Source organism: Micromonospora sp. CNZ295, from assembly GCF_004217535.1.
Map to the genome: position 1 here is coordinate 1,885,438 of NZ_SHKZ01000001.1, position 56,644 is coordinate 1,942,081.

General features: G+C 73.2%; 56 protein-coding genes, 1 tRNA gene and 1 pseudogene (2 of these 58 running past the window's edge). 35 read left to right on the forward strand and 23 right to left on the reverse strand.

Annotation, left to right across the window (positions count from 1 at the left end):
• Together EV376_RS09050 and EV376_RS09055 are read left to right on the forward strand one after the other, a co-directional pair.
• Positions 1-855, forward strand: partial view of a nucleoside triphosphate pyrophosphohydrolase gene (locus EV376_RS09050; RefSeq protein WP_130321686.1) — the 3' portion only. 141 nt of this gene lie to the left of the window's left edge; 855 of the gene's 996 nt are visible here — the last part of the coding sequence; its start codon lies off the left edge, out of view; its stop codon occupies positions 853-855.
• A gap of 96 nt (positions 856-951) precedes the next feature.
• Positions 952-2,571, forward strand: coding sequence for a DUF885 domain-containing protein (locus tag EV376_RS09055; RefSeq protein WP_130321687.1), 1,620 nt, complete (start codon positions 952-954; stop codon positions 2,569-2,571).
• An 18-nt stretch (positions 2,572-2,589) separates the two neighbouring features.
• Here EV376_RS09055 and nudC read toward each other — a convergent pair whose 3' ends face one another.
• Both nudC and EV376_RS09065 read right to left on the reverse strand, forming a co-directional pair.
• Entirely contained in the window at positions 2,590-3,495 is a 906-nt protein-coding gene (nudC, locus tag EV376_RS09060; RefSeq protein ID WP_130321688.1) for an NAD(+) diphosphatase, read from the reverse strand.
• Positions 3,492-4,187 carry a hypothetical protein gene (locus EV376_RS09065; protein WP_130321689.1) on the reverse strand — a complete coding sequence of 232 codons (696 nt, stop codon included), beginning with the start codon at positions 4,185-4,187 and terminating at the stop codon, positions 3,492-3,494. Before EV376_RS09065 ends, nudC begins: the two co-directional genes overlap by 4 nt.
• A gap of 234 nt (positions 4,188-4,421) precedes the next feature.
• Here EV376_RS09065 and eno point away from each other — a divergent pair, with 234 nt between their 5' ends.
• The 5 genes from eno to EV376_RS09090 all read left to right on the forward strand — a co-directional run bounded on the left by eno (position 4,422) and on the right by EV376_RS09090 (position 8,829).
• The gene (gene eno, locus EV376_RS09070) at positions 4,422-5,705 is read left to right on the forward strand and encodes a phosphopyruvate hydratase (RefSeq protein WP_130321690.1); all 1,284 of its coding nucleotides are present in this window, start codon (positions 4,422-4,424) and stop codon (positions 5,703-5,705) included.
• A gap of 32 nt (positions 5,706-5,737) precedes the next feature.
• Positions 5,738-6,367 carry a septum formation initiator family protein gene (locus tag EV376_RS09075; RefSeq protein ID WP_130321691.1) on the forward strand — a complete coding sequence of 210 codons (630 nt, stop codon included), beginning with the start codon at positions 5,738-5,740 and terminating at the stop codon, positions 6,365-6,367.
• 30 nt (positions 6,368-6,397) lie between these two features.
• The gene (locus tag EV376_RS09080) at positions 6,398-6,955 is read left to right on the forward strand and encodes a DUF501 domain-containing protein (protein WP_130321692.1); all 558 of its coding nucleotides are present in this window, start codon (positions 6,398-6,400) and stop codon (positions 6,953-6,955) included.
• Between the two features lies 1 nt (position 6,956).
• Positions 6,957-7,499, forward strand: coding sequence for an amino-acid N-acetyltransferase (locus EV376_RS09085; RefSeq protein WP_130321693.1), 543 nt, complete (start codon positions 6,957-6,959; stop codon positions 7,497-7,499).
• Between the two features lie 397 nt (positions 7,500-7,896).
• On the forward strand, positions 7,897-8,829 hold the full coding sequence (locus EV376_RS09090; RefSeq protein WP_130328579.1) for a Ppx/GppA phosphatase family protein: 933 nt from the start codon (positions 7,897-7,899) through the stop codon (positions 8,827-8,829).
• 3 nt (positions 8,830-8,832) lie between these two features.
• On the opposite strand, the gene EV376_RS09095 is transcribed toward EV376_RS09090, so the two are convergent.
• Entirely contained in the window at positions 8,833-9,459 is a 627-nt protein-coding gene (locus EV376_RS09095; RefSeq protein WP_130321694.1) for a LysE family translocator, read from the reverse strand.
• Between the two features lie 74 nt (positions 9,460-9,533).
• On the opposite strand from EV376_RS09095, the gene EV376_RS09100 reads away from it, so the two are divergent.
• The 11 genes from EV376_RS09100 to EV376_RS09150 all read left to right on the forward strand — a co-directional run bounded on the left by EV376_RS09100 (position 9,534) and on the right by EV376_RS09150 (position 18,952).
• Entirely contained in the window at positions 9,534-9,866 is a 333-nt protein-coding gene (locus tag EV376_RS09100) for a PadR family transcriptional regulator (RefSeq protein ID WP_130321695.1), read from the forward strand.
• The gene (locus EV376_RS09105) at positions 9,863-10,870 is read left to right on the forward strand and encodes an HAAS signaling domain-containing protein (RefSeq protein WP_130321696.1); all 1,008 of its coding nucleotides are present in this window, start codon (positions 9,863-9,865) and stop codon (positions 10,868-10,870) included. The genes EV376_RS09100 and EV376_RS09105 overlap by 4 nt, the downstream gene beginning before the upstream one ends.
• Positions 10,871-10,999: 129 nt before the next feature.
• Positions 11,000-11,470, forward strand: a complete 471-nt coding sequence (locus tag EV376_RS09110) for an LppU/SCO3897 family protein (protein ID WP_130321697.1) — start codon at positions 11,000-11,002, stop codon at positions 11,468-11,470.
• A gap of 196 nt (positions 11,471-11,666) precedes the next feature.
• On the forward strand, positions 11,667-12,353 hold the full coding sequence (locus EV376_RS09115) for a dienelactone hydrolase family protein (protein ID WP_130321698.1): 687 nt from the start codon (positions 11,667-11,669) through the stop codon (positions 12,351-12,353).
• Positions 12,346-13,086, forward strand: a complete 741-nt coding sequence (locus EV376_RS09120) for a uracil-DNA glycosylase (RefSeq protein ID WP_130321699.1) — start codon at positions 12,346-12,348, stop codon at positions 13,084-13,086. Before EV376_RS09115 ends, EV376_RS09120 begins: the two co-directional genes overlap by 8 nt.
• Before the next feature lie 22 nt (positions 13,087-13,108).
• Positions 13,109-13,885: a DUF4129 domain-containing protein gene (locus EV376_RS09125; protein ID WP_130321700.1), complete on the forward strand. Its 777-nt coding sequence runs from the start codon at positions 13,109-13,111 to the stop codon at positions 13,883-13,885.
• A 28-nt stretch (positions 13,886-13,913) separates the two neighbouring features.
• Entirely contained in the window at positions 13,914-14,513 is a 600-nt protein-coding gene (locus tag EV376_RS09130; protein WP_130321701.1) for a hypothetical protein, read from the forward strand.
• Entirely contained in the window at positions 14,513-15,520 is a 1,008-nt protein-coding gene (locus tag EV376_RS09135) for an AAA family ATPase (protein WP_130321702.1), read from the forward strand. Before EV376_RS09130 ends, EV376_RS09135 begins: the two co-directional genes overlap by 1 nt.
• Positions 15,520-16,923, forward strand: coding sequence for a DUF58 domain-containing protein (locus EV376_RS09140; protein ID WP_130321703.1), 1,404 nt, complete (start codon positions 15,520-15,522; stop codon positions 16,921-16,923). Before EV376_RS09135 ends, EV376_RS09140 begins: the two co-directional genes overlap by 1 nt.
• A 37-nt stretch (positions 16,924-16,960) precedes the next feature.
• On the forward strand, positions 16,961-17,518 hold the full coding sequence (locus EV376_RS09145) for a hypothetical protein (RefSeq protein ID WP_130321704.1): 558 nt from the start codon (positions 16,961-16,963) through the stop codon (positions 17,516-17,518).
• A 102-nt stretch (positions 17,519-17,620) separates the two neighbouring features.
• Positions 17,621-18,952, forward strand: coding sequence for an NAD(P)/FAD-dependent oxidoreductase (locus EV376_RS09150; RefSeq protein ID WP_130321705.1), 1,332 nt, complete (start codon positions 17,621-17,623; stop codon positions 18,950-18,952).
• A 69-nt stretch (positions 18,953-19,021) separates the two neighbouring features.
• Here the strand turns inward: EV376_RS09150 and EV376_RS09155 are convergent, their stop codons facing one another.
• Complete coding sequence (locus EV376_RS09155; protein ID WP_130321706.1) at positions 19,022-20,863, reverse strand: DUF6311 domain-containing protein; 1,842 nt, start codon at positions 20,861-20,863, stop codon at positions 19,022-19,024.
• A 102-nt stretch (positions 20,864-20,965) separates the two neighbouring features.
• On the opposite strand from EV376_RS09155, the gene EV376_RS09160 reads away from it, so the two are divergent.
• Positions 20,966-21,046: transfer RNA gene (locus EV376_RS09160), tRNA-Leu, on the forward strand.
• A 1-nt stretch (position 21,047) separates the two neighbouring features.
• On the opposite strand, the gene EV376_RS09165 is transcribed toward EV376_RS09160, so the two are convergent.
• The 4 genes from EV376_RS09165 to EV376_RS09180 form a co-directional block, all read right to left on the reverse strand.
• Positions 21,048-21,872, reverse strand: coding sequence for an alpha/beta fold hydrolase (locus EV376_RS09165; protein WP_486482564.1), 825 nt, complete (start codon positions 21,870-21,872; stop codon positions 21,048-21,050).
• A 1-nt stretch (position 21,873) separates the two neighbouring features.
• Positions 21,874-23,385: a flavin-containing monooxygenase gene (locus tag EV376_RS09170; RefSeq protein WP_130321707.1), complete on the reverse strand. Its 1,512-nt coding sequence runs from the start codon at positions 23,383-23,385 to the stop codon at positions 21,874-21,876.
• On the reverse strand, positions 23,375-23,719 hold the full coding sequence (locus tag EV376_RS09175; RefSeq protein ID WP_130321708.1) for a DUF4873 domain-containing protein: 345 nt from the start codon (positions 23,717-23,719) through the stop codon (positions 23,375-23,377). The genes EV376_RS09170 and EV376_RS09175 overlap by 11 nt, the downstream gene beginning before the upstream one ends.
• Before the next feature lie 76 nt (positions 23,720-23,795).
• Positions 23,796-24,512, reverse strand: coding sequence for a TetR/AcrR family transcriptional regulator (locus EV376_RS09180; protein WP_130321709.1), 717 nt, complete (start codon positions 24,510-24,512; stop codon positions 23,796-23,798).
• Between the two features lie 48 nt (positions 24,513-24,560).
• Here EV376_RS09180 and EV376_RS09185 point away from each other — a divergent pair, with 48 nt between their 5' ends.
• The 3 genes from EV376_RS09185 (at position 24,561) to EV376_RS09195 (ending at position 26,900) form a co-directional block, all read left to right on the forward strand.
• Positions 24,561-25,457, forward strand: a complete 897-nt coding sequence (locus EV376_RS09185; RefSeq protein WP_130321710.1) for an AurF N-oxygenase family protein — start codon at positions 24,561-24,563, stop codon at positions 25,455-25,457.
• A gap of 130 nt (positions 25,458-25,587) precedes the next feature.
• Positions 25,588-26,403, forward strand: coding sequence for a Bax inhibitor-1/YccA family protein (locus tag EV376_RS09190; RefSeq protein WP_130321711.1), 816 nt, complete (start codon positions 25,588-25,590; stop codon positions 26,401-26,403).
• 173 nt (positions 26,404-26,576) lie between these two features.
• A complete protein-coding gene (locus EV376_RS09195) occupies positions 26,577-26,900 on the forward strand; it encodes a hypothetical protein (RefSeq protein ID WP_486482565.1) in 324 nt (107 codons plus the stop codon).
• 46 nt (positions 26,901-26,946) lie between these two features.
• Here EV376_RS09195 and EV376_RS09200 read toward each other — a convergent pair whose 3' ends face one another.
• From EV376_RS09200 to EV376_RS09210, 3 genes and pseudogenes are all read right to left on the reverse strand, one after another.
• Positions 26,947-28,209 carry an acetyl-CoA C-acetyltransferase gene (locus EV376_RS09200; protein WP_130321712.1) on the reverse strand — a complete coding sequence of 421 codons (1,263 nt, stop codon included), beginning with the start codon at positions 28,207-28,209 and terminating at the stop codon, positions 26,947-26,949.
• A 316-nt stretch (positions 28,210-28,525) separates the two neighbouring features.
• Positions 28,526-29,329, reverse strand: coding sequence for an SGNH/GDSL hydrolase family protein (locus tag EV376_RS09205; protein ID WP_130321713.1), 804 nt, complete (start codon positions 29,327-29,329; stop codon positions 28,526-28,528).
• Between the two features lie 34 nt (positions 29,330-29,363).
• Positions 29,364-30,496 (reverse strand): annotated as a pseudogene (locus tag EV376_RS09210) (SGNH/GDSL hydrolase family protein).
• Between the two features lie 147 nt (positions 30,497-30,643).
• Here EV376_RS09210 and EV376_RS09215 point away from each other — a divergent pair.
• The gene (locus tag EV376_RS09215; RefSeq protein WP_130321715.1) at positions 30,644-31,000 is read left to right on the forward strand and encodes a YkvA family protein; all 357 of its coding nucleotides are present in this window, start codon (positions 30,644-30,646) and stop codon (positions 30,998-31,000) included.
• A gap of 79 nt (positions 31,001-31,079) precedes the next feature.
• The gene (locus EV376_RS09220) at positions 31,080-32,450 is read left to right on the forward strand and encodes a cystathionine beta-synthase (protein WP_130321716.1); all 1,371 of its coding nucleotides are present in this window, start codon (positions 31,080-31,082) and stop codon (positions 32,448-32,450) included.
• Between the two features lie 98 nt (positions 32,451-32,548).
• On the opposite strand, the gene EV376_RS09225 is transcribed toward EV376_RS09220, so the two are convergent.
• The 6 genes from EV376_RS09225 to EV376_RS09250 form a co-directional block, all read right to left on the reverse strand.
• Positions 32,549-33,505, reverse strand: a complete 957-nt coding sequence (locus EV376_RS09225; protein WP_130321717.1) for a trypsin-like peptidase domain-containing protein — start codon at positions 33,503-33,505, stop codon at positions 32,549-32,551.
• Between the two features lie 124 nt (positions 33,506-33,629).
• Positions 33,630-34,169, reverse strand: a complete 540-nt coding sequence (locus tag EV376_RS09230; RefSeq protein ID WP_130321718.1) for a GNAT family N-acetyltransferase — start codon at positions 34,167-34,169, stop codon at positions 33,630-33,632.
• The gene (locus tag EV376_RS09235) at positions 34,166-35,095 is read right to left on the reverse strand and encodes a ribonuclease Z (protein ID WP_130321719.1); all 930 of its coding nucleotides are present in this window, start codon (positions 35,093-35,095) and stop codon (positions 34,166-34,168) included. The genes EV376_RS09230 and EV376_RS09235 overlap by 4 nt, the downstream gene beginning before the upstream one ends.
• A 335-nt stretch (positions 35,096-35,430) precedes the next feature.
• Positions 35,431-36,624, reverse strand: coding sequence for an osmoprotectant NAGGN system M42 family peptidase (locus tag EV376_RS09240; protein ID WP_130321720.1), 1,194 nt, complete (start codon positions 36,622-36,624; stop codon positions 35,431-35,433).
• Complete coding sequence (gene ngg, locus EV376_RS09245) at positions 36,621-38,447, reverse strand: N-acetylglutaminylglutamine synthetase (protein ID WP_130321722.1); 1,827 nt, start codon at positions 38,445-38,447, stop codon at positions 36,621-36,623. The genes EV376_RS09240 and ngg overlap by 4 nt, the downstream gene beginning before the upstream one ends.
• A gap of 2 nt (positions 38,448-38,449) precedes the next feature.
• The gene (locus EV376_RS09250) at positions 38,450-40,234 is read right to left on the reverse strand and encodes an N-acetylglutaminylglutamine amidotransferase (RefSeq protein WP_130321724.1); all 1,785 of its coding nucleotides are present in this window, start codon (positions 40,232-40,234) and stop codon (positions 38,450-38,452) included.
• A 237-nt stretch (positions 40,235-40,471) separates the two neighbouring features.
• Here EV376_RS09250 and EV376_RS09255 point away from each other — a divergent pair, with 237 nt between their 5' ends.
• The 3 genes from EV376_RS09255 (at position 40,472) to EV376_RS09265 (ending at position 45,077) form a co-directional block, all read left to right on the forward strand.
• The gene (locus EV376_RS09255) at positions 40,472-41,107 is read left to right on the forward strand and encodes a hypothetical protein (protein ID WP_130321726.1); all 636 of its coding nucleotides are present in this window, start codon (positions 40,472-40,474) and stop codon (positions 41,105-41,107) included.
• The gene (locus EV376_RS09260) at positions 41,077-44,772 is read left to right on the forward strand and encodes an RHS repeat-associated core domain-containing protein (protein WP_130321728.1); all 3,696 of its coding nucleotides are present in this window, start codon (positions 41,077-41,079) and stop codon (positions 44,770-44,772) included. Before EV376_RS09255 ends, EV376_RS09260 begins: the two co-directional genes overlap by 31 nt.
• A gap of 92 nt (positions 44,773-44,864) precedes the next feature.
• Positions 44,865-45,077 (forward strand): hypothetical protein, encoded by a 213-nt coding sequence (locus tag EV376_RS09265; RefSeq protein WP_130321730.1) that lies wholly within the window; start codon positions 44,865-44,867, stop codon positions 45,075-45,077.
• 130 nt (positions 45,078-45,207) lie between these two features.
• Here EV376_RS09265 and msrA read toward each other — a convergent pair whose 3' ends face one another.
• Positions 45,208-45,870 carry a peptide-methionine (S)-S-oxide reductase MsrA gene (gene msrA, locus EV376_RS09270; RefSeq protein ID WP_130321732.1) on the reverse strand — a complete coding sequence of 221 codons (663 nt, stop codon included), beginning with the start codon at positions 45,868-45,870 and terminating at the stop codon, positions 45,208-45,210.
• A 366-nt stretch (positions 45,871-46,236) separates the two neighbouring features.
• Here msrA and EV376_RS09275 point away from each other — a divergent pair, with 366 nt between their 5' ends.
• Positions 46,237-46,740, forward strand: coding sequence for a GNAT family N-acetyltransferase (locus EV376_RS09275; RefSeq protein ID WP_130321734.1), 504 nt, complete (start codon positions 46,237-46,239; stop codon positions 46,738-46,740).
• On the opposite strand, the gene EV376_RS09280 is transcribed toward EV376_RS09275, so the two are convergent.
• The 3 genes from EV376_RS09280 to EV376_RS09290 are packed head-to-tail and all read right to left on the reverse strand — an operon-like array spanning position 46,722 to position 48,224.
• Complete coding sequence (locus EV376_RS09280; RefSeq protein ID WP_130321736.1) at positions 46,722-47,159, reverse strand: HIT family protein; 438 nt, start codon at positions 47,157-47,159, stop codon at positions 46,722-46,724. The two genes, EV376_RS09275 and EV376_RS09280, sit on opposite strands and share 19 nt — an antisense overlap.
• A gap of 46 nt (positions 47,160-47,205) precedes the next feature.
• On the reverse strand, positions 47,206-47,877 hold the full coding sequence (locus EV376_RS09285; RefSeq protein WP_165437969.1) for a nucleotidyl transferase AbiEii/AbiGii toxin family protein: 672 nt from the start codon (positions 47,875-47,877) through the stop codon (positions 47,206-47,208).
• A 20-nt stretch (positions 47,878-47,897) separates the two neighbouring features.
• On the reverse strand, positions 47,898-48,224 hold the full coding sequence (locus tag EV376_RS09290; RefSeq protein ID WP_130321740.1) for a hypothetical protein: 327 nt from the start codon (positions 48,222-48,224) through the stop codon (positions 47,898-47,900).
• Between the two features lie 186 nt (positions 48,225-48,410).
• Here EV376_RS09290 and EV376_RS09295 point away from each other — a divergent pair, with 186 nt between their 5' ends.
• The 4 genes from EV376_RS09295 to ilvA are packed head-to-tail and all read left to right on the forward strand — an operon-like array spanning position 48,411 to position 53,097.
• Positions 48,411-49,553, forward strand: coding sequence for a cystathionine gamma-synthase (locus tag EV376_RS09295; RefSeq protein WP_130321742.1), 1,143 nt, complete (start codon positions 48,411-48,413; stop codon positions 49,551-49,553).
• Between the two features lie 16 nt (positions 49,554-49,569).
• Complete coding sequence (locus EV376_RS09300) at positions 49,570-50,979, forward strand: amidase family protein (protein WP_130321744.1); 1,410 nt, start codon at positions 49,570-49,572, stop codon at positions 50,977-50,979.
• 40 nt (positions 50,980-51,019) lie between these two features.
• The gene (locus tag EV376_RS09305) at positions 51,020-51,880 is read left to right on the forward strand and encodes a DUF4328 domain-containing protein (protein WP_130321746.1); all 861 of its coding nucleotides are present in this window, start codon (positions 51,020-51,022) and stop codon (positions 51,878-51,880) included.
• Positions 51,877-53,097: a threonine ammonia-lyase gene (ilvA, locus tag EV376_RS09310; RefSeq protein WP_130321748.1), complete on the forward strand. Its 1,221-nt coding sequence runs from the start codon at positions 51,877-51,879 to the stop codon at positions 53,095-53,097. The genes EV376_RS09305 and ilvA overlap by 4 nt, the downstream gene beginning before the upstream one ends.
• 191 nt (positions 53,098-53,288) lie before the next feature.
• Here the strand turns inward: ilvA and greA are convergent, their stop codons facing one another.
• Together greA and EV376_RS09320 are read right to left on the reverse strand one after the other, a co-directional pair.
• A complete protein-coding gene (gene greA, locus EV376_RS09315) occupies positions 53,289-53,786 on the reverse strand; it encodes a transcription elongation factor GreA (protein ID WP_130321750.1) in 498 nt (165 codons plus the stop codon).
• Between the two features lie 164 nt (positions 53,787-53,950).
• Positions 53,951-54,385, reverse strand: a complete 435-nt coding sequence (locus EV376_RS09320; RefSeq protein WP_130321752.1) for a DUF4307 domain-containing protein — start codon at positions 54,383-54,385, stop codon at positions 53,951-53,953.
• A gap of 190 nt (positions 54,386-54,575) precedes the next feature.
• Between EV376_RS09320 and mca the strand changes: the two genes are divergently transcribed.
• From mca to EV376_RS09335, 3 genes are all read left to right on the forward strand, one after another.
• Entirely contained in the window at positions 54,576-55,457 is an 882-nt protein-coding gene (gene mca / locus EV376_RS09325; protein WP_130321754.1) for a mycothiol conjugate amidase Mca, read from the forward strand.
• A 47-nt stretch (positions 55,458-55,504) separates the two neighbouring features.
• Complete coding sequence (locus EV376_RS09330) at positions 55,505-55,789, forward strand: hypothetical protein (protein ID WP_130321756.1); 285 nt, start codon at positions 55,505-55,507, stop codon at positions 55,787-55,789.
• Positions 55,790-55,977: 188 nt separating this feature from the next.
• On the forward strand, positions 55,978-56,644 hold the start of the coding sequence (locus EV376_RS09335; protein WP_130321758.1) for a bifunctional diguanylate cyclase/phosphodiesterase. The gene runs 1,862 nt beyond the window's last position; the window shows 667 of its 2,529 coding nt (coding positions 1-667); the start codon lies at positions 55,978-55,980; its stop codon lies beyond the right edge, outside the window.

Here is a 56,644-nt window from a genome sequence, read left to right on the forward strand (position 1 = left end):
GGCGCCGAGGTCGCCGTGGTCGAGGGCCCGGCGACGCAGGCGCTGCTGGACGCGGTCGCGGCGCACGGCACGGCGGTCTGGCTCGCCGGTCCGGCGGGTGACGAGTCGCTCGCCCGGGAGCTGGGCCTGCGCCTGGCCCGCGAGCCGGGGCTGGCGGAGCTGGAGCTGATGTACGGCTCGTGGGACCCGCCCGGTGCCCGGCTGCTGGACGCGGTGGCGGTGCTGGACCGGCTGGCGTCGCCGGGCGGTGATCCGTGGAAGCGGGCGCAGACCCACCAGAGCCTCGCCGGCTTCCTGTTGGAGGAGTGCTACGAGGCGTACGACGCGATCAGCGCCGGGGACACGGATGCGCTGCGCGAGGAGCTCGGCGACGTGCTGCTCCAGGTGGTGCTGCACGCTCGGCTGGCCGAGGAGTTGCCCGAGGGCGAGCGGTGGACCGTCGACGACGTGGCCGGTGGCCTGGTCGACAAGATGGTCCGGCGCAACCCGCATGTCTTCGCCGAGGGGCCGGCCGCCACCCTCGAGGAGATCGAGGAGAACTGGGAGCGGATCAAGCGCGCCGAGAAGGCGCGCGAGTCGGTGCTGGACGGGATCGCGATGAGCCAGCCCGCCCTCGCCCTGGCCGCCAAGATTCTCGACCGCGCCGCCCGGATCGGGCTGGCCGTCCCACCCCCGCTGGCGGAGTCCCAGGTCGACCCGGAGGCCAGACTGGGCGCCAGCCTCCTCGCGACGGTCGCCGCCGCGCGCGAGGCCAACCTCGACCCGGAGTCCGCCCTCCGCCGCGCCACCCTCGCCTACGCCGAAGCCATCCGCACCGCCGAACGCGCCACACGCGCCACACCTCCGCAGAGTTGATCAAGAGGTTTTCGTCTCGAACGGCGCCTGCGGAGGACGAAAACTTCTTGATCAACCGGGAGATGCGCTATCGGCGGGAGTCGGTAGGGTTCCGGCATGCAGGAGTTTGCGGGGCTGGCTGAGCGGATCGTCGAGGAGTTGCTGGCGGCGCGGCCGGGGGTCGCCACCAATGCCGGGGATCACCGGTACGACGACCGGTTGCCGGATTACAGCGCTGACGCGCTCGCCGCCGACCGGGCGATGCTCCGGGACGCCGCGGACGCGTTGTCCGAGGTGGACGCCGACGGGCTCGACCTGGACGAGCGGGTGGACCACGCACTGCTGACCGCCCTGGTCGACCGGGAGCTGTTCGAGCGGGACGAGGTCCGCGCCCACGAGTGGGACCCGCTGCGGCACAACCCGGGCGCGTTGCTGCACGCGCTCGTGGCCCGCCCGTACGCCCCCGCGGACGTCCGGCTGACCCACCTGGCGGGTCGGCTGGCGGCCGTACCCGACGCTCTCGCCACCGCTCGCGCCACCCTCCGGGACATGCCGCGGATCCACGCCGAGACGGCGGTCGGGCAGTTCACCGGCACCGCGGCGCTGATCCGCGACGAGGTCCCGGCGCTGCTCGGCCAGGCGCCCGGTCTGCACGACCGGGTCGCCCCGGCGGCCGCCGGGGCGATCGCCGCGCTCGAGGAGTTCGTGGCCTGGCTCCGCGGCGGCCTGGCCGCTGACGGCGGGTCCGGGCGGGACCCGCGGTTGGGGCGCCGGCTCTGGGAGGCGCGGCTCTGGCACACGCTCGACACCGAGCTGGGCGCCGCCGAGATCCAGCGCCGCGCGTGGGCGAACCTGGACCGGGTCACCGAGGAGATCCGCGCGGCGGCCGTCGAGCTGGTCGGCGGCCCGGCCGACGACGAGACGGTACGCCGGGCGCTGGACCTGCTCGCCGCCGAGCACCCGGACGACCACACCATCGTCGACCTCGCCTCGATCACCCTCGACGAGGCGTCCGACTTCGTCCGCGCCCACGACCTGGTGAGCCTCGTCGACGACCCGTGTGTCATCCAGGTGATGCCGGAGTTCGCGCGGGGCGTGGCGGTCGCGTACTGCGACTCCCCGGGGCCGCTGGAGACGGCCGACGTGCCCACCTTCTACTGCATCGCGCCCACCCCGGCGGAGTGGCCGGCGCACCGGGTCGAGTCGTTCTACCGGGAGTACAACGATCACATGATCCGCAATCTCACCGTGCACGAGGCGATGCCGGGGCACTTCCTCCAGCTGGCACACGCCCGCCGGCACGCCGGTGTCACCCGGGTCCGGGCGCTGGCCCGCTCCGGCCCGTTCATCGAGGGCTGGGCGGTGCACGCCGAGGAGGTGATGGCCGCGCACGGCTTCGGCGGCGTACCGGTGCGGCTCCAGCAGCTCAAGATGCAGCTGCGGATGACCATCAACGCGCTGCTCGACCAACTGGTCCACTGCGACGGGATGACCGAGGCGGACGCGATGGCGCTGATGACCGGGCGCGGCTTCCAGGAGGAGGGCGAGGCGGCCGGCAAGTGGCGGCGTGCGCTGCTCACCTCGACCCAGCTGTCCACGTACTTCGTCGGGTACAGCGAGGTGGCCGAGATCGCCGCGGCCCGCCCGGCGGGCGTCTCCGTCCGCGACTGGCACGACGCCATGCTGGCCCACGACTGCCCACCCCCGCGTCACCTGCGCACCCTGTTGGAGGTGTGAGGAAGGGGCCGCCGGTCGTCAGCGCCGCGCGTCCCTCGCCGCCGCGTCGATGAGCCAGCGGGAGATCGAGTACGCCGGCGGCAGCTCCGCCGGCAGCCCGACGGTCGGGAACCAGCGCGCCTCGGCCAGCTCCCGACCGTCGACGACCGGCTCGGCCAGCGGATCCGCCGAGCGGGCGGTGAAACCGGTCAGCAGCGTCCCCGGCCCGGACATCGCCCACGGCTGGCTGCCGAAGTACGCCAACCGGTCGACGGCCAGCCCGACCTCCTCGCCGACCTCCCGGCGGACCGCCTCCTCCAGCGTCTCGCCGGCCTCCACGAACCCGGCGACCAGCGCCCACAACCCGGTCGGCCCGTACGCGTGCCGGACCAGCAGCAGCTCGTCGGGGCGGCCGGCGGGACCGGGCCGAGTGACCGCGGCCAGGACGGCGGCGGAGAGCTGCATCGGCACGTACAGCTCGCATCCCGGGCAGCGCCGGGCGGTCTCGCCGGGCACGTCGGTCAGCTCTGCGCGGCAGGCCCCGCACCACCGGTGCGTCCGCCGCCAGGTGAGCACGGCCAGCGCCCGGCCGGCGAGCGCGGCGTACGGCTCGGGCAGCTCGGCGGCGACGGACCGCCAGCTCCGCCACCGGCCGGCCGGGCCGTCCTCGGCCGGGATCTCGGCCGCCCAGGCCGGCCGTCCGTCGAGCGTGCCCAGCGGGACCCACGCGGTGCCGGCGGGCAGGTCGCCCACCCGCGGGAAGGCGCCGTCCGAGCCGGTGAGCAGCTTGCGCCCGGCCACCGGGAGGGCCAGGTCACCGGGGTCGGGTCCGGCGACCGCCACGCCGGGGACGAACGCCGCCGGCACCGGCCCGACACCGGCGACGCCGGTGGACCGGTCACCCGACGACCCGGCGGTCGGACGCTCGTCCGCTTCGCCGGTCATGGGCGCGGCGGCCGGCGGTCGACCACCCCGGCGTCCGGCGGCAGGTCGAACGCGGTGCTGTCGACGTTCTCCCGGTAGCGGGTGAGGGCCAGGTCGACCCGCTCGCCGTCCACCTGTCCGGTGAAGCTGCCCAGCGCCCCTTCGGTGGTCACGCAGGCGCTGAAGCTGTCGGCCGGTCCGCGTACCTCGACGCAGGAGGCGTGCCGCCCGGCCAGCGTGGTGTCGCTGCTGGTGATCACCGCGTGCGGATCGAGGGCGGCGGCGGTCAGCAGCCCGACCACCAGCGGCGGGGTGACCAGGCCCTGCCGCTCGGCCTCGGCGAACACCGCCACCGATGGCTTGGCCGTGGCCGCCGGCGGCGGCTCCAGCGCGCAGACCGTCCGCCCGCCGGAGGTCGCGCACCGGGTCGTCGCCTCCTCGGTGACGGTCAGCTTGCCCCCGGGCCACGTGTACGCCGAGCGCGCCGGCTCCTGCGCCTGCGCGATGGTGGCGGTCTGCCCGGCCGCGAGCTGGTAGTCGGCCGAATAGGTCAGGGTGAACGCCCGATCCAGCCGGCTCGCGAGATCGTTCACCAGGTCGGCGTGGCCGATTGCCCGGCCGGCGTCGTCGAGGGTCTGACAGCCGGTGACGGTGAGCGACGCGATGACCATGACGGCGAGCAGGCGGAGGCGGATCGTCGAGGCGGCGGGCATGGCGCCCAGCCTCGCCGATCGGATCAACCGCGCGCAAACCCGTTGCCGGTTGACGTACGAGAATCCGGGAATGTCCGTCGCGGAGGCGGGTGCCGGACACGTGGCGTGACGGGACGCCCGGCCGGGTGACGCGGTGCGTCGCGGCGCCGCCCGATACGCTGCGTGGCAACACCTGCCTCAGCCGCACCGTCGCGGCCCATACCGGACCGGCACACACACATGAGGAGCGACTCAGTGGCAACCATCGAGGGAATCGTCGCCCGGGAGATCCTGGACTCGCGGGGCAACCCGACGGTCGAGGTCGAGGTCGGGCTCGACGACGGCACGATCGCCCGTGCCGCGGTGCCCTCCGGCGCCTCCACCGGCGCCTTCGAGGCGATCGAGCTGCGCGACGGTGACAAGGACCGCTACCTGGGCAAGGGAGTCGAGAAGGCGGTCTCGAACATCGAGGACAAGATCGTCGACGAGCTGATCGGGTACGAGGCCAGCGAGCAGCGGCTGATCGACCAGCGGATGCTCGACATCGACGGCACGGACAACAAGAGCGAACTGGGCGCCAACGCCATCCTGGGCGTCTCCCTGGCGGTGGCGAAGGCGGCCGCCGGCAGCGCCGAGCTGAGCCTGTTCCGCTACCTCGGCGGCCCGAACGCGCACCTGCTGCCGGTCCCGATGATGAACATCCTCAACGGCGGGGCGCACGCGGACTCCAACGTCGACATCCAGGAGTTCATGATCGCGCCGATCGGCGCGCCGACGTTCCGCGACGCGCTGCGCTCCGGCGCCGAGGTCTACCAGGCGCTCAAGTCGGTGCTGAAGAAGAAGGACCTCTCCACCGGTCTCGGCGACGAGGGCGGCTTCGCGCCGAACCTGCCGACCAACGCCGCCGCGCTGGACCTGATCGCCGAGGCGGTCGAGAAGGCCGGCTACCGGCTCGGCACCGACATCGTCTTCGCGCTCGACGTGGCGGCGACCGAGTTCTTCGAGAACGGCACCTACACGTTCGAGGGCGCCGCGAAGACCGCCGAGGAGATGAGCGCCTACTACACCAAGCTCGCCGACGCGTACCCGATCGTCTCGATCGAGGACCCGCTGGCGGAGGACGACTGGTCCGGCTGGCAGACGCTGACCGCGTCCATCGGCGACCGGATCCAGATCGTGGGCGACGACCTGTTCGTCACGAACCCGCAGCGGATCGCCCGCGGGATCGCGGAGAACGCCGCCAACGCCGTCCTGGTGAAGGTCAACCAGATCGGGTCGCTCACCGAGACCCTGGACGCGGTGGACCTGGCCCACCGGGCCGGCTTCAAGTGCATGATGAGCCACCGTTCCGGCGAGACCGAGGACACCACCATCGCCGACCTGGCCGTCGCCACCGGCTGCGGCCAGATCAAGACCGGTGCGCCGGCCCGTTCGGACCGGGTCGCCAAGTACAACCAGTTGCTGCGGATCGAGGAGGAACTGGCCGACGCGGCGCGGTACGCCGGGGCGGGCGCCTTCCCGCGTTACCGTTCGGCCTGAGGGACGCGAAGCCTCGGGGGAGGGGTGTGACGATGCAGCAGCGCCGCACGCCGGGTGGCCAGCGTCCCGCCCGCCGGCCGGGTCAGACCGGCCGGCCGGGCGGGGCCCGCGGTGCCCGACCGGTCCGTGAGGGCGGTGTCCGCGCCGAGCCCCGGGCGGCCGCCGGTCGCGCGTCGACCCGGGCCACCGACGGAGTACGCGCGACGAACCGGCCGGCCGCCCGGCGGACGGCTGCCGGTGGCGCGGTGAAGCGGCTCGCCGCACCCCACCCCCGACGCTTCACCGGGCGGGCGACAGTGCTGTTCGCGGTGCTGATCGCGCTCGCCCTCGGCTACACCTACCCGGTCCGGGTCTACCTCGACCAGCAGACCGACATCGCCCGGATGGAGGCCGCCCAGGAGGCCCAGCGGGAGGAGATCGAGAAGCTGTCCGAGCGGGCCGCCAAGTGGCAGGACCCGAAGTACATCGAGGCCAAGGCGCGGGAACGGTTCTTCATGGTCCGCCCGGACGAGAAGATCCTGGTGGTGCTGCGCGACCCGGAGGGCGCCGCCCGGGACGCGGGCCAGCAAGCCGGCCCGGCCGAGCCGGTCACGCCCGACCCCTGGTACGACACGCTGTGGTCGAGCGTCGAGGCGGCCAACGGGGACCGGCCCGATGCGTGAGCGCCACCGCACCGACCGAGGAAGGGCACCGTGACAGTCGTACCGCCGCCGGAACCGGCCGCTGCCTCCGTACCTCTGCCGCAGCGGGAACCGGCCACGGAGGCCGACCTGGCCGCGGTGGCCGCGCAGCTCGGCCGTCCGCCCCGCGGCACCCGGGCGGTGGCCCACCGGTGCCCCTGCGGCCTGCCGGACGTGGTGGAGACGACGCCGCGGCTAACCGACGGGACGCCCTTCCCGACGCTGTTCTACCTGACCTGTCCCCGCGCGACGGCCGCGTGCAGCCGACTGGAGTCGGCCGGGTTGATGAAGGAGATGGCCGACCGGCTCGCGGAGGATCCGGAGCTGGCGGCGCACTACCGGGCCGCGCACGAGGACTACCTGGCGCGGCGGGAGGCGATCGGCCACGTGCCGGAGATCGCCGGCATCTCCGCCGGCGGGATGCCGGGCCGGGTGAAGTGTCTGCACGTGCACCTCGGGCACGCGCTGGGCGCCGGCCCGGGCGTGAACCCGTTCGGCGACGAGACGCTCGGGCTGATCGAGCCCTGGTGGACCGCCGGGCCGTGCGTGGACGTGCCGGCGGACGAGTGAGATGACCGCTCCTCCGGGGCCGGCCGGGTCCCCGCCCGCGGCCGACGAGATCGTGGTGCGGCGGGCCCGGACGGCGGACGTCCGGACGATCCGGCGGCTGGTCGACACGTACACCGACGACCGGCGGCTGCTCAGTAAGGCGACGGTGACGCTCTACGAGGACGTGCAGGAGTTCCGGGTCGCGGCGGCGCCGGACGGCACGGTGGTCGGGTGCGGGGCCCTGCACGTGATGTGGGAGGACCTGGCCGAGATCCGTACGGTGGCGGTCGATCCGGCGTACCGCGGCCGCAGGATCGGGCACCGGATCGTCGGCGAGCTGATCGACGTGGCCCGGGAACTGGGCGTGGGGCGGATCTTCGTGCTCACCTTCGAGACCCGGTTCTTCGGCGCGTTCGGGTTCGCCGAGATAGACGGGGCGCCGGTGCCGCAGCCGGTCTACGAGCAGTTGCTCCGCTCGTACGACGAGGGTGTCGCGGAGTTCCTCGACCTGGAGCGGGTCAAGCCGAACACCCTGGGCAACACCCGGATGCTGCTCCGCCTCTGAGGGACGCCGCCGCTCGGCTCCCGCACCACTCGTCACGTGCGGTGACGCGGACCGGAAGCCGAACCCGCGCCCCTCCGCCTTTGCTCTGCTTACCCATACGCAACAGTCACCCTGAGTAGCTGCATCGAGGTCGCCGCCTTTGCAGCTGACTCGAAAAGGCCTGGTCGCAGGTGGTTGTGCGTATAGGTAAGCAGAGCAAAGGACGGCAGGGGGCGTTTCGGCTCTGGCGATGGTGGTCGCGCAGAGTGAATCCATCCGCGACCACTCTCGGTAGTGCCGGTCTGCCCTCCGGGTCGACCGGCCGACCATCGAGTCCTCGGCCGCGTGCCCGACCGATTGCTCGCCGGGCCGGAGCGCCGGATCAAGCTGCCGTAGGGTTGCGGACGTGACGACGCGCGTGGCCGCCATCGACTGCGGGACCAACTCGATCCGCCTGCTGGTCGCCGACCTGCCCGACCCGGACGCCGGGCCCACCGCCCCGCTGGTCGACCTGAGCCGCCGGATGGAGATCGTCCGGCTCGGCCAGGGTGTCGACCGGACCGGCCGGCTGGCTCCGGAGGCGATCGAGCGGACCCGGGTGGCGCTCGCCGAGTACGCCGCCGAGATCGAGAAGCTGGGCGCCGAGCGGGTCCGGTTGTGCGCCACCTCGGCGTCCCGGGACGCCGAGAACGCCGCCGAGTTCCGGGCCATGGTGGAGCGGACGCTCGGCGTCGCGCCCGAGGTGGTGACCGGCGACGAGGAGGCCCGGCTCTCCTTCACCGGGGCGGTACGCGGGCTGCCCGCCGACGCACGCGAGCCGTACCTGGTGATCGACATCGGCGGCGGCTCGACCGAGTTCGTGGTCGGCACCCGTGCCGACGGTGTCGAGGGCGCCATCTCGATGGACATCGGCTGCGTCCGGATGACCGAACGGCACCTGCACGGTGACCCGCCGGGCCTGGACGAGATCGCGGCGGCGCAGGCCGACATCGCGGTCGCGGTGGACCGGGCGCTGGACGCGGTGCCCGGCCGGGAGGCCGCCACGCTGGTCGGGCTCGCCGGGTCGGTCACCACCGTGGTCGCGATCGCCCGGGGCCTGCGGGAGTACGACCCGCAGCGCATCCACCACGCCCGGGTGCCGTACACCGCGGTGGCCGACGTGACCGCCGACCTGCTGGCGAAGAGCCGCGACGAGCGGCTGGCGATTCCGGTCATGCACCCGGGCCGGGCCGACGTGATCGGCGCCGGCGCCCTGGTGCTCCGCGTGATCATGGAGCGCGCCGGCATGGACTCGGTGGTCGCCTCCGAGCACGACATCCTCGACGGCATCGCCTGGAGCCTTCAGCGGTAGCGGTCAGGCGCTCTCGGTGGCCAGGCGGGCGCCGAAGCCGAGCAGCGCCGCCCCGGTGAGCCCGTCCAGCCAGCGGCGTACCCGCCGGCGGGCGAGCACCCGCCGGGCCCGGTGCAGCCCGCCGACCAGCAGCACCAGGTAGAGCAGCGACAGCACCGCGTGGCTGAGCGCGAACGCGACGAGCACCGCCAGCGGGGCCGGACCGCCGACGAACTGCGGCAACACGGCCAGGTAGAACGCCAGCACCTTCGGGTTGGTGACGTTGGACAGGAAGCCCTGCCGGAATCCGGCCAGCGCCTGCCCGGGTGGGGCCGCGGCGTCGGTGAGCGGCGGGTACCGGCCGACCCACGCCGAACGCCACGCCTGCACGCCGAGGTACGCGAGGTAGGCCACGCCGGCCCAGCGGATCGTCTCGAACAGCGGCTGGGACCGTACGACGAGCGCGCCGAGGCCGGCCGCGGCCGCGAGGCCCTGCACCGCGGCGGCGGTGGTCACTCCGACGGCGCTCCACATTCCGCGCCGCCGCCCGGCGGCCAGGGTGTTACCGGTGACCACGGCGAAGTCCGGGCCGGGGATGAGGATCAGCACCAGCGCGAAGACGAGGAAGGACCCGTAGCTGCCCCACGACATGACCGGACCCTACGGGTGAGCCGGACGGCGAGTCCCGTTGACGCTACTTCGCAATGCGCACTAGTGTGCATTGCGTGGACACCACACAACTTCTGAAGGGCGTGCTCGACCTGGCCGTCCTCGCGGTGCTCCGGGACGAGGACGGCTACGGCTACGACATCCTGCGCCGGCTGCGCGACGTTGGGCTGGAGGAGGTCGGCGACGCCTCGGTCTACGGCACGCTGCGCCGCCTCTTCGCCGCCGGCTTCCTCACCACGTACGTGGTGCCGAGCGAGTCCGGGCCGCACCGCAAGTACTACTCGCTCAACGCCGCCGGCCGCGACCAGCTCGCCCGGTCCGGCAAGCTCTGGCGCTCGTTCGCCACCACCATGGACGCACTGCTCGACGATCGGGGGAGGGCGGCATGACCGTCTCTGAGCAGGAGATCAACGACTACGTCGCCCGGGTCCGGTCCGCGCTCGCCGACCTGCCGCCGGCGGTCCGCGACGAGCTGACCGAGGATCTGGCGGAGCACCTCGCCGTGGTGGCCGCCGAGGCCGGCGGGACGCTGGTCGAGCGGCTGGGCGCGCCCGAGGCGTACGCCGTCGAGCTGCGTGCCGCGGCCGGGGTCGGCGCGGGCCGACGCCGGCTGGACCGGCGGCTGGGCGACTTCGCCGGCCGGGCCCGCGCCCAGCTGCGCGCGCTCGACAACCAGCTCGGCCCACCTCTCGGGTACGCGACGGCCCGCGAGTTCCTCCACCAGTTCGCCCCGGGCTGGTGGGTCCTGCGGGCCTACCTCGCGGCGATGCTGCTGACCGTGGTCAGCACCGGTGGCTCCTTCGGGCTGCTGCCCCGAGTGGACGGCAACGTGCAGGCCGGCCTGATGATCCTGGCGGCCCTGGTCGTCGCCTCGGTCGCCCTGGGCCGCCGGGGCGGCCGGCTGCGCACCTGGCCCCGGCGGGCACTGGTGGCCGGCAACCTGGTGCTCGTGGTGTTCGCGCTGTCGGCTCTCGCCAACGCCGAGGACCGGCTCGGCTACACCGACTACTACTACAACCAGACGTCGATCGACGGCCGGTACGAGCACATCCGCGACGTCTTCGTCTACGACAGCGAGGGGCGGCTGGTCCAGAACGCGCGGCTCTTCGACCAGAACGGCGACCCGATCCGGCTCGGCTATCCGGACTGCCCCGACCTGCGGGACCCGAACGGCACGGGCAACCCGCTGTTGCGCGCCTACCCGTACTGCCCCGAGCTGGCGCCGTTCGGGCCGCGGCCGACGGCCCCGGCGTCCCAGCCGGTCCTCCCGCCGCTGCCCGGGCCGTCTGACGGGGTGGCGCCGTCCGCGGCGCCGACGTCCACCCCCGCACCGACGGCGTCCCCGGCAGCGCCCGGGGCGGCGGCGACGCCGAGCGCCGAACCCACCGGCTGAGTGTCAAGAAGGGGCCCTTCCCTGCGCATCCTGGGAAATGGCTGAACGGATGAGGCCGGCGGGGCGGCGGACGGAGGCCTTGTTCGCTTACGGTGTCGTCCGCACATTCACCCCTCGGAAGGAATTCCCGTGTCAGAGCAGGTCGCACCGCCCCCCGCACCGGACGCCTCGCAGCCCCAGCCCGGCGTCCAGGCGCCGCCGCCGGCCGAGCAGCCGGTCAAGAAGTCCGGCGCCAAGAAGGTGCTCGGCATCGTCGGCGCGATCGTGGTGTTCCTCGTGATCGCCGGCCTCAAGTTCGGCGTCGGCAGCCTTCTCAACAAGGACGAGACCGCGGACGCCAAGGCCGGTGACTGCATCGCCGAGCTGCCCGAGGTGACCGGCACCGAGCAGGAGGAGGTCGACAGCGCCAAGGTCGTCGAGTGCACCTCCACCGACGCCGCGTACGAGGTGGTCGGCCGGGTCGACGGTCAGACCGAGGCGCAGGCCCGCGAGGGTGCTGCGTGCGACCAGTTCTTCAAGGAGGGCCAGGAGGGCTACGTGTTCTCCAGCATCGAGCCGGGCAAGACGGGCTACGTGCTCTGCCTCACCAAGAAGGGCTGAGCCTCCACCGGAGGACGTCGACGGCGGCGCGGGAGTCACCCGCGCCGCCGTCGCCATGTCCGGGTTGTCGAGGCGAACAGGAGGTGAATGCCACTTCCCCGGTGTCTTTCCCAGGGCCCTCGCGGCGTGGCAGGCTACCGGCACGTAGGACCACTGGGCGACCAGCCAACGTTGACTGACCGCTAGGAGGACGCCGATGGGCGAGATGGTTACGTACCGGAGCAACGGCGGTACGGGTGAGGGTTATCTCGCGATACCGTCCGGCGGTGCGGCCAGCCCGGCGGTCATCGTCATCCAGGACTGGTGGGGCCTCGTACCCCACGTACGGGCGGTGGTCGACCGGTTCGCCGAGGCCGGTTTCGTCGCCCTCGCCCCGGACTTCCGCCACGGCGGGCCGGCCAGCAAGCCGGACGAGCCCCGGCAGATCCTGAACAGCACGCAGATGGACGAGGCCGCCGCCGACATCGCCGGCGCGGCCGACTACCTCGCGGGCCGGCTGGAGGTCACCGGCAAGGTCGGCTGCGCGGGCTTCTGCGCCGGTGCCAGCCTGGCGCTCTGGTCCGCCACCCGCACCGAGCGGATCGTGGCCACCTCCGCCTTCTACCCCCGCCTGCCCTGGGAAGGCATGCGTCCGGAGTGGACGGACTACGCGGGCAAGGCCGCGGTCATCCACTGCTCCGAGGCCGACGGCACCTCGGCCGACGAGGGCGTACAGGCCGTCCGTCGAGCCATCGAGGCGGCCGGCGGCAGCTGCCAGACGTACGACTACCCGGGCACCGCGCACGCCTTCTTCAACGAGGACCGCCCGGAGAACTTCGACCAGCGTGCCGCCGCCACCGCCTGGGCCCGCACGCTCGAACTCTTCCGGGCCAAGCTTGGCTGAGTCCCGCACCGCCGAGGACGTCGCCGCGCGCGCCGCGCGGGCGACCGACCTCGCCGACCTCGACGGCGCGGTGAGCGACTGCTTCGCCTGCCCGCGACTCGTCGCCTGGCGGGAGGAGGTCGCCAGCACCCGCCGTGCGGCCTTCCGGGACCAGGAGTACTGGGGCCGGCCGGTGCCGGGCTTCGGCGACCCGGCGGCCCGGATCGCCATCCTGGGCCTCGCGCCCGCCGCGCACGGCGGGAACCGCACCGGCCGCATCTTCACCGGCGACCGCTCGGGCGACGTGCTGTTCGCCGCCCTGCACCGGGCCGGGCTGGCGAACCAGCCGACCAGCGTCACCGCCGACGACGGCCTCGCCCTGCGCGACACCCGGATCTTCTCGGCGGTACGCTGCGCGCCGCCGGACAACAAGCCCACCCCGGCCGAGCGGGACACGTGTGCGCCGTGGCTGCACCGCGAGGTCGCGCTGATCCGGCCCACGCTGCGCGTCGTGGTCGCGCTGGGCGCGTTCGCCTGGTCCACGTGGTGGCCGGCGCTGCGCCAGGTGTACGGTGTGCGTCCGCCCAGCCCGCGACCGGCGTTCACGCATGGGGCACACTGGTCCGGAACGGCGGTCCCGGAAGTGCTCGGCTGCTACCACGTCAGCCAGCAGAACACCTTCACCGGACGGCTGACACCAGGAATGCTGGACGAGGTGTTCGCCCGGGCGAAGCAACTGGCCGGGGTGGAGTAGTAGAGGCTGCGGGGCGGTGGCGATGACGGACGGGACGCGCCGACGCACGCCGTACCTCCCGGAGGACCTCGGCGTGGTGCGCCGGTGGTGGCCCGTCGGGGCGGTCGCGCTGCTGCTCGCCGCCGCCGCGGTCGCGGCCACGCACTCGTCGATCGGCGCGAGCCGGATCCCGCCCGCCGCCGAGAGTGTGCCCCTCGTCCCGGAGTACCCGACGGCCGAGCCGGTCCCGTCGATCCCGGTCGAGCCGCGCGACGCCGGCGAACTGAGCAGCACGCAGCTCCCGGGATGGCTGGTCACCGGCCTCGGGGTGCTGCTCGGGCTGGCCGCGCTCGCCGTCGTCGGCGTGCTGCTGTGGACGCTCGTGCGCGGTGTGCTGCGGCGGACCACCCGGTCGCTGCCCCAGCAACGGGGCCGGCGTACCGCCGAGGGCACCGCCCGGGAGGTCGTCGCCGCGCTCGACGCCGGCCTGGTCGAACTGGACGACTCCGACGTCGATCCGCGTACGGCGGTGATCGCCTGCTGGGTCCGCCTGGAGGAGGCCGCCGACGGCGCCGGCGTGCGGCGGCTGGCCGGCGACACCCCGACCGACCTGGTGACCCGTCTGCTGCGCGGCGACCCGGCGGCCGGTGTTCCCGCCATCGCCAGCGCCGACGTGCTGGCCGAGTTCGCGCACGTCTACCGGGAGGCGCGGTACGCCACCCACCCGGTCGACGAGCGCACCCGCGACCAGGCCCGGGCCGCGCTGCGCCGGCTGCGCGGCGAACTCACCGCCCTGACCGGCGGCGAGGTGCCGGCATGACGGTCGCGTTCGCCGAGGAGGGGTCGAGGTGAGCAGCACCAGCATCGACGACCTGCTCACCTTCGAGGAGGAGCGGCCCCGCCCCGACGGGCCGGACGGGGGCGGACGACTCAGGTGGGTGCTGCGTAACCTGGCCGGCATCACCGCCGCCGTGGTCGTGCTCGTCGCCGGCCTGCGCGTGGTCGGTCTCCAGATCTCGCTGCTGGTCCTGGTCGCCGGGGTGGTCGCGCTGTTCGCGGTCCGCCGGGTCGTCACCGCCCTGACGCGCCCCGGCCCCCATGGTCCGCCGCCGGCCCGTGCCTCGACCGCGATCCGCCTCACCGAGGGTGACGGCACCTGGAACTGGGCGGCCATGGACGCCCTCCGCGCCGCCATCAACAGCTGGGAGACACCGCTGGACTGGTCGGCCACCCGGCCCGAGCGCTTCAACAAGGTGATCCTGCCCCGGCTCGGTGAACTGGCCGACGAGCGGCTGCGCCTGCGGCACGGCGTGACCCGCGGCTCGGATCCCGCCCGGGCCAGGACGTTGCTCGGTGACCGGCTGTCGACATTCCTGGAGAGACCGCCCCGCCGCCCCCCGTCGCCGCGCGAGCTCGCGGCGATCGTCGCCGAACTGGAGAGACTGTGATGAAGGACGTGGACCGGAACCTGCCCGCCACGGAGGTCGGCCACCTCGCGCGGTCGGTGCTGGACGCGGTCGGTACGGTCGTCGTCGGCAAGCGGGAGGCGTTGGAGCTGGTCCTCGCCGGGATCCTGGCCGGCGGTCACGTGCTCCTGGAGGACCTGCCCGGGTTGGGCAAGACGCTGACCGCCCGGTCGTTCGCGCAGGCGCTCGGGCTGGACTTCCGCCGCCTCCAGTTCACCCCCGACCTGCTGCCGGCCGACGTGACCGGCTCGTTCCTGTACGACCAGCGCAGCGGGGACTTCGCGTTCCGCGCCGGGCCGGTCTTCACCAACCTGCTCCTCGCCGACGAGATCAACCGCACCCCGCCGAAGACCCAGTCGGCCCTGCTCGAGGCGATGCAGGAGAAGCAGGTCTCGGTCGAGGGCGTCACGTACCGGCTGGACGAGCCGTTCCACGTGCTCGCCACCGCCAACCCGGTCGAGTACGAGGGCACGTACCCGCTACCGGAGGCCCAGCTGGACCGGTTCCTGCTCCGGGTCTCCTTCGGCTACCCGGACCACGGCGAGGAGTGGGAGGTGCTGCGCCGCCGGATGTCCCGCCGCCGCGAGGAGGCCGAGATCAAGCCCGTCGTCGACGCCGCCACCCTGCGCGCCATGCAGGCCGCGCTGGAGGACGTGGTCGTGGAGGACTCGGTCGGCCGCTACATCGTCGCGCTGGCCGCGGCCACCAGGGAGCACCCGTCGGTGCTGGTCGGGGCCTCCCCACGCGGCTCGCTGGCGCTGCTGCTGCTGGCCCGGGTACGCGCCGTGATGGCCGGCCGGGACTACGTGGTGCCGGAGGACGTCAAGGACGTGGCCGTGCCCGCCCTGGCGCACCGGATCACGCTGCGCCCGGAGATGTGGCTGCGCCGGGTCGACCCGTCGTTCGTGGTCGCCGAGGTGCTGGAGGCGACCCCCGCACCGGCCAGCGGTGCCCTGCCCAGCTACGCCGCCGGCCGGCCCGCGCACTGATGACTTCGCCCACCGTGCCGCCCCCCGCCGAGCCGCCGGAGCCGGAGCAGGCCAGCGGCTGGGCGCCGACCCGGGCGCTCGGCCGGGCGGTGCTGCTCACCGGCCTGCTGCTGATCGCCGGCGTGCTGCTGGGCCGGGTCGACCTGATCGTGCTGGCCACCCCGTTCGCGATCGGCACCGCGTACGCGCTGCGCCGCCGGCCGGCCGCGCTGCCGCAGGTCTGGATCGCCGCCGACGAGGGGCACCTGGTGGAGGGCGGCGAGCTGACCGCGCAGGTCACCGTCGGCAACTCCGGCCCGGTCGACTACGACCTGGCCGTGGTCCGCGGCCGGGTGTCGCCCTGGCTGCGGATCGAGCGCGCGACGATCGCCGGCGCGACCACGTCCGGCGATCCGGGGGGCGCCCGGTCGGTCGCCGACCGTCCCTTCGTGACCGCCGTACCGGCCGACGCCGCCGTCGACCTGGAGCTGGCGGGCCGGGCGCGCCGGTGGGGGCGGCACCCGATCGGCCCGGCCGGCGCGCGGGCCTGCGCCGCGCACGGGCTGCTGGTCTCGCGCCCGGTGGTCACCGAGCCGATCCACGTCCGGGTCTACCCGGTGACCGAGCCGTTCGACGCGGTCGAGGCGATGCCCCGCGCCGCGGGCCTGGTCGGCGCGCACCACTCGCGACGGCCGGGCGAGGGCGGCGAGCTGGCCGGCGTACGCGTCTTCGCCCCCGGCGACCGACTGCGCCGGATCGACTGGCGGGTCTCGCTGCGGGCCCGGCAGCTGCACGTCGCGGCCACCCTCTCCGACCGTGACGCCGAGGTGGTGGTGCTGCTCGACGTCCTCGCCGAGGCGGGCCGCTCGGGCGGCGTCGGCGGTACCGCCTCGGTGCTGGACACCACGGTCCGGGCCGCCGCCGCGATCGCCGAGCACTACCTGCACCGGGGTGATCGGGTGTCCATGCTGGAGTACGGTCCGGCCGCCCGCCGGCTGCGGCCCGCCACCGGCCGCCGCCAGTACCTGACGGTCCTGGAGTGGCTGCTCGACGTGAACGCCCGGCCGTCCCCGTACGAGCCGTACGACCAGGTCTTCGGGCCGCAGGTCCTCGCCGCGGACGCGCTGGTGGTGGTGCTCACGCCGCTGCTGGACGAGCGGTCGGCGCAGATGCTCGCCCGGCTGGCCCGGTCCGGGCGCTTCGTGGTCGCCGTCGACACGCTGCCCGCCGACCTGACGCCGCCGGGGGACCGGGGCTGGGCGGAGGTGGCGTACCGACTGTGGCGGTTGGACCGGGACACGATGATGGGGCAGCTGCGGGAACACGGCGTTCCGGTGGTGCGCTGGGCCGGCGCGGGCAGCCTGGACGAGGTGCTGCGGGACGTGGCCCGGTTGGCCACCGCGCCGAGAGCGGGGTCCCGGTGAGCCGGGTGGCGGCGATGGTGACCGGAGGTGGCCGCCGGTGAAGGCCGTCCTCGAGCGGGTCCGCGAGGTGCGGTACGCGGCGGCCCGGATCAGCCTGACGCCGCTGCTGGTGCGCGCCGCCATCTTCCTCAGCACCCTGGTCGGGCTGCTGCTCGCGTACCCCTCGGAGATCGTTCGCGAGCGACCGTTGGTCGCACCGCTCGTCGCGCTGCTGCCGGCGGTGGGCCCACGGCGGGTCTGGCCGACCTTCGCCGTGCTGGTCACCGTGGGCGGCTGGCTGCTCGCCATCGACGGGTACGGCCGGCCGGTCGCGCTCTGGCGGCTGCTCGCCGTGGCGGCGGCGGTCTACCTCACCCACACCCTGTGCGCGCTGGCGGCGCTGCTGCCGTACGACTCGGTGGTCGACCCGGACCTGATCGTGCGCTGGCTGCTCCGGGCGGTGGCGGTGCTGCTCGCCGCCGCCGTGCTGGGCGTGCTCCTGATCGAGTTGGCCGGGGCCGGTGGGGGTGCGGGCTTCCAGGCGGCGACGGTGGCCGGCCTGGCCGTGGCCGTGGCGGTGACCGTGTTGCTGGGGTGGCAGCTGCGCCGCCGGTGACCGTTGGGTACGAAGGGTTATCCGGGTCACACGGGTTGTGCTCCGTCACAACGGAGGGCCGCGCGCGGGATTAGCACAGGCGGGCGGGGAAAGATAGATAGCGTGAATCCGAAGCGGATCCTTGTCGTGGGTGCCGGACACGTCGGTCTGTACGCCGCGCTGCGCCTGTCAAAGAAGCTCAGCTCGCGTGAGGCCGAGGTCATCGTGGTCGACCCCCAGCCGCACATGACCTACCAGCCGTTCCTCCCGGAGGCGGCGGCCGGCAACATCTCGCCCCGGCACGCGGTGGTGCCGCTGCGGCGGGAGTTGCGCAAGTGCAAGGTCGTCGTGGGGGCGGTCACCCGGATCGACCACGCCCGCAAGACGGCGGAGGTGCAGCCGATCATCGGCCCCACCCGCGAGATCCGGTACGACCACGTGGTGGTTGCCCCCGGCTCGGTCTCCCGGACGCTGCCGATCCCCGGCCTGCACGAGCAGGGCATCGGCTTCAAGACCATCGGTGAGGCCATCTACCTGCGCAACCACGTGCTGGACCGGCTCGACGTGGCGGCCGCCACGCCGGATCCCGAGGTGCGCCGCACCGCTCTGACGTTCGTCTTCGTCGGCGGCGGCTACGCCGGCATGGAGGCGCTCGCGGAGATGGAGGACATGGCCCGCGACGCGCTGCGGTACTACCCGGAGCTGAAGCCGGACGACATGCGCTGGGTGCTGGTCGAGGCCACCCGGCGGGTGCTGCCCGAGGTCGACCGTGACATGGGCGCCTACGCCGTGCAGCAGCTCCTCAAGCGGAACATGGACATCCGGCTGGACACCCGCCTGGAGTCCTGCGTCGACGGCGTCGTAAAGCTCTCCGACGGCGACGTCTTCCCCGCGGACACGATCGTCTGGACGGCCGGCGTGAAGCCGTCCCCGATGCTCGACGCCACCGACTTCCCCCGCGACGAGCGGCGGCGGATCACCTGCCTGCCCACCCTCCAGGTGGTCGACGGTGACCGGGTGGTGGAGGGCGCGTGGAGCGCCGGTGACTGCGCGGCGGTGCCGGACCTGACGAAGGAGCCGGGCAACTACTGCTCGCCGAGCGCCCAGCACGCGGTGCGCCAGGCGGCCCGGATGGCCGACAACATCGTCAACGTGATCCGTGACCGGCAGCCGGTGAACTACAAGCACAAGCACGCCGGCAGCGTCGCCAGCCTCGGCCTGCACAAGGGTGTCGCCCAGGTGTACGGCGTGAAGATGAAGGGCTGGCCGGCCTGGTTCATGCACCGGACGTACCACATGAGCCGGATCCCGTCGTTCAACCGGAAGGTCCGGGTCGTGGCCGACTGGACGCTGGCGTTCTTCCTCAAGCGTGAGGTGGTCGCCCTGGGCCAGCTGCACGACCCGCGCGAGGAGTTCGCCGAGGCGTCCCAGCCGGTCGGCGCCGGCACCCGCTGACCGTGCGAGGAAGGGCCCTTTCATAACGCCTGGGATAGCGGAAGGGGCCCCTCTTCACACCCCGGTCGCTCAGACCCGCCAGATCCACGCGTCGGCGATTCGGGTCGACGGCCCGTAGAGCTGTTCCAGCGTGCCGCGCAGGCTGTCCGCGTGGCGGGTGTCGACCGCCAGCGCCACGCACGAGGCACCCCAGAAGTGCACGTCCTCGGCCGCCTGGCGGCGCTGGTCCTCCCCGACCGCCGGCTGCAGCCCGCGCTTCCACACCTCGTCCAGCAGCCTGGCGGTGGGCCGCCGGCTGGTGCCCATGGCGGCCGTCCCGTTCCGGCCGTACGGGCCGATGAAGAATCCCTCCGGCATGCCGAACTCCGCGTCGGCGGCGGTCGCCCAGCGCATCGGCCACGGTTCGGGCGGCGTGGCCAGCGGCACCGGCACCAGCACGCCGCCGGGCCGGACGCACTGCCGCCAGTGCCCGGCGGTGATGAACTCCGGCACCGGCGGACGCGCGGTGGTCGGCAGCGGCAGGGGGAACAGCGGCAGCAGCGCCGCGCCGACCGTGGCCGGCACCCATCGGCGGGCCCGGCCGGTGCCGCGCAGCGCGCGGTCGAGCGCCAACACCAGCACGGTGGCGATCAGCGGGAGCGCGGCGAGCGCGAAGCGCATCGGCAGCGCGCCGTCCACCACCGGCAGGCCGGCGAGCAGGGCGTACGGCCCGGGCAGGTTGCTTCGGTCGCCGTCGACGACCACCTGGGGGCCGAGCGACAGCGCGCCGGTCGCCAGGATGCCGACGACGCACGCCACGACCAGCGGCCGCCGGCCGAGCCAGAGCGCGCAGGCGGCGGTGACGAGCAGCAGCGGCCAGCCGAGGAACGTGTTGTACTCGGCCGGCCCGGTGGTCAGCCGGGCCGCGTCGTCGGCACCGAGGAGTGACAGCGGCGACACGGCCCACCAGCTGCGCAGGTCGGCGGAGAAGTAGTGGGGGCTGAACATCCCGTCGGCCACGCCCTGCGGCCCGGCGAACTGGAACCACAGCGGCCAGCCCAGCATGAGCACGGCGAGCCCGGTGGCGATCAGCATGCCGCCGGCGAAGTTCGGCAGCGCCCGCCGCGCCAGGTCCCGGTCGGTCACGGCGTACGTGACCGCCATCACCAGCAGGGTGAACGCGGCGAGGAACAGCACCTCCTCACCGACGAACACCTGCAGGCTGACCACCGCCGTGAGAGCAACCGCCGAGGTGGCGATCCGCCGCCGGTCCGGGCCAGCGGCGCGCTGCGGCGCCCGGCGGTCGGCGTACCCGCCCGGGTCGGCGGCCCGCAGCAGGCGGACGACCAGCCAGACGATCACCGGGACCAGCCACTGGGCCGTCATGTGCAGGTGGCCGTTGGTTTGGGACACCATGCCCGGACCGAACCCGCACAGCCCGGCGCCCGTCACGGCCGCGGCCCGGCGGGCGCCCAGCGTACGCGTGTAGAGCAGGTACCAGGCGAACGCCGTGCCGGCCAGGTTGACCGCGGCCAATAGGGCGAAGGTGACCGGTGCGCCGAGCAGGAGGGTGACCGGTGCGAGCAGCACCCCGAGGGCGATCACCGTGGTGTTGGTCATCAGGTTCACCCCGTCCGGCGCGTTCAACCGGTCGGTGAGCAGCCCGAAGTCGCCGAGCAGGGCTCGCGCGTCGACGGCCAGGAACCATTCGTACAGGGCCTGGTCCTCGGGGTTGAGCGACAGCACCCGGGTCGCCGGATTCGGCCACAGCCCCTGGGTGAGCCAGCCGGCCAGCGCCAGGAACGCGAGCAGGACGGCGACGTCCGCGCGTCGGCGGGCCAGCAGGGCGGGCCAGTGCCGGAGCGAGAGCCGGTGGGCGGTGCGGACAGCCTGGGCGGCGGCGTCGGAGGCCGTGGGGGCTGCGCTGCTCACGGTCCCGACCCTAGTGGGGGCGGGGCATCGGGGTACGCCCGGTCGCCGACGACCCGCTACCGTGACACTGCACCCAGGCGTGTCGGCGCGCGTGGGTCACTCGCCCGGGTGGTGGAACGGCAGACACGGCCGCCTTAAAAGCGGCTGCCGCAAGGCGTGCGGGTTCGACCCCCGCCCCGGGCACTCAGGGCCCGCTCGGCTCCGGCGTCCCGCCGGCCGGGGCGGCGGCGGTGGTCGCCAGGATGAGTTCCGCGACCAGGTCGGGTTCGTCGCTCATCGGCACGTGTCCGCAGCCGGGAAGGGTCACCACCCGGGCCGACGGCAGCCCGGCCCGGACGCGTTCGGCCTGGTGGACACCGAAGATCCGGTCGCGCTCGCCCCAGCCGACCGTCACCGGCACGGCGGGGTCGGTCAACCGGGCGCAGTCGAAGCGGTAGCGGCGGGCGGCACGGGCGACGGCGGCGAAGCCGACCCCGCGACGCAGGGCGAGCGCGTCGCCGAACGCCCGCTCGAAGTCGAGCAGGGCGGGACGGGCCACCAGCGGGGCGAAGCAGAGCGCCCGCAGGTACGCCGAGCGCAACGCGATCCGCATGAGCGGGGCGGGCAGGTACGAGTTGGCCCGCAGCACCCGGAGGATGGCCAGGGCCCGGCGGCGCTCGGCGGGGGTGAAGAACCCGGCGGGCGAGAAGGCGGTGGCCGAGGCGACCGCCCCGGCGGCGGCGAGTTCCAGGGCGATCGCCCCGCCGAGGCTGTAGCCGGCGACGTGTGGCCGCTCCAGCCCCCACCCGGAGAGGACCGGCAGCAGCGCGGCCACGGTCGCGGTCATGTCGGCGGGCATGCCGCTGTCGGGCACCGGGGAGCTGCCGAAGCCGGGCAGGTCGAGCGCGATCACCTCGTGGCGGGCGGTGAGCCGGTCGAACACCGGCTCCCAGGCCTGGTGGCGGTGGCCGATGCCGTGGATCAGCACGAGCGGCTCACCGCTGCCGGCGCGGCGTACCTGGATCTGCACGTCACCCTCCCATCGAACGCCAACCGGAGGGGCGCCCGAGCGGGCGCACCTCGTCCGTGCCGGTGCGTGCCGGCGCCAGTCGGAGATCGGCCGGGCGGAAGCGGCGGAGCCGTAGCCCGAACCCGGTGGCGTAGCCCGGCCAGATGGTGCTGTTGCGGCCGGTCGCGTCGAGGTACCAGCTGGCGCAGCCGGTCTGCCACACCGTGCCGGTGAGCTTCCGGTCCACATGTCCGGTCCAGCGCCGCTCGGCCTCCGGAGTCGGCTCGGCGGCTGCGGCGCCCGTGGCCCGCAGGTGCCGTAGCGTGGCGAGCACCAGGCGCAGTTGCGCCTCGATCATCAGCACCACGGAGGTGTGCCCGAGGCCGGTGTTCGGGCCGAGCAGGAAGAACAGGTTCGGGAAGCCGGCCACCATGGTGCCCCGGTACGCACGCATGCTCGGGGTCCACGCCGCACGGAGGCTGCGACCGTCCCGGCCCCGGATACGTGACGCGACGGGCGGGTCGGTGACGTGGAAGCCGGTGCCGAGGATGAGGGTGTCCGCCGGGTGGTGCGTCCCGTCGGCGGTGAGCACGCCGTCCGGCGTGATCCGGTCGATGGGCGCGGTGACCACGTCGACGTTCGGCCGGGTCAGTGCCGGCCAGTAGTCGTTCGAGATCAGCACCCGCTTGCAGCCCATCGCGTAGCGCGGGGTGAGCTTCTCCCGGAGCCGCGGGTCGGTCACCTGGCGGCGCAGCGTACGCAGCGACACCCGCGAGGCGACGCGGTTGACCGCCGGGTGCAGGAAACCCACCGCCATCGCCTCGCGGAGCAGGTACAGGCCGGCCCGGGCGACCCGCTGCGCGCCGGGGACACCCCGGTACGCCGCCTGCTCCAGCCGGCTGACCGGACGCGAGCGCCGTGGCATGACCCAGGCGGGGGTGCGCTGGAACAGCGTCAGCCGCCGCACCGCCGGCTGGATCCGGGGCACGAACTGCACCGCGGACGCGCCGGTGCCGATCACGGCGACCCGTCGGCCGGTCAGGTCGTGGTCGTGCCGCCAGCGGGCGGAGTGGAAGACCACGCCGGTGAAGTCGTCGAAGCCGGCGATGTCCGGCGTGGCGGGTTCGCTCAGTGGCCCGGCCGCGCAGATGAGGACGCGAGCGGTGTACTCGCCGCCGGAGGTGTGCAGCCGCCACCGCTGGCGCCGGTCGTCCCAGGCGGCGTCCGTCACCTCGTGGCGCAGCCGCAGCCGCGGCCGGATGCCGTAGCGGTCGACGCAGCCGCGCAGGTAGTCCCAGATCTCCGGTTGGCCGGAGAAGGTGTGCGACCAGCCGGGGTTGGGCGCGAAGGAGAACGAGTAGAGGTGCGACGGGACGTCGCAGGCGCACCCGGGGTAGGTGTTGTCCCGCCAGGTGCCCCCGACGTCGTCGCCCCGGTCGAAGACGAGGTAGTCGGTGAGGCCGGCCTGCTGCAGCCGGATGGCCGCGCCGAGGCCACCGAAGCCGGCGCCGATGACGGCGACGTCAGTCTCCATCCGTCGTCACCTGCTTGTCCGGCTCGTCCTGCGTGGTCGTCCGGGCGGCCGTGGCCGGCGGGTCCGGCTCGTCCCCGGGTGGCCAGGGCGGCGGGCCGACCCCGGTGACCCGGACGCCTCCCCACGGATCGACCTCCGCCAGCCGGGCCGGGCTGACCCGGCCGGCGATGCGCACCTCCACGTCCCGCCGGCCGGCCCGGAGCAGACCGGCGATCTGCTCGGCGGGCTCGATCCGGCCGCCCCAGTGGTAGCGGCCGTCGACGGGCTCCCATCGGCCGCTGAGGTGAACCCGTACGGCGGTGCCGGCGACGTGGGCCGGGCCCCGGTAACTCACGACCGCACTCCGCTTAGCTGCGTGCCGCCGTGCGGCATCGACGCGCTGCGTTGATGGTTCGCTCGCTGACGCTCGCTCACGACCGCGCGATCCGCTCGTGCGCCCGGGTGAGTTCGCGCGGCAGGTCGGCGCTGCGGCGTACCCCTTCGATGCCGCTCCACAGCAGCGTGGTGAGGTAGTCGGTGAGGGCCTCCCGCCGGATGGGCTGGCCGTGCTCGGTCCACCAGTCGCCGACCGCCTGCACGAACCCCACCAGCCCGTACGCCCACGGCTCGGCCGGGCCGGCGTCCAGGCCCAGCGCGCGTAGCCGGTCGCCGATGACCCGGGCCAGCCCGGCGGCCACCTGGCGGGTGGTGCTGGCGAGCACCTGCTGGAGGCCCGGGTGGCCGGCCTGGCTGGTCAGGAAACGGTAGAGGGCCGGTTCCGCCTCGATCACCCCGAGGTACGCGTCGATCGTCGCCTCGACCAGGTCGCGTTCCTCCCGGACGCGGTTGATGGCCGGCGCGATGGTGTCGACGACGCGGGCGGCGACCAGTTCGCCGACCGCCAGCCAGAGCTCGGACTTGTCGGCGAAGTAGCGGTAGAGGACCGGTTTGCTGACCCCGGCCGTGGCGGCCACCTGGTCCATGTCGACCTCGGGCCCGTACCGCAGCAGGGCCTGCACGGCGGCGCCGACGAACTCCCGCCGCCGCTGCTCGCGGTGGCTCGCCCAGCGGTCCCGGCGCCGGTCGGCCGGTGGCTCGGGTGGGCCGCCGGTGTCCGATCCATTGACATCCGTGACAGGCGATTGCATGCTACTACTCGTAACAGTTACCGGCCGTCACGTCAATATGGAGGGGTCATGGCAGCGACGTCGATCGGACGCGAACGCGAGGCCACGGCCGAGCGGCTGCTCGCCTCCTCGGTGCGCACGAGCTACGACCCCACCGTGGAGATCGACTGGGATGCCCCGCACGTTCCCGGCGCCTACTGGCTCCCACCGCACCGCAGCAGCCTCTACGGCACCTCGCTGTGGGCGGGGCTGAGCGAGGAGCAGCGGATCGAGCTGACCCGGCACGAGGTGGCCAGCGCCGCCAGCGCCGGCGTGTGGTTCGAGACGATCCTCATGCAGATGCTGATCCGGCAGTACTACGACGCCGACCCGACCAGCCGGCACGCCCAGTACGCGCTGACCGAGGTCGCCGACGAGTGCCGGCACTCCATCATGTTCGGCCGGCTGATCGAGGCGATGGGCTGCCCCGTCTACCGGGCGGGCCGGGTGGACCACGCGCTCGGGCGCTTCCTCAAGAGCACCGCCCGCGGCCCGCAGATGTTCGCCGCCATCCTCATCGCGGAGGAGATCCTCGACGCGTTCCAGCGCGAGATCATGGCCGACGAGTCGCTGCAGCCGCTGATCCGGATGGTGTCCAGGATCCACGTCGTCGAGGAGGCGCGACACGTGCGGTACGCCCGCGAGGAGCTGCCCCGCCAGGTCGCCGCCGCCGGGCCGGTGGCCACCGCGTACGCCCGGCTGCTGATCGGCCGCGCCGCGTACTCGATCTCGACCCGGCTGGTCCACCCCGACGCGTACGCGGCGGTCGGGATCCCGCCCGCGGTCGGCCGCGCCGCCGCCCGGGCGAACCCGCACTGGCGGGCCACCCTGCGCTGGTCGGCCGCGCGGGTGTACGAGAACCTGGCGGATCTCGGCCTGGTGGCCGGCCCCGGGCGCGCGCTGTGGGCCCGGGCGGGTCTCATCTGATCCGGCCGGAGCCGGCCCGGGCCGACACTCCCAGCTACCGCTCAGCTTTGCGATCTCCACGGAGTGGTCGGGACGTCTATTCTTGAGGCTGCACGTTGACGTGCAACGACCCCCTGAGGGAGGCCTGACAGTGAAGACCTCGAACCCGGTGCTCGCCCGGCTCGGCCAGGCGGCCGAGCGTGAGCGCGCCGCCGGGTACGCCCCGACCGGGCCATACGGACAGCCCGGCTATCCCCAGCAGTACCCGACGCAGGCTGGCTACCCGGTCGCTCCGCCGGCCGTCAACACCATGTCGATCGACGACGTGGTGGTGAAGACCGTCACCCTGCTCGGCATCGTCGGCGTGACCGCCGCCGCCGCCTGGGCGCTGATCCCGAACGCGCTGCTCGGCGTCGCGTGGATCGGCGCCGCGATGGTCGGGCTCGTGCTCGGCCTGATCATCTCGTTCTCCCGGATGGCGAATCCGGCGCTGGTCATCACGTACGCGGTCGTCGAGGGTGTCCTCGTCGGCGCGGTGAGCAAGTTCTTCGAGTCGCTCTACGACGGCATCGTGCTCCAGGCCGTGGTGGGCACCTTCGGCGTGTTCTTCCTGATGGCCATGCTCTACAAGGCCAGGGTGATCCGGGCGACGCCGGCGTTCGTCAAGGGCATGATCGCGGCGATGGCCGGCCTGTTCGCCGTCATCCTCATCAACTTCGTCCTGGCGCTGTTCGGCATCAACACCGGCCTGCGTGACGGCAGCCCGCTCGCCATCGGCTTCAGCCTGGTGATCGTCGTGGTGGCCGCGCTCAGCTTCGTGCTGAGCTTCAAGGAGGTCGAGGACGGGGTCCGGATGGGCCTGCCGCAGCGCTACTCCTGGGTCGCCGCGTTCGGCATCCTGGTGAGCCTCATCTGGCTCTACATCGAGCTGCTGCGCCTGCTCAGCTACTTCCAGGGCGACGACTGACCCGCCGCCCGGCTACCCGACGGCGCCCGGCCCCGCTCCGCGAGGCCGGGCGCCGTCGCGTCCAGCCCCCCTCCCGCGCAGCCCCCGCGACCCCTGGTAGAACGTCGCGCACAGGGCGAATCGAGGGCCGCAAGTGCAAGATCGCGGGAGGGTGCGGGACGTAGACTCCCGGCGTGGGTGACGGTGGGGAACTGGCGCGGGTCGTGGAACTGCTCGTGCGGCAGGTCGGGCACTGGCAGCAGCCGCGGTGGGCCGCCGTGGCGACCGGGGGGAACGTGTCGCGGGGGGACCTGGTGCACCGGCTGGTGCAGGAGCTCGCCAACCTCGCCGCGGACGCCGAAGGGCAGCCTCGACGTACCGTGCCGCGGCTCGACACCGACCTCGTCCTGCCGGACCAGCTCCGGGTAGTGACGGCGGACCTCGTCGCCGCCCACCCGTCCACGGAGACGCTCGCCCGGGCGGTCGGCGAGGTGGCGGCGACCCGCGCCGCGCTCTGACCGGGCCCGCCGGCACTGGCGGCCGGCGGGCCGGTGCAGCGAGACGTCAGCTCAGGCGCTCGAGGACCATGGCCATGCCCTGGCCGCCCCCGACGCACATGGTCTCCAGGCCGATGGTCTTGTCGTGCCACTCGAGGGCGTTGAGCAGGGTGCCGGTGATCCGGGCACCGGTCATGCCGAACGGGTGGCCGACGGCGATGGCGCCGCCCATCACGTTCAGCTTCTCCTCCGGGATGCCCAACTGCCGGTACGACGGGATCACCTGCGCGGCGAACGCCTCGTTGATCTCCACCAGGTCCACGTCGTCGATCGTCATGCCGGCGCGCTTCAGGGCCTGCTTCGACGCCTCGACCGGACCGAGGCCCATGATCTCCGGAGAGAGGGCGGTCACGCCGGTGGAGACGATGCGGGCCAGCGGCGTGATGCCGAGGTCCTTCGCCCGCTGTGCGCTCATCACCACCACGGCGGCGGCGCCGTCGTTCAGCGGGCAGCAGTTGCCGGCGGTGATCCGCCCGTCCGGCCGGAAGACCGGCTTCAGGGCGGACACGGCCTCCAGGGTGACGCCGGGGCGGGGACCGTCGTCGGTGCTGACCACCGTGCCGTCCGGGGTGGTGACCGGGGTGATCTCCCGGGCCCAGAAGCCGTCGGCGATCGCCTTCTCGGCCAGGTTCTGGCTGCGTACGCCGAACTCGTCCATGTCGGCGCGGGTCACGTCGTACACCTGGGCCAGGTTCTCGGCGGTCTGTCCCATGGCCAGGTAGATGTCCGGCAACTCGCCGGACTCGCGCGGGTCGGCCCACACCTCGGCGCCGCCCTGTGCCCGGCGCTTCGAGCGCTCCTGCGCGGCGGCGAAGCGCGGGTTCTCCCAGCCGCCGCCGACCAGCGCCTGCGCCTCCGGCGGCAGCCCGTCGGAGTTGCCCCGGGCGTACCGGGAGACGGTCTCGACGCCGGCGGAGATGAAGACGTCGCCCTCACCGGCCCGGATCGCGTGCATCGCCATCCGGGTCGTCTGGAGCGAGGATGCGCAGTAGCGGGTCAGCGTGGCACCGGGCAGGCCGTCCAGCCCCATCAGGGTGGCGACCACGCGGGCCATGTTGAAGCCCTGCTCGCCGCCGGGCAGACCGCACCCCAGGTAGAGGTCGTCGATCTCGGTCGGGTCGAGCTGGGGAGTCTTGTCGAGGGCGGCCCGCACGATGGTCGCGGCGAGGTCGTCCGGGCGGACGTCGCGCAGGGACCCCTTGTGCGCCCGGCCGATGGGGGAGCGGGCGGTGGCGACGATGACGGCGTCGCGGGACGACTCAGTCGGCATGAACCAACGTTAACCCTCCAGTAACAAGCGGCGGAAGGCGCTCCGGCGACGGGAAATGTCACCTGCCTCGCGGCGTCCCGCGAGGCGTCCGACCCGCCCGCGGGGGATTGCCTGCCGTCCCCGGTCGTCCCCTGCGGCCAGGTCGCACAACATCGCGGAAGTAGTGGCCTCGTGGCGGGTGGGCGGGTCGGATGCCACTACTTCGGCCATCCAGCACGATCTTGCGGCGGGGCCCGGCGGGGCCGGGCAGGCCAGGGTGCGGCGGGGCAGGCCGCGGCGTGGCGGGGCGGCAGCGTGCGGGGAGCGGGTCCGGGGGTCAGTGCCGGGTGGCGACCGCGGCGGCGGCCGCCACTGCGGGAAGCAGGGCGTGCGCCCACACCCGGTACCCGTCGGCGGACGGGTGGAAGCCGTCGTGGCAGAGGGTGCCGGCGTCGGCGCGGAAGACCGGCCCGGTCTCGGTCGCCAGGTCCACCACGGTGCCGCCGGCGTCCAGGACCGCGAGGGTCTGGGCCCGGGCGACCCGCCGCCCGGACCAACCGACCAGGTGCCGCAGCGGGGGTGCGATCGCGCGGACCGCGCCGAGGTCGGGGCAGGTGCCGGCCACGACCTCCACGCGGGCCTCGCGGAGGCGGTGCACGGCCGCCCCGAGGTACGCGGCGGCGTCGGCCGGCCGGCGCAGCGTGGTGGCATCGTTGGCGCCGATGAGGATCACCGCCACGTCCGGCCGCTCGCCGAGCAGGGCGCGGGCGACCTGCGTCGCCAGATCGGTCGAGCGCGAGCCGGAGACGCCCACGCTGGACAGGTGGACCAGCCGCCCGGCCGGCCCTTCGGCGAGCAGGTGGGCCAGCTGGCCGCCGATCGTGTCCTCGAGCCGGTCGACGCCGACGCCCAGCGCGGACGAGTCGCCGAGCAGCACGAGCCGCAGCGGCGGCGCACCGGCCCGGCCGACGGTGGACCGCAGGGCCAGCCCGAGCTCCGGCTGCGCGTACCGCCGGTGCCGTGCGGCCAGGGCCTGCCCGGCCAGGAGCGCCGCGCCACCCACCGCCCCGGCAGTCAGGGACAGGACCGCCGCCCGGCCCAGCCGGCCGGCGAGACCGGAGGGGACGAGGTGGCCGCTCACGGCGACACCGTCCCGTGGCCGACCCTGCGTTCGTTCATGACGGCGCTCCGCTTCGCTGCGTGCCGCCACGAGGCTCGACGGCGCTGCGCCTGATGATTCGCTCGCTGCGCTCGCTCATGCCAGTCCTTCCACTGAGGGTGACTCCGCGGCCGGACCGGGTTGCGGCACGGCGCCGACACCGAAGAAGGCCCGCCGGCGCAGTTGCGCCCACCGGCCGGCCGGACCGCGATCGCGGCCCCGGACCTGGGCGCCGCTGACCTCGGTCCCCGCGTGCCGCGCCGCCTCCTGGGCAGCCTCCGGCAGCGACCGTACGCCCTCGACCCGGGTCGGCGCAGCCCTGCGCTCCTGGCCTGCGCCGAGAGCGGACAGCAGGGTCGGCAGCAGGGCGGCGGCGGCCACCGCGTAGCCCTCGGCCGACGGGTGGAACCGGTCCCACGCGAACATCCGGGTCGGCTCGGCCGCGAACCGGGGACCGAGCAGGTCACCGAGCGAAACCGTCCAGCCGCCGGCCTCGACCACGGCCACCGTCTGGGCGGCGGCGAGCTGCCGGCTCCACCGGCGGGCCAGCCAGCGCAGCGGCGGCTGGATGGGCCGGATCGCCCCCAGGTCCGGGCAGGTGCCGACGACCACCTCGCAGCCGGCGGCGCGCAGGGCGGTGACCGCCTCGACCAGGTAGCGCACCGCCAGCGCCAGCGGTGTGCGGTTGGTGACGTCGTTGCCGCCGACCAGGATGACGGCGATGTCGGGCTGGCACTCGAGGGCCGCCTCGACCTGGTGCCGCAGCCCGGCGGAGAGGGCACCCACCACGGCGAACCGGTGCAGCCGGACCGGCCGCTGCAGCCGCCGGGACAGGCCGGTGGCGAGCAGCGCGCCGGGCGTCTCGCGGCGGCGGTGCACCCCGTAGCCGGCGGCGGAGGAGTCGCCCAGGATGACCATGGTGATCGCGGGGCCGGGCAGCTTCGCCCCGTACACCCCGTCGCAGCGCGGCGGCGGCGCCTCCGCCATCGGGATCGTGCGGCGGGCCTGGCGGGCCTGACCGATCAGCACGCCGCCGGTGGCGACGGCGGCGGCCGCGGTCGCGCCCGTGCCGATCGCGGCCAGCCGGGCGACGCGCCGCACGAGCTGCCAGCGCGGACCGGCCGGAACGACGGAACCAGCGACCCCCATGCACCGACATTATCGCGACCCCACGACACGCGGCTGTCGCCGTGACGGCTCACCGGGGCCTGGAAAGCGACCGTTCTGGGTACCTGTTCCACCGGAGCGGTGGGCTTGCGCCGGGGCGGCACGCTGGCGTACGGGAAGGAGCGAGGGATGGGGAAGACACTGCAACGACGTGCGGCGTTCATCGCGCTGGCCCGCGCGCTGGCGGTCGGGGTGCGGGGAGGGCCGTCGCTGGGGAAGCGGCTGGCGGCGCTGCCCCGGATGGTCCGGGCGACGGCTCGCGGAGATTACGACGGCGGACTCCGGCTGGCCCTGATGACCGCCGCCACGGCGTACATCGTCTCGCCGATCGACCTGCTGCCGGAGATCCCGCTGGCGATCTTCGGGTTGGCCGACGACGCGGTCATGGTCACCTGGCTGGCCGGCAGCGTGCTCGCGGAGACCGAGCGGTTCCTGGAGTGGGAGGCGAGCCGCGGGTCCGTCGTCCCGGGCGAGGTGGTCGGCTGACGGGACGTAGGCTGAGCCTCGAGTATTCGTCTGCCCGGCCGCCCACCCCGGCGGCGCCGGAGGAGAAGGGCACAACCAGGTGCAGTACTACGACAACGTCGTCGAGTTGATCGGCAACACCCCGCTGGTACGCCTGCGCAACGTCACCGAGGGCATCCAGGCCACCGTGCTGGCGAAGGTGGAATACCTGAACCCCGGCGGGTCGGTCAAGGACCGGATCGCCCTGCGCATGGTCGAGGACGCCGAGCGCGCCGGCATCCTCAAGCCGGGCGGCACGATCGTCGAACCGACCAGCGGCAACACCGGCGTCGGGCTGGCCCTGGTGGCCCAGCTCAAGGGCTACCGGTGCGTGTTCGTCTGCCCGGACAAGGTCAGCCAGGACAAGCAGGACGTGTTGCGGGCGTACGGCGCCGAGGTGGTGGTCTGCCCGACCGCCGTCGCGCCGGAGGACCCGCGGTCCTACTACAACGTCTCCGACCGGCTGGCTCGGGAGATTCCCGGCGCGTGGAAGCCCAACCAGTACGCGAACCCGGCCAACCCCCGGTCCCACTACGAGACCACGGGGCCCGAGCTGTGGAAGCAGACCGAGGGCCGGATCACCCACTTCGTCGCCGGCGTCGGCACCGGCGGGACGATCTCCGGGATCGGGCGCTACCTGAAGGAGGCCTCTGACGGCCGGGTACGCGTCGTCGGCGCCGACCCGGAGGGGTCGGTGTACTCCGGCGGCACCGGTCGCCCGTACCTGGTCGAGGGCGTCGGCGAGGACTTCTGGCCGGAGACGTACGACCGGGGCGTCGCCGACGAGATCGTCGAGGTCTCCGACAAGGCGTCGTTCGAGATGACCCGCCGCCTGGCCCGCGAGGAGGGGCTGCTGGTCGGCGGCTCCTGCGGCATGGCGGTCGTCGCCGCGCTGGAGGTGGCGCGCAAGGCCGGGCCGGACGACGTGGTCGTGGTGCTCCTGCCGGACGGCGGCCGGGGTTACCTGTCCAAGATCTTCAACGACTCGTGGATGGCCCGGTACGGCTTCCTGGACAACGCCGGAACCGAGCCGACCGTCGCCGACGCGCTCGCGAGCAAGCCGGGCGGCCTGCCCGAGCTGGTGCACGTCCACCCGACCGAGACGGTCCGGGACGCGATCGACTACATGCGCGAGTACGGCGTCTCCCAGCTGCCGGTGCTCAAGGCCGAGCCGCCGGTGGTGACCGGTGAGGTGGCGGGGTCGATCGCGGAGCGGGACCTGCTCGACGCGCTCTTCACCGGGCAGGCCCACCTGCACGACACCATCGAACGGCACATGGGCGAGCCGCTGCCGATGATCGGTGGCGGCCAGCCGGTGAGCGAGGCGGTCGCCCTGCTGGAGAAGTCCGACGCCGCCCTGGTGCTGGTCGACGGCAAGCCGAAGGGCGTCCTCACCCGCCAGGACCTGCTGGCTCACCTCGGCGCCCACTGAGCGACGGGGCGGTTTCCCTCGTGCCACGCCTGCGTGGCACGAGGGAAACCGTTCAACGCGGCCGGCCGACTACTCCTGACCCGCCGGCCGCGGGCGGGTCAGCGGGTCAGCTCCGTCGGCACCGCCACCACGTCGACGAGCGCACCCCGGCGCAGCACGGTGACCGGCAATCGGCGGCCGATCGCGTCGCCGAGCATCAGCCGTTGCAGGCCCTGACCGTCGCTGACCGGCCGCCCGCCGGCTGCGAGGATGACGTCACCGAGGTAGATCCCGGCGAGCCCGGCCGGGCTGCCCGGCACCACCTCCACCACCCGCAGGCCGCGCCGCTGCCCGGTCCGCGCCGCCACCTCGGGTGGCAGCGGCACGGGCACGCCGGCGACGCCGAGCCAGGCGCGCCGCACCCGTCCGTGGTCGGTCAGGTCCCGGATGATTCTCCTGGTCGTGGCGTTGATCGGTACGGCCAGCCCGAGCCCGTACCCGGCGACGGCCGTGTTGACCCCGACCACCCGGCCGGCCGAGTCGGCGAGCGCGCCGCCGGAGTTGCCCGGGTTGAGGGCGGCGTCGGTCTGGATGACGTCCTCGATCAACCGGGTGACGCGGCCGTCCCGGGCCGGCAGCGACCGGCCGAGCCCGGAGACCACCCCGGCGGTCACCGAGCCCGCCAGCCCCATGGGGTTGCCAACCGCCACGACCAGCTGACCGATGCGCAGCGCGTCGGCGTCGCCCAGCTCGACCGGCGGCACCGTGCCCGCCTCGGCGCGCAGCACCGCCAGGTCGGAGAGCGGGTCGGCGCCCACGACCCGGAACCGGCTCTCGGTGCCGTCGCCGAAGGTCGCCGATCCGCCCTGGGCGCCCTGCACGACGTGGGCGCTGGTGAGCAGCAGGCCGTCGGCGCCCACGGTGACCGCGGAGCCGGCGCCGCCACCGCGCGCCGTCCGCACCGACAGCGCGGCCACGCTGGGCAGCACGCGCGCCGCGACGGTCGTGACAACCCGGGAGTACGCGTCCAGCGCTTCGCCCTCGGTCGGACCGGAGGCGGTGTGATCGGTGTCCATGCAGCCGGCAACGCTCCCGGGATCGACGCCCATGCCCGGATCCGCTGAGAGCGAACGCCCGCTGCCGCCGATCGCGAACCGTGCCGCCAGCGACCGGAGCCGGTGTCGAGAAGGGGCCCTTCCGCTATCGCGGGCGGTGCGAGGAGGCCCGTCCTCGCACCGCACGCGCGTAGCGGAGTTGGGTGGCCAGGACGGTGCCGATCAGGTCCTCGCGTTCGGCCCCGGTCGGCGTCCAGCCGCCGCGCTCGTAGAAGCGCCGCCCGTGCGCGTTCTCCCGCAGCACCCACAGCGCGGCCCGCCGCCACCCGCGCGCCCGCATGCCGTCCAGCGCGTAAATCATCAGCTCCCGCCCGACGCCGCGGCCCCGCTCGGCGGGCTCCAGGTGCAGCGCGTACAGCAGCCCGGTCGCCGGATCGTCCTCGTCGTCCGGGCCGACGTAGCTGAATCCGGCCAGCTCGCCGTCGCGCTCGGCCACGGTCAGCGTGTGGGTGTCCCGCTCCCAGTGCCACCGTTCGGCCCAGTACCGCCCCATCGCCTCCGGCGTCGGCTCGGCCAGCGCGTCCGCCGGCAGGAAGGACGAGTACGCGGCGACCCGGGACCGCTGGTGCAGGCTGCCCACGGCCATCAGGTCGCCGGCGGTGGCGCAGCGCAGCGTCAAGGTCACCCGGCCGAGGCTACCCGCCGGGACGGGACCGGCACGGTCATCAGGTCCGCGGCGATCACCAGGTCGCCGTCGAAGTGCCGGCGGGCCTCGTCGGCGAAGCGCTCCGGGTCCGGGTACCGCTGCGAGAAGTGGGTGAGCACGAGCCGGCGTACCCCGGACTCGGTGGCCACCCGTGCGGCCTGCGCCGCCGTGAGGTGCCCGACCTCGGCGGCGAGGGCGGCCTCCGACTCCAGGAACGTCGACTCGATGACCAGCAGGTCGGCGTGCTCGGCGAGCGCGTACACGCCGTCGCACAGGCCGGTGTCCATCACGAAGGCGAACCGCTGCCCGGGCCGGGGCACGCTCACCTCGTCCCGGGTGACGCGGCGTCCGGCCACGTCCAGGTGGCCGACGCGCAGCAGCTCGCCGACGGCCGGGCCGGCGATGCCGTACGCGGCCAGCTTCTCCGGCAGCATCCGGCACCCGTCCGGCTCGACGAGCCGGTAGCCGTACGTCTCGACGGGGTGCCGCAGCCGGCGGGCCTCCAGGGTGCCGCCGCGCAGCGCCATCCGCTGCCCGTCGGCGGTGACCGGCTCGACGGCCAGCTCGGCGGTCTCGTAGAAGCTCGACGCGTGCCGCAGCCGGGCGAAGTACTCGGCGCCCCCGGCGGGGAAGTGCACCGCCACCGGGTGCGGCACCCGGTCCAGCGAGAGGCGCTGGATGGTGCCGGGCAGCCCCAGGCAGTGGTCGCCGTGGAAGTGGGTGACGCAGATCCGGGTCAGGTCGGTGGCGGTGACGGTGCTGTGCAGCAGCTGCCGCTGGGTGCCCTCGCCCGGGTCGAAGAGGATCACCTCGTCGTCCCAGCGCAGCACGTACCCGTTGTGGTTGCGCGTCCGGGTCGGCGCCTGGCTGGCCGTCCCGAGCACCACCAGCTCGCGCATCGACACGGTGATCTCCGGGATGAAGCGACCCCCGGGGCTTCCGCGCTGACGCGCGGGCCGGCTGGACTGGGCCGGCACCCCGGGGGTCGGGTGGCTGTCGTGGTTTCGCCGCACCGCTGCCACACGGTCTCGACGATGGTGCCTGAGCCCACCCCTGGCGGGGCGGACGGGATTACTGTCGAGGACAGCGGCTAGCGGACAGCCACCTCACGAGTCCGATTGCTATACAAGTCTGGACCACCTCCTTTCCCGTGTACCGTCACGCTATCCAGAGCCCGGTGGCCCGGGCAACGGATTTCGATCACAGGCCGGCCGGGAATGCGAGCGGGTGGCCGAGTCGGTCAGGTGCCGGTGGCGATGCCGATCGGGCCTTCGCGCGGGCCGTCCTCGCTGGCGGGCTGGACCGCCAGCGACGGGAAGTCGGCGAGGTCGCCCGCCGGTTCGGCGTCCCACTCGGGGAAGACCAGGTCGCTCTGGAGGTACAGGCAGAGCAGCTGGGTGAGCTGGCGCAGCCCGTCCAGGTGGGTGCGCTCGTGGCCGTGGGTGGCGTCCACCCCGAACCCGAGCAGGGCCACCCGGGCGTGCGCGCCCGCCTCGACGGCCGCCGCCACGTCCGAGCGGTAGTAGTCGAACACGTCGCGGACCAGGTCGACGTCGTGGTCGCGGGCGATCGCCGCGAGGTTGCGGGTCAGGTGGTAGTCGAACGGCCCCACCCCGTCACCCATCGCCAGGGTCGCCGCGTTCTCCCGGGACTGCTGCCCGGGAGCCGCCACGGCCGCGTCCACCGAGACGATCTCGGCCACGTCCGGGTCCAGCCCGTGCGAGGCACCGTGGCCGATCTCCTCGGTGACCGTGATCAGCAGGTGCGCGGTCACCGCCGGGGTGACGCCCGCGTCGACCAGCGCCTTGCACGCGGTCAGCACGGCGGCGACGCCGGCCTTGTCGTCCAGGTGCCGGGACTTCACGTACCCGGTGGGGGTGATCTGCGGGTTCGGCAGGAACGCCACGAAGTCGCCCGCGTCGATGCCCAGTGCCCGCAGGCCGGCGATGTCGTCGACCGGCTCGTCCACCCGTACCTCGACCAGCTCCCAGCCGATGCCCTGGGAGTCGACGGCCTCGTTGTAGCGGTGGCCGCTGGCCTTGAGCGGCAGCACCTGACCGGTGATCACCCGGTCCAGGTCGTCCGTGAAGATCCGCACGTGGGCGCCCTCGGCGAAGCGGGCGCTGTGCGTACCGATCGGCTTCAGCTCCAGCCGGCCGTTCTCCTTGAGCCGCTTCACCATGCCGCCGATGGTGTCGGTGTGCACGACGATCGCCCGGTCCGCCCCGGTCGTCCGCGGGCCGGGGAGGCAGGCGCTGAGCGCGCCGCGCCGGGTCAGCGTCGACGGGATCCCGAGCGCCGCCAGCCGCTCGCCCACGTACTGCTGCACGTGGTCGGTGCGCCCGGACGGGCTCGGGATCTCCAGCAGCTCCAGCAGCACCCGGCGCAGGTAGTCGAGGTCGAGCGGGAGCGGGGTGGGCCGGTTCGCGGTCATGCCCCTGAGCTTGCCGCACCGGCCGGCGACCACAGCCGCTGAGGTGCCCGGGTGCCGGGGAAGAGCAGGTCGACGAAGCGTTCGGCGGTCGGCTGCGGCTCGTGGTTGGCCAGCCCCGGCCGCTCGTTCGCCTCGATGAAGACGTGCTCCGGCCGGTCCGGCGCGGGAACCAGGAGGTCCAGCCCGGTCACCGGGACGTCCAGGGCGCGGCTCGCGGTCACACAGGCCTCGGCGATCACCGGGTGCAGGTCGGCCGTGACGTCGTGGATCGTTCCCCCGGTGTGCAGGTTGGCGGTACGCCGGACCGCGAGCACCTGCCCTTCGGGCAGGACGTCGTCCAGCGCGTACCCGGCCTCGGCGACCACCTCGCGGGTCATGTCGTCCAGCGGGATGCGCGACTCGCCACCGGTGGCGGCGGCGCGGCGGCGGCTCTGCCGCTCGATCAGCTCGGCGATGTCGTGCACGCCGTCGCCGGTGATCGCCGCCGGCCGGCGGACCGCCGCGGCCACCACCTCGTGGTCGATCACGACGACCCGCAGGTCCTCGCCCGGGCACAGCTCCTCCAGCAGCACCTCCGGGCAGAACCGGGCCGCCAGCTCGACCGCCGCCCGCAGCGCCTCCGGCGTCCGTACGCCGACGGTGATGCCGTTGCCCTGCTCGCCCCGGGCCGGCTTGACGACCAGCTCACCCACCTCGGCGAGGAAGGCGGCGTCGGCCTGGCCGCCGGTGGCGGTGCGGCCGCGGGGCACCGAGAGCCCGGACTGCGCGAGGATCCGCCGGGTCACCCGCTTGTCGTCGCAGCGGCTCATCGCCACCGCCGAGGTCAGCTCGGACAGCGACTCGCGGGTGAGGACCGTCCGGCCGCCGCTGCTCAGCCGCAGCTCGCCCCACGCCGGGTCGGTCACCTCCACCCGGATGCCGCGGCGCATCGCCTCGTCCGCGACGATCTTCGCGTACGGGTTGAGCTGGTCGTACCCCTCCGGCATGGCGGGCAGGAAGAGCCGCTCGTTGATCGGGTTCTTCCGTTTCACGCAGAGCGTCGACGTCCGGTAGAAGCCGAGCCGCTCGTAGAGCCGGATCGCACCGTCGTTCTCGGCGAGCACCGACAGGTCCACGTACGCCCGGCCGCGTTCGACCAGCCGCGCCGCCAGCGCGGTGATGAGCGCCTGGCCGGTGCCGGGCGGCGCGGCGTTGAAGTCGACCGTCAGGCACCAGAGGCTGGCGCCGCCGTCCGGGTCGTCGAAGACGGCCACGTGGTCCACGCCGGTGATGGTGCCGACGACCTCGCCGGTCGCGTTCTCGGCGAGCAGGTGCAGGAAGCGGTCGGTGGCCGCGTTGGCGACCAGCACGTCCACCGGCGCGGTGACCATGCCGTTCGCCGCGTAGATCCGGTTGACGTCGTCCGCGTCCTCCGCGTCGTGCAGCGGGCGGATCCGCAGCCCGGGGATCTCCGGGTCGGCGGGCCACTCGCCGTCCAGCGGCAGCCGGTAGGTCAGCGACGGGTCGATGAACAGCTCGTCCGGCAGGCGGGACACCAGCACGTGCGGGTCGCGCAGGTAGATGCAGATGTCCCGCGCGCCGGCGGCCTCCGAGCGCAGTACGTCGGCGACGGCGGCCTGGTCGGCGAACGTCTGGCCGAACACCAGCCGGCCCCATCCGCAGTCCAGCACCACGCCGTCGGCGGGTCCGTCGTCGGTGCGGTCCGTTTCGGCGGCGCCGGCGGTCGCGATCGGGTCGCCACCCGGTCCCACCCGCTCGAACCGCCGGCTGCGGCCGCGCACCTGGTCGGCGAGGGCCACCCCGGTGGCGAGGGTGTCGGACACGGTCAGTCGATTCCGTGGCTCTGGAGCCACATTTCCAGGAGTCCGAGTTGCCACAGCTTGTTTCCGTTCAGCGGGGTCAGTTCGGCGTTCGGGTCGGCGAGCAGTGCATTGACGTACTCGGCGCGGTACAGGCCCCTTCGGCGGGCCTCCGGTGCGGTGAGCGCGTCGCGTACCCGGTCGAGGAGCTTGCCCTCCAGGTGGGTGAGGCCCGGGACCGGGAAGTAGCCCTTCGGCCGGTCGATGACCTCGTGCGGGAGGACCCGCCGGCCGATCTCCTTGAGCACGCCCTTGCCACCCTGGGCCAGCTTCAGCTCCGGCGGGCAGCTCGCGGCCAGCTCCACGAACTCGTGGTCCAGGAACGGCACCCGGGCCTCCAGCCCGTGCGCCATGGTCATGTTGTCGACCCGCTTCACCGGGTCGTCGGTCAGCATCACCTGGGTGTCGATCCGCAGGCCGGCGTCGACCGCGGTGTCGGCGCCGGGTCGCGCCAGGTGCGCGGCGACGAACTCCCGCGCCGGGTCGCCGTCGGCCAGCCAGGCCTGGTCGAGTACGCGGGCCAGGCCGGCGGCGTCCCGGTCGAAGAACGCCCGCGCGTACGTGTCGAGGGCGTCCTCCCGGGTGGTTCGGGCGAGCGGCGGGTACCAGTGGTAGCCGCCCAGGATCTCGTCCGCGCCCTGACCCGACTGCACCACCTTCACGTGCCGGGCGACCTCCTGGCTGAGCAGGTAGAACGCCACGCAGTCGTGGCTGACCATGGGCTCGCTCATCGCGGCGACGGCCGCTTCCAGCGGCGGCAGCAGGTCGCCGGTCGGCACCCGGATCTGGTGGTGGTCGGTGTCGAACGTCTTCGCCACCACGTCGGAGTAGCGGAACTCGTCGCCCTCCCGGCCGCCGACCGCCTCGAAGCCGATGGAGAAGGTGGACAGTCCCCGCTGGCCCTCGCCGGCCAGCAGGGCCACCACCAGGCTGGAGTCCAGACCGCCGGAGAGCAGCACACCGACCGGCACGTCGGCCACCATCCGCCGCCGCACGGCGGTGTTCAGCGACTCCAGCAGGGCCTCCTGCCAGTCCTTCTCGGACCAGTCGGCCCGGTCGGGGTGCCGGGTGAACGAGGGGTCCCAGTAGACCCGCTCGTGGGTTCCGCCGTCCGGCTCGTAGACGCGGACCGTGGCCGGGGGCAGCTTGGTCACCCCGCGCAGGATGGTGCGCGGCGGCGGCACGATGCTGTGGAAGCTCAGGTAGTGCGCGAGGGCGACGCGGTCGATGCCGGTGTCGATCCCGCCGCCGGCCAGCAGCGCCGGCAAGGTGCTGGCGAAGCGCACCACTCCCGGCGACTCGGCCAGGTAGAGCGGCTTGATGCCGAGCCGGTCCCGGGCCAGCACGAGGCGGCCGGTGGCCCGCTCGCTGATCGCCACGGCGAACATGCCGAGGAGGTGGTCGACGAAGTCGAGCCCCCACTCGGCGTACGCCTTGAGCACGACCTCGCTGTCGCCGGAGGAGAAGAACCGGTGGCCCTTCGCCTGGAGCTCGGCGCGCAGCTCCCGATAGTTGTAGATGCAGCCGTTGAAGACGCCGGTCAGCCCGGCGGCGGCGTCCACGAGGGGCTGCCCGCTCGCGGCGGAGAGGTCGATGATCTTCAGGCGCCGGTGCCCCAGGGCGGTCCTGCCCTGTGCCCACACCCCACTGTCGTCCGGCCCTCGGTCACTCATCGTGGCCGCCATGCGCTCCACCGCCGACACGTCGGCGCGTGATCCGTCACGGCGGAACTCTCCCGCAAGTCCGCACATGCGAGACGATGCTGCCAGAGGATGTTGCGGTTGGCCTGTTGAGACGATGACAGTCGTGTAAAGGGTTGCTAGAATCCGCGCCCACGATTGCGGAGCGTGGTCGCAGCGGGCTCGATGGTGGCGGTTCGTGTCGACGACCGTCACGCTGCGAGGGTCAGGCCGCTCACTCGATGTGACAATCAACGCATCGACGAGACTCGCGCCGCCGGGCGTCGGCGGCAAACTGTGTGCGCGGCGTTGTTGCAGCGAACCCCGAACCAGACCGTCAACGCGGCCAACCTGGGCGGCAGCGCCACCGTGTCGATCACCCCCACCTCGGACGGGCCGCAGACGCTGTACGTGCGCTCCCGGGACCGGGCGGGCAACCAGTCGGCGATCCGGACGTACACCTTCAACGTCGGCTCCGGCGCGGTGACCTCGCCGAAGGAAGGCGACATCACCGCGGCGAAGGTCGCGCTCACCGGCATCGGCCAGGCGGCCGCCACCGGGGTCACCTACCAGTGGCGCCGCGGTGACGCCGATGTCTGGGTCAACATCCCGACCGGGCACGTGACGGTCGCGGCCGGCGGCGGCGCGGTGACCTGGCCGCTGCCGACCAGCGGTGACGGCAACTTCCCCAAGCTCAACTGGGACGTCGAGGCCACCCTCGCGGCGGCCGACGCCGAGTCGATCCCGCGGAACGGTCCGCTGCAGGTGCGCGGAACCTTCACCGGGGGTACCGGAGGCACGTCGAGCCCGGCGAAGTTCACCTTCGACCGGGACCAGGCGTCCGCGGCGGCGCAGGAGATCGGCCCCGGTTCGGTCAACCTGATCACCGGAACTACACGCTGTCGGACACGGACGTGTCCGTCGACTCGTTCGGCAGCGACCTGACCGTCACCCGCTCGTACAACAGCCGGCGGGCGGCAGAGACGGACGCGGCGAACATGTTCGGGCCCGGCTGGGTGTCCGGCGCGGTGGTCGAAGAGGCCGAGTCGCCGTACACCTCGCTGACCATGTACGGCTCGCTGGTGCAGGTCGGCCTGCCGGAGGGCGACACGATCGGCTTCACCAAACGCACCGCCAGCGCCTTCGATCCCGAGATCGGGATGGAGTTCCGCAAGCTGACCTACACCGCCGGTAGCGATTCCTACTCGCTGACCGACGAGGACGGCAACACGGTGCTCTTTACCCGGGTCAGCGGCACCGCTGCCGGCAAGTATTTTCCGACGTCGGTTACCGTGCCGGGCAACAACCAGACCACGACGCTGAGCTGGGAGAAGGCCACCGTCGGCGGCAAGGAGGTGGTCCGGCCGACCCGGATGCTGGCTCCGGTCCCGGACGGCGTGAACTGCGCGACGATGACCCGGGGTTGCCGGGCGCTGACCTTCACCTACGCCACGACGACCACGGCGACCGGCACCACCGAGTCGGCGTGGGGCGACTACGCCGGCCGCGTGAAGGAAATTTCCTTCACCGCCTGGGATCCGGACCTGGCCACCCCGGCGATGCGGACCGTGCCGATGGCGCGGTACGCGTACGACAACGCGGGCCGGCTGCGCGCCACCTGGGATCCGCGGCTGGACTGGAACGACGCCGGCACGATGCGTCAGCTCAGGGAGACCTACGACTACAACGCGGGTGGGATGCTCATTGCGATCAAGCCGGTCGCAGAGGAGCCGTGGCAGCTCAGCTACACCAGCATCCCCGGTGACCCCGGCGCGGGCCGGCTGCACAAGGTGACCCGCTCGGCCCTTTCCGCCGGCACCGCCACCCAGACGGTGGTCTACAAGGTGCCGGTGTCCGGCACCGGCTCGCCGTACGACCTGTCGCCGGCGCAGACCAGTCGGTGGGCGCAGCCGGAGGCGCCGACCGACGCGACGGCGGTCTTCCCGGCGAACCAGGTGCCGACCGGCAACCCGGCAGCCGGCACGCTTCCGTCGTCTTACGAGCGGGCCACGATCACCTACCTGGATGCGAACGCCCGGGAGGTGAACACCGCCACGCCGGGCGGTCACATCAGTGCCACCTGGTACGACCAGTGGGGCAACACGGTGCGGACCCTCACCGCCGGCAACCGCGCCGGCGCGCTGGATGCCAGCCCGACCGACGACGCGGCGGCGGAGAGCATGCTGGCTCGCAGCCACTCCACCCTCAACATCTACTCGTCGGACGGGCAGCGGCTCACGAACACGCTCGAGCCGGAGCACGACGTCGTGCTGCCGGATGGTGTCGTGGTGCGTGGGCGCAAGCTCACCAGGAACACCTACGACCAGGGTGCGCCGACCACCGGTGGGCCGTACAACCTGATCACCAAGCAGGAGGTCGGCGTCCGGATCTGGGACGCCACTGCCGGCGTCGAGACCGACCATGACATCCGGACCACCACCACCGCGTACGACTGGGGTCTGCGCCAGCCGACCGTGGTGACGGTGGACCCGTCCGGCCTCGCCCAGACCACCCGGACCACGTACGACCCGATCACCGGTCTGGTCACCTCCACGACCGCGCCGGCCGGAGGCACCAGCACCACCACACAGGCCACCCGGAAGACGGTCTACTACCGGGCAACCTCAGGTTCCGGGTACGCCGAGTGCGATCTGCGGCCGGAGTGGGCGAACCTGCCATGCCGGGTGCAGCCGGGCGGCCAGGCCGCCAGCGGGCCGGAGTTGCCGGTGACGGTGACCACCTACGACATGTTCAACCAGTCGCGGGTGGTGACCGAGAAGACCAGCGCCGGGACGCTGCGCACGACGACCACGACGTACGACGGCGCGGGCCGGGCGTACGAGACCAGCGTGGCGGTGGCGTCGGGGCTCGGCACGGCGGTGCCGATCACCCGCAATGTGTACGAGCCGGCGACGGGACGGCTGCTGCGGGTCCAGTCGATGGTCGGCGGGCTGTCGACGGCGCAGGTGGTGAAGGGTTACGACAACCTGGGCCGGCAGACCTCCTACACCGACGCCGACGGGGTCACCTCCACCACCACGTACGACCTGCTCGGTCGGGTGGCGACCAGTACCGACGGCAAGGCCACCCGGACGTACACGTACGACGTCGGCACCGAGCGACGCGGCCTGCTGACCTCGGTCAACGACTCCCAGGCGGGAGCCTTCTCGGGCAGTTACGACGCCGACGGCAATTTGACGTCGGAGTCGTGGCCGAACGGGGTGCAGGTCGCCACGGAGACCGACGAGACGGGCACCCAGGTCGGTCTTACCTACACGAAGCCGGGCTGCGCGGCGGCCGACTGCACGCTCTACACCGAGAGCGTGGTCGAGTCGGCGCACGGCCAGTGGCGGCAGCGGTCGTCGAGCCTGTCGGAGCAGAGCTACAGCTACGACCCGGCGGGCCGGCTGACCTCGATCCGCGATGTGATCGGCGGCCAGTGCACCACCCGGTCGTACGGGTTCAGCACGTCGTCGAACCGCAACTCGGTCAGCGTGTACGGCCCGGCCGGTGACGGGGCCTGCCAGAGCACGACGGCGGCGTCGTCGCGGACGTGGACGTACGACACGGCTGACCGGGTGAACACCAGCGGCTACGTGTACGACGCGCTGGGCCGGACGAGGACGGTGCCGGCGGTCGACACCGCCAACGCCCCGGGTGGAAACGTGACGGTCACGTACCACTCGACGGACCTGGTGGACACGATCACTCAGGGCGGCCGGACGACGGATTACGTGCTGGACGTGACCGGGGAGCGGGTCCGTTCGTGGACGGACAACGCCAGCGGCACCGCCGTGCAGTCGGTGCACCACTACGACGGCGACGACGACAGTCCGTCCTGGACGCAGGAGACGGCGGACCGGTTCACCCGGCCGGTGTCGGGGTTGTCGGCGATGGCCGGCATCTTCGACAGCGACAGCGGACAGGTCGACTGGCAGATCACCAACCTGCACGGCGACCTGGTTGCGGCCATCCACGGTGACGACGAGGGCCTGTCGCGGACCAGTGAGGCGGGCGAGTACGGCAGCCCGCGCAACCCCGACGACGTCGGGGCGCAGCGGTACGGTTGGCTCGGCGCCAAGCAGCGGGCGGCCGACACCCCGTCGGGCATCATCCTGATGGGCGTCCGCCTCTACAACACCACCACGGGCCGCTTCCTCCAGGTCGACCCCGTGGAGGGCGGAAGTTGCAACGCGTACGAATACACCTGCGGCGATCCGATCAATCAAGAGGACCTGGACGGCAAGAAGATTGGCAAGATCTGCAAGGTCGGCAATTGGTGCGCCCGGGCCGCGCGCTCCATCGGACGAGGCGTCGGCCGCCTTATCGGCTACGGCGGAAATGCCTGGAACTGGGCTGGCGTTCAGAGTGCGCGCGTGCTCGCTTACGGTCATAGGGCCGCCCGAGCGATCAAAGGTCGCTTCAAGGGAAGCAGTTGGCAGAAAAAGCGTCTCCAATACAAGGGGAGCAAGTATGGATGGCGCGTCGGCTATGATCGAAAGCCGCATCCGTTCGGCCGCCTCGGGAGTCGAAAGCACTTCCAGGTTGACTGGTGGCGAGTAGGAAGGAAGGGGAGTCATCGCACCTATCGAATCCCGGTCTTCTGGTAAAGCAAGGTACGCGAAATCGTGCTGTTGGCTAATTCGCGGAGCAGGGGGCGACACTGAAGTCGATTGTTGCGGGTGAAGTTGCTGAGCGCACCTTGAGTGATCTGCAGCGGCTGCCCTTCGCCGAGTTACAGCATCTACTGGATGAGCCTCAGAAGGCGGTGGTCAAGGTGGACGGTGTTGATTACAACGTCATGACTTACGCGCTCCCGGACGCAGGCGAATCAATGCGCGTTGTCGTGGCGGTGGACGATGGTGGTTACTCAGCATTCAAGCCGCTGGTACGGGACTTTATCGTCGCGCCGTAGATCTCGGGCCGCGTTATAGCTATCGAGGCCAGATGGCGGGAAGGTGTGTAGATATCTGGTTTCGCTCTGGCGGCCGAGTCCGACCAAGGGCCCGCAGCGTATGGCTGCGGGCCCTTGCACGTCGATCGGCTCAGCCTGCGGTGCGGGCGATGCCGACCGGGCAGCTCAGCCCGTTGGGGCCGTGGTTGCAGTAGCCGTTCGGGTTCTTCGTCGGGGCCAGGTACTGCTGGTGGTAGTCCTCGGCGAAGTAGTAGTCGCCCAGCGGGCGGATCTCGGTGGTGATCTCACCCTTGCCGGCGCGGGCCACGATCGGCGCGAACGCGTCGCGGGACGCCTCGGCGGCGGCGAGCTGCCCGTCGGTGGTCGGGTAGATCGCCGACCGGTACTGGGTGCCCACGTCGTTGCCCTGGCGCATGCCCTGGGTCGGGTCGTGGTTCTCCCAGAAGACCTTGAGCAGGTCCTCGTAGTTGATCATCGTCGGGTCGTACACCACCTGGACGACCTCGGCGTGGCCGGTGCGGCCCGAGCAGACCTCCTCGTACGTCGGGTTCGGCGTGTAGCCGCCCGCGTAGCCGGCGGAGGTGGTGAAAACGCCGGGCAGGGTCCAGAACAGCCGCTCGGCGCCCCAGAAACAGCCCATCCCGAACACGGCGACCTGTGCCCCCTCGGGGAACGGGCCCTTCAGCGGGGTGCCGAGCACCTCGTGCCGGTCGGCGACGGGCATCGCGATCAGGCGGCCGGGCAGGGCCTGCTCCGGGGTGATCATCTCGGCCTTCATGCGGCGCAGGAACACGGTGGGACTCCTCTCGTACCCTTCCCAGCCTGCAACGCCGGCGGACCCGACTTCCTTACCCGGGTGGCCGGCAGTCAGGCGGGCCGGCTGCGGCCGGTGGGACGACGGCGCTGCCGCCCCGGTTCGGCCGCTACCGACCGTGACCTTGTCTCCCACGCTGCCCAGCCGCCCCGCCGGCCTCGCTCGGCACCCAGTGCGCACCTGTCACACGGGTCACGCCCACCACAGATCGCGTCCGGCCCGGCACGGGCGGCAAGCGCAGGCCGACGCGGTGGTGCGGAGCCCTCGCCGGGCGCACCCCGCCTCGGGTGGCGCCCGGGCGGGCGGCAGCATGGGTCGGGCGTCGGTGGGAGAGGAGGCGCCGGCATGGCTGTTACCGGGGCGGTACCGGCCACCGACGGCGGCGGTGGCGGTCCGACCATTCGCCGGATCCGGCCAGCCGCCGACGAGGCGCTGGCCCGGTCGCTGCTGGCGGTGCAGCACGCCGCGTACGCCGTCGAGGCCGCCCTGATCGGCGACGACCGCATCCCGCCGCTGCGGGAGGACCTGGCCGACCTGCGCGCGGCGCCGCTGAGCTGGCTCGCGGCGTTCGACGGGTCGGCCCTGCTCGGCGCGGTCGGCTGGACCGAGGACGACACCCTCGTCGACATCGACCGCCTGGTCGTCGACCCGGCCGCCCACCGACGTGGCGTCGGACGTGCCCTGGTGAACGCCGTGCTGGCCCGGGCCGGCACCCGCCGGGTCGTGGTCGCCACGGGTCGCGCCAACCGCCCGGCCCGCCGCCTCTACGAGTCCCTGGGCTTCGCCCGGCTGGGGGACGAGGAGGTCATCCCGGAGCTCTGGATCACGCGCTACGCGCGGCCCGCCTGATCCCCCGCGCGCAGCGCGGTACGGACGCGCTCGGCGTAACCCTCGGCCTCGGCGTCGTCGGCGTACCGGGTGCGGGGCCAGAAGAAGCCGCGCAGGCCGTCGCCCCTCGTGCGGGGCACGACATGGGTGTGCAGGTGCGGCACCGACTGCGACACCTTGTTGTTCATCGCCACGAACGTGCCGCCCGCGCCCAGCCCGCCCTCGACCGCGATCGCCAGCCGCCGGACCAGCCCGAAGTAGCCGGCCAGCGACTCCGGTGGCAGGTCGGCCAGCGTGACCAGGTGCGTACGCGGCACCACCAGCAGATGGCCCTTGAACACCGGCCGGGTGTCGAGGAACGCCACCCCGTCGGGCTCGTCGACGACCCGGAACGCGGGCACCTCGCCCGCCACGATCCCGCAGAACACGCACCCCGCCACCGCTCCAGGCTAGGCCCCGGCCACGCCCCGCGCTCCGGCGAGGGACTCAGGCCGGGTCGAGGTAGGCGTCCCACTCGTCGTCGACCACGCCGACGGGCCCCGTCTCGCCGCTCGCCAGGCGCGACCGGATGTCCGCCTCCCAGGCCAGTGCCCACCGGCGCAGGTCGTCGATCGCTGCCTCCGCCAGCCCGTAGGACCGGAAGGTGCGCGAATCACGCTCGACGACGCCGCCGAGGCGGTCGGCCAACTCCTCCAGCGAGAACCCGGCCGTGTGGCGCGCACCCAGGTTCTCCATCTCGACCCAGGTCAGTCGCGAGTTGGCCGCACGGATGTCGATGTAGTCGCGGTGGGCGGCGCGTTCGTGCAGCGCCCGCATCTTCAAGCCGACCGCATCTTCCAGGGAGAGCACCGGTCCGACCGCCAGCCTGGCCGGCGGCCCGATTCCTTCCTTGAGTAGGTCCACCTCGCACGAGATGGTCGCGTCGGACACGACCATCCGAGCCATCCGTGGGGTGACTTCTACGAGTTCGGTCTTGTAGCCGGCGGCCCGATAGGCGGTGACCAAACGATCGACGATCGCGGCCAGTGGCAACGCGGTGGCGGTCGCAAAGTCGATGTCCTGCGAGGGGCGACTCACCAGTTGGTGCGCTGACATGGCGTAGCCGCCGGCCAGCACGAGTCCCAACTCGTCACCGGCCGCGAAGCCGATCTGGAGCAACCGCTGGTGTACCGGATCGATCATGCGGCCGACAGCTCTGGCAGCCGTCGCTCCCAGAGCGACACGAGGCGACGCGCGGTCAGTCGACGAACCCGGGGCCAGTCCCGTCGCAACAGGACCGGATTGACGTAGCGGATGATGTCGTCGTGCTGCCCGCAATCGAGGAGCAGGCAATAGAGGGTGAGCCGCTCCCGTGGGTCGGTGACGTCGAACTCGGTCAGGCCGGACCAGGCCAGCCGCACCGGTAGCGCGACCCGACCGTGGTCGGGGCCGGCCAGCAGGTCGAGCGAGGCCGGGATGCGATCGGCTGCGCCGATGAGGCGGGACGGCAGGGCGGTCGAACTCACCCGGCCAGTATCACCCGGCGGTCCGACATCGCACGCCCACCGGGCCCCCGCCGCGTCCCCCGGTGCGGCAACGCGGCGAGACGGATGGCTTCACCAGAGGTCGAGGAGCCGGACCAGGGCATGACCCGGTGTGACCGCGGCCGGGTTCCATGGGCTGGGACGGACTGAACGGCTAACGTTCCGGGCATGAGTCACGGCTTCGAGACGCTCGCCATCCACGCCGGCCAGGACCCCGAGGCCCGCACCGGCGCAGTGATCCCACCGATCTACCAGACCAGCACGTATGCGCAGGATGCGGTCGGCGCGCCCCGCCAGGGCTACGAGTACAGCCGCTCCGGCAACCCCACCCGGGACGCGCTCCAGGAGTGCCTGGCCGCGCTGGAGGGCGGCTCCGTGGGGCTCGCCTTCGCCAGCGGCCTGGCCGCCGAGGACACCCTGCTCCGGACCGTCTGCGGGCCGGGCGACCACGTGGTCATCCCCGACGACGCGTACGGCGGCACCTACCGGCTGTTCGCGAAGGTCGCCGAGCGGTGGGGCCTCGGGTACACCCCGGCGAAGGTCTCCGACGTCGACGCCGTGCGGGCCGCGATCCGGCCCGGGAGCACGAAGATCGTGTGGTTGGAGACGCCCACCAACCCGCTGCTCGGCATCGCCGACATCGCCGCCCTCGCGGCGGTCGCGCACGACGCGGGCGCGCTGCTGGTCGTGGACAACACGTTCGCCTCCCCCTACCTGCAGCAGCCGCTCGCCCTGGGCGCGGACGTGGTGGTCCACTCGACGACCAAGTACATCGGCGGCCACTCCGACGTGGTGGGCGGGGCGCTGATCGCTGGCGACGCCGGGCTCGGCGAGGAACTGCGCTACCACCAGAACGCGATGGGCGCCGTCAACGGACCGTTCGACGCGTGGCTCACGCTGCGCGGCATCAAGACCCTCGGCGTACGCATGGACCGGCACTGCGACAACGCCGAGCGCATCGCCGCGTACCTGGACGGGCACGCGAAGGTCGGCGAGGTCATCTACCCCGGCCTGCCCGCGCACCCCGGCCACGAGGTGGCGGCGAAGCAGATGCGTCGCTTCGGCGGAATGATCTCCTTCCGGGCCGCCGGCGGCGAGGAGCACGCCGTGGAGATCTGCAACCGGGCGCGGCTCTTCGTGCTCGCCGAGTCGCTGGGCGGGGTGGAGTCCCTGATCGAGCACCCGGGCCGAATGACACACGCAAGTGCCGCCGGCTCGCCGCTTGAAGTTCCCGGCGATCTCGTGCGACTGTCTGTCGGCATCGAGACGGTCGACGACCTGCTTGCCGATCTGGAGCAGGCGCTGGGCTGACCGCGGGCTGGGGAGGGTGGCCGTGCAGGACATCATGCCGACGTGGGTAGGGGCGACCGCCAAGCAGATCGCCCGCGGCGTACGCCGGGGTGACGTCTCCGCCACGCAGGTCGTTGCCGACCACCTCGATCACCTCGCCCGCATCGACGCCGAGCTGGCCGCGTTCCGCGCGGTCCGGGGCGGCGAGGCGGTGACCGAGGCGGAGAAGGTCGACGAGCAGGAGGACCTGGCCAACCTCCCCCTCGCCGGGGTGCCGGTCGCCGTCAAGGAGAACACCGCGGTCGCCGGGCTGCCCACCTGGAACGGCTCGGCCGCCGTGCGTACCCCGGTGGCGGAGGCCGACCACGAGGTGGTCCGGCGGCTGCGCGGCGCCGGCGCGGTGATCCTCGGCGTGACCCGGATGCCGGAGCTGGGCCTGTGGGGGGTCACCGACGACGAGACCGCGGTGACCCGCAACCCCTGGGACCTCACGCGTACCCCCGGCGGCTCCTCCGGCGGCTCGGCTGCCGCGGTGGCCGCCGGGCTGGTGCCGATCGCCCACGCCAACGACGGGCTCGGGTCGATCCGGATCCCGGCGGCCTGCTGCGGCCTGGTCGGCCTCAAGCCGGGGCGCGGCGTGGTGCCCTGCCAGCTCGGCGCGGACGACTGGTTCGGCCTCACCGAGCACGGGATGCTGACCACGACCGTCGCCGACGCCGCGGTCGGCTTCCAGGTGCTGGCCGGCCGGCCGCAGGAGAAGCTGGTCCCGCCGCAGCGGCTGCGGGTCGGGGTGTCGCTGCGCTCCCCGGTGCGCGGCGTCTCGCCGGACGCGCCGAACCGGGACGCGGTCGCCGCCGCCGGCCGGCTCCTCGCCGCCGCCGGGCACGACACCGGGCCGGCCGACCCGGTCTACCCGATGGCGCTGGGCCTGCAGGGCATCGCCACCTGGTTCGCCGCGGCGGCGGCCGACGTCCGGGCCGCCGGCCTGGACCGCCGGAGCCTGCAGAAGCGCAGCCGCCGGCACGTCACGTTCGGCGAGTGGGCGCAGCGCCGGGGGTACGTGCGGGAGGCCGACCGGGCCGCCTGGCGCGAACGCTCCATCGGGTTCTTCACCGACCACTCGGTCGATCTGCTGCTCACCCCGGCCCTGGCCGGCATGCCGCCGGAGGCGACCAGCTGGTCGGGTCGCTCCTGGCGGGCGAACATGCTGGCCAACATCCGGTACGCCCCGTACGCCGCCCCCTGGAACATCGCCGGCCTGCCCGCGATCGTGATCCCGGTGGGACGCCGTCCGGACGGCCTTCCGGTGGCGGTGCAGCTGGTCGGCCCGCCCGGCTCCGAGCTGCTCCTGCTCGGCGTGGCCGGCCAGTTCGAGATGCAGGCCCCGTGGACCCGCCACGCCCCCGGCTACCCCCGGGTCGGTACGGGGTCGCCAGCCGGCGCATGATCGTCTAGCCTGCCGCTACCCGTCGACCTGAGGAAGCGGCATGCTCTGCCACACCTGTGACACCGAAAACGACCCGCGTACCAACGAGTGCGAGACCTGCCGGACCCCGGTCGGGGCTCCGGTCCTGCGACCGGACGTCCCCGTGCGCACGGTGCGGGGGATCGGGCGGGCCGCCGCCGTGGCCGTCGGTGCGGCCACGCTGGCGTTCCTGCTGAGCACGCTGGCCCTGCCGGTGCAGGCAGCGATCGCCGCCGAGGCCGGCCACCGGTTGGACAGCGACCTGCTGCTCACCGTGCAGCTGCTCGACCTGGCAGGGGTTCCGTACGTTGTCGGCATGCTGATCGCCGCCGTGCTGGTGATCATTTGGACGTGGCGGGCCAGGATGAACCTCGACGCCTTTCCCGGTGCAGGGGCGACTGTCTCCGCCGGCTGGGCGATCGCCGGCTGGCTGGTGCCCATCGCCAACTTCTTCATGCCGTACCGGGTGGTCGCCAACGTTGCGCGGGAGAGCCTCTGGCGGTTGACCACCCCACGGCTGGTCAACCTGTGGTGGACCGGTTGGGTGGTGTTCCTGATCTGGGATCGGATCGTCGGAGGGCGCGTCGCACAGAGGTGGGAGACCCTTCCGCAGGCCCCGCAGACCGCCGTGGAGTTTCAGGCCTACACGGACCACTACACGGCTGCGCTTGACTCGTACGTCGTGCCGACCGCGGCTTGCTTGGTCGCCGGGGTGTCGTTGATCGTGCTCATCGTCCGGATCTCCGCCGCCCAGGAGGCGCGGATCGCCCGGTCGTTGCCGTCCGGTCCCATCCTGCCGGGTTCCGTCGTGCCCGCCCCCACGCATCCGCCGGTGGCGTCGCCGCCGGCCCCAGGGGTGGCGGGTGGCACGATCGGGGCATGACGGAACTGGTCAGCCTCGAGGACGTACGGAGCGCGCGGGAGCTGCTCGCGGATGTCGTCCGTAGCACCCCGCTGGAACCCTCGCGGCCGCTCAGCGCGGCGCTCGGCGGGCCGACCTGGCTGAAGTGCGAGAACCTGCAACGCGCCGGCTCGTACAAGGTGCGCGGGGCGTACGTGCGGATCTCCCGGCTGTCCGAGGCGGAGCGCGCGGCCGGCGTGGTCGCGGCCAGCGCCGGCAACCACGCCCAGGGGGTGGCGCTCGCCGCCGGCCTGGTCGGCACGCAGGCCACCGTGTTCATGCCGGTGAACGCGCCGCTGCCGAAGGTGGCGGCCACCAAGGGGTACGGCGCCCAGGTCGAACTCGTCGGCAACACCGTCGACGAGTCGCTGGTGGCCGCGCAGACCTACGCCGACCGTACCGGCGCCACGCTGATCCACCCGTTCGACCACCGGGACGTGATCGCCGGTCAGGGCACGGTGGCGCTGGAGATCCTCGAACAGTGCCCGGACGTGCGGACCATCGTCACCGGTGTCGGCGGCGGCGGCCTGGTCTCCGGACTGGCGGTCGCGGCGAAGGCGCTGCGACCGGACGTACGCGTCGTCGGCGTGCAGGCCGCCAGCGCCGCCGCCTTCCCGCCCTCGCTGGTGGCCGGCGAGCCGGTACGCCTGCCGTCGTTCAGCACGATCGCGGACGGCATCGCCGTCGGTCGCCCTGGGGAGCTGACCTTCCTCCACGTCCGCAAGCTGGTCGACGAGATCGTGACGGTCTCCGAGGAGGACATCTCCCGCGCGCTGCTGATGCTGCTGGAACGGGGCAAACTGGTGGTCGAGCCGGCCGGCGCGGTGGGGGTGGCGGCGCTGCTGACCGGCGCGGTCGAGGTCGAGGCCCCGGTGGTCGTCGTGCTCTCCGGCGGCAACATCGACCCGCTGCTGATGCTCCGGGTGATCGAGCACGGCCTGGCGGCGGCCGGCCGCTACCTCCGGTTCACCATCCGTTGCCCGGACCGGCCCGGGCAGTTGGCCTCGCTGCTCAGCCAGATCGCCGAGCACCGGGCGAACGTGGTGGACGTGGAGCACCAGCGGGTGAATCCGCACCTGCGGCTCGGCGAGGTCGAGGTGGCGCTGTCGGTGGAGACCCGCGGCGTCGAGCACTCGGACACGCTGATCAGCGCACTGCGGGCCAGCGGCTACCAGGTGGTCTTCGCCGGCGAGGCGTGACGTCGGCCGCACCGGGCCGGCCGGCGCGGGTCTCGCTCCCGGCCGTGGCCCGGACTCGCGGACCGCACTGGGGCCCGGACTCGCGGACCGCACTGGGGCCCGGACTCGCGGACCGCGCCGGGGCCCGGTCGGGCGGGAACGCGCGACGCGCCGGGGCCCGGTGGGCCGCCGGCGCGTCGGGACGCGGCGAATCAGCCGCTGAACGGCTCGAAGGCGACGACGGTCACCTTGATGTCGGCGCCGCTCGGGGCGGTGTAGGTGCAGGTCTGCCCCGGACGGCAGCCCAGGATCGCCTGGCCGATGGCGGACTCGGGGCTGTAGACCGTCAGGTCGGTGGTCGACGCGATCTCGCGGGAGCCGAGCAGGAACCGCTCGGTGTCGTCCTTGTCGTCGTCGAAGTAGATCGTCACGACCATGCCGGGTGCGACCGTGTCGGCGGTGGGTGCCTCGCCCACCTGCGCGGTGCGGAGCAGCTCCTTCAGGTAGAGGATGCGCCCCTCGGCCTTGCTCTGCTCCTCGCGGGCGGCGTGGTAGCCGCCGTTCTCCCGCAGGTCGCCCTCCTCGCGCCGGGCGTTGATCTCGGCGGCGATGACCGGCCGGTTGGCGATCAGCTCGTCGAGTTCCGCCTGGAGACGGTCGTACGCCTCCTGCGACAGCCAGGTGGCGGGCGCCTCGTTGCCAGTGGACACAGGCGATCTCCTCAGTGTGCGTGCTGGCTGACAGGTGAACTTCCAAGTTACCAGTGACCACCGACACAGGGGTGGCGGTGATCACTGACCGGCCCTCCGGCGGGACGATCACGCCAGCACCGGCGACCGCCCTCCGGCGCCGGTCAGATCAGGATCGGCGCCGGTCAGCCCGGCGCTCGGCAGCGCAGGACCTCGCCGATGAAGGGCCGGCCGGTGGTCACCAGGCGGTGCTGCGTCGTCACCTGCCGTTCGCCCGGCCGGGCGGTCACCGTCACCTGCTCCCGGGCCACCTCGGCGCCGGCGCGGTCCCGGGCCCGCAGCACGCACACGGCGGACCCGCCCGGCGGCACGTTCACCTGGAAGTCGACCAGCACCTGCGAGTCGGTGATCCCGGTGTAGGTGATCACCTTGGCGTCGTACTCCGGGTTGCCGTACTGCTGGTAGAGCCGGACCGTCACGAAGACGCCGAGCGCCACCACCAGGACGAGCCCCAGCAGCGCGGCCACCAGCGGTCGGCGGCCCGGCTCGCGGCGTCGCCCGTACCGGCCGGGCGGGAAGACCGGCGCGCCGGATGGAATTGTGGCGTGCGTCTCGCTCACCGGCGGGTATCTCCTGGCGTCGTTGTCGGGGGCATCGGCAAGAATGGCAGGGTTCCATTCTCCCCACCGGCCGAATGCGTCAAGCATCTCAGGCCGGTGCCGGCGGGTTTCGCCACGGGGGGAGTAATCCGGCAGGTCAGCCGGGCGGCCCGGGGGAGGGCCGCCGGGGCAGAGACGAGGAGCGCCGACGTTGGCAGAGCGACTGCGACTCATGGCCGTCCACGCACACCCGGACGACGAGTCGAGCAAGGGCGCGGCGACCACCGCGAAGTACGTGGCCGAGGGTGTGGACGTCCTGGTCGTGACGTGCACCGGCGGCGAGCGCGGCAGCGTGCTCAACCCGAAGATGGACCGGCCCGACGTCTGGGCCAACATGGCCGACATCCGCCGCGCCGAGATGGATGCCGCGCGCGCGATCCTCGGCGTGGAACAGGCCTGGCTGGGCTTCGTCGACTCGGGCCTGCCCGAGGGCGACCCGCTGCCGCCGCTGCCCGAGGGCTGTTTCGCCCTCCAGGACGTGGCCGAGGCCGCCGGGCCGCTGGTGCGCCTGATGCGCGAGTTCCGACCGCACGTCGTCACCACGTACGACGAGGAGGGCGGCTACCCGCACCCCGACCACATCATGACCCACAAGGTCAGCGTGGCCGCCTTCGAGGCGGCCGGTGACCCCGAGCGCTACCCGGGCCTCGGCGAGCCCTGGCAGCCGCTCAAGCTCTACTACGACATCGGCTTCTCGAAGGGCAAGATCCTCGCCCTGCACGAGACGCTGCTCGCCGCGGGCCTCGAGTCGCCGTACGCGGAGTGGCTCAAGCGGTGGGACGAGCGGCCGGACAAGGGCCCGCGGATCACCACCCGGGTCGAGTGCGCGGAATACTTCCCGGTCCGCGACGACGCGCTGCGAGCCCACGCGACCCAGATCGACCCGGACGGCTTCTGGTTCCAGGTGCCGATGGAGCTGCAGCAGCGCGCCTGGCCCACGGAGGATTTCCAGCTCGTCCGGTCGCTGGTCGACAGCCCGCTGCCCGAGTCGGATCTCTTCGCGGGCGTCCGCGAGACGGCGCATGCCTGCTGACCCGGAGCGGCGTACGCTGGTCACCAACCGCTCATCGGAGGGACGTCATGCTGACCGCTGCTGAGGTGCTCGCCCAGAACAACTTCGGGGACACCCGCACGGGTGGCCTGGCCGGCCCGATGGGCCTGTTCCTGATCCTCGTTCTGGCCACCGCGACCGTTCTGCTGATCCGCAACATGAACGCGCGGCTGCGCCGCCTGCCCGACCGGTTCCCGCACCAGGACGGTCCGGGCGGCGTCAACCGTTCGGACGCCGCAGTCGGTGATCCGACAGACGGCACGGGAACGCAGGATTCATCGTCGAACCCTCCCAACGGGCCCCAGCAGCGCTGAAACGGGTAGTCCCCGCATGATTCATGGCCGAGGGGGCGGTCACCCCCTGTTGCGGTCACCGCTATTGGCTTAGCCTTCCGCCGGGGGGACGGAATGTCCTTCGGCCGTGCGCGGGAGGGGGCGCCGATGACCAGCACAGCAGCGGCTGCCCGTCGTACCGTCGCGCGGCCCGCGGCCGGAGCGGGTCCGTGACCTCCGCACCGGCCGGGCGCTCGCGGGTCCAGGCCCGCGACGCGCCGGCGCGGGCGCTCCTGCTCACGGTGGCGGTGGCCGTGACGGCTCTGGCCGCGGCGATCGTCGGGCTCACGCTCCCGGCCGGCCTGCCCGCCGACGATCCCGTCGGTGGCCCGGCCCGCTTCGGCCTGGCGGTCGGTGTCTTCGCCCTCGCGCAGCTCGCCCGGCTCCGGTTCCGGGTCGCCGCCGGCACGGTGAGCATCACCTGGGGCGAGGCCGCGCTCATCGTCTGCCTCTTCCAGGTGCCCGCGAACTGGCTCCCGGCCGCCACCCTCCTCGGCGTCGGGCTGGCCTGGTCCGCGATGTCCCTGTTCGGCGAACGCCGGCCGACGCTGGAGCTCGTCCGGATCGCGGCGTCCCTGGCCGCGGCGACCGCGTTGGCCGTGTCGGTCACCACCGCCCTGGGCCGGCCGCTGCTGGCCGCTCCGACCCCGCCCCTCGCGTTGGCCGCGGTCGCGGGCGCGCTCACCTACCTCCTCGCGAGCGCCTGGCTCGGCGGGGTCAGCCTGGCGCTGCGCCACGGGACCTCGATGGCCACCCTCCTGCTCGCGGCGCTGCGCGGCAAGCTGCTGATGTTCGTCGGGAACGTCGTGGTGGGCCTGGTCGTGGTGGCTCTGGTGG

What these genes read in the sequence shown, in the direction of transcription:
- EV376_RS09055 (WP_130321687.1), top strand. Translation starts at nt 952, where the DNA reads ATGCAGGAGTTTGCGGGGCTGGCTGAGCGGATCGTCGAGGAGTTGCTG.
- EV376_RS09085 (WP_130321693.1), top strand. Translation starts at nt 6,957, where the DNA reads ATGACCGCTCCTCCGGGGCCGGCCGGGTCCCCGCCCGCGGCCGACGAG.
- EV376_RS09105 (WP_130321696.1), top strand. Translation starts at nt 9,863, where the DNA reads ATGACCGTCTCTGAGCAGGAGATCAACGACTACGTCGCCCGGGTCCGG.
- EV376_RS09225 (WP_130321717.1), bottom strand. Translation starts at nt 33,505, where the DNA reads ATGGACACCGATCACACCGCCTCCGGTCCGACCGAGGGCGAAGCGCTG.
- EV376_RS09330 (WP_130321756.1), top strand. Translation starts at nt 55,505, where the DNA reads ATGCTGACCGCTGCTGAGGTGCTCGCCCAGAACAACTTCGGGGACACC.
- EV376_RS09135 (WP_130321702.1), top strand. Translation starts at nt 14,513, where the DNA reads ATGAAGGACGTGGACCGGAACCTGCCCGCCACGGAGGTCGGCCACCTC.
- EV376_RS09170 (WP_130321707.1), bottom strand. Translation starts at nt 23,385, where the DNA reads ATGGAGACTGACGTCGCCGTCATCGGCGCCGGCTTCGGTGGCCTCGGC.
- EV376_RS09275 (WP_130321734.1), top strand. Translation starts at nt 46,237, where the DNA reads ATGGCTGTTACCGGGGCGGTACCGGCCACCGACGGCGGCGGTGGCGGT.
- nudC (WP_130321688.1), bottom strand. Translation starts at nt 3,495, where the DNA reads ATGACCGGCGAAGCGGACGAGCGTCCGACCGCCGGGTCGTCGGGTGAC.
- EV376_RS09250 (WP_130321724.1), bottom strand. Translation starts at nt 40,234, where the DNA reads ATGTGCGGACTTGCGGGAGAGTTCCGCCGTGACGGATCACGCGCCGAC.
- EV376_RS09215 (WP_130321715.1), top strand. Translation starts at nt 30,644, where the DNA reads ATGGGGAAGACACTGCAACGACGTGCGGCGTTCATCGCGCTGGCCCGC.
- EV376_RS09240 (WP_130321720.1), bottom strand. Translation starts at nt 36,624, where the DNA reads ATGACCGCGAACCGGCCCACCCCGCTCCCGCTCGACCTCGACTACCTG.
- ilvA (WP_130321748.1), top strand. Translation starts at nt 51,877, where the DNA reads ATGACGGAACTGGTCAGCCTCGAGGACGTACGGAGCGCGCGGGAGCTG.
- EV376_RS09305 (WP_130321746.1), top strand. Translation starts at nt 51,020, where the DNA reads ATGCTCTGCCACACCTGTGACACCGAAAACGACCCGCGTACCAACGAG.
- EV376_RS09075 (WP_130321691.1), top strand. Translation starts at nt 5,738, where the DNA reads ATGCAGCAGCGCCGCACGCCGGGTGGCCAGCGTCCCGCCCGCCGGCCG.
- EV376_RS09125 (WP_130321700.1), top strand. Translation starts at nt 13,109, where the DNA reads ATGACGGACGGGACGCGCCGACGCACGCCGTACCTCCCGGAGGACCTC.
- EV376_RS09200 (WP_130321712.1), bottom strand. Translation starts at nt 28,209, where the DNA reads ATGCCGACTGAGTCGTCCCGCGACGCCGTCATCGTCGCCACCGCCCGC.
- EV376_RS09115 (WP_130321698.1), top strand. Translation starts at nt 11,667, where the DNA reads ATGGGCGAGATGGTTACGTACCGGAGCAACGGCGGTACGGGTGAGGGT.
- EV376_RS09180 (WP_130321709.1), bottom strand. Translation starts at nt 24,512, where the DNA reads ATGCAATCGCCTGTCACGGATGTCAATGGATCGGACACCGGCGGCCCA.
- EV376_RS09140 (WP_130321703.1), top strand. Translation starts at nt 15,520, where the DNA reads ATGACTTCGCCCACCGTGCCGCCCCCCGCCGAGCCGCCGGAGCCGGAG.
- EV376_RS09065 (WP_130321689.1), bottom strand. Translation starts at nt 4,187, where the DNA reads ATGCCCGCCGCCTCGACGATCCGCCTCCGCCTGCTCGCCGTCATGGTC.
- EV376_RS09295 (WP_130321742.1), top strand. Translation starts at nt 48,411, where the DNA reads ATGAGTCACGGCTTCGAGACGCTCGCCATCCACGCCGGCCAGGACCCC.
- EV376_RS09095 (WP_130321694.1), bottom strand. Translation starts at nt 9,459, where the DNA reads ATGTCGTGGGGCAGCTACGGGTCCTTCCTCGTCTTCGCGCTGGTGCTG.
- EV376_RS09185 (WP_130321710.1), top strand. Translation starts at nt 24,561, where the DNA reads ATGGCAGCGACGTCGATCGGACGCGAACGCGAGGCCACGGCCGAGCGG.